General features: G+C 35.3%; 34 protein-coding genes, 1 tRNA gene and 1 pseudogene (1 of these 36 cut by a window edge). 29 read left to right on the forward strand and 7 right to left on the reverse strand.

Annotated features, from left to right (window positions below; genetic code table 11):
• Both M4Z11_RS02825 and ilvC read left to right on the forward strand, forming a co-directional pair.
• Positions 1-246 carry the 3' end of a mechanosensitive ion channel domain-containing protein gene (locus M4Z11_RS02825; protein WP_249676064.1) on the forward strand. It extends 2,115 nt beyond the left edge of the window, so only the last 246 of its 2,361 coding nucleotides appear in the window; the start codon falls outside the window, past its left edge; it ends in the stop codon at positions 244-246.
• Between the two features lie 555 nt (positions 247-801).
• Positions 802-1,821, forward strand: a complete 1,020-nt coding sequence (gene ilvC, locus M4Z11_RS02830; protein WP_249675956.1) for a ketol-acid reductoisomerase — start codon at positions 802-804, stop codon at positions 1,819-1,821.
• Positions 1,822-1,886: 65 nt separating this feature from the next.
• On the opposite strand, the gene M4Z11_RS02835 is transcribed toward ilvC, so the two are convergent.
• Positions 1,887-3,302, reverse strand: a complete 1,416-nt coding sequence (locus M4Z11_RS02835; protein ID WP_249675958.1) for an amino acid permease — start codon at positions 3,300-3,302, stop codon at positions 1,887-1,889.
• A gap of 1,553 nt (positions 3,303-4,855) precedes the next feature.
• Positions 4,856-6,745 carry a peptidyl-prolyl cis-trans isomerase gene (locus M4Z11_RS02840; protein WP_249675962.1) on the reverse strand — a complete coding sequence of 630 codons (1,890 nt, stop codon included), beginning with the start codon at positions 6,743-6,745 and terminating at the stop codon, positions 4,856-4,858.
• Between the two features lie 155 nt (positions 6,746-6,900).
• Between M4Z11_RS02840 and tpiA the strand changes: the two genes are divergently transcribed.
• From tpiA to M4Z11_RS02905, 13 genes are all read left to right on the forward strand, one after another.
• The gene (gene tpiA, locus M4Z11_RS02845; protein ID WP_249675965.1) at positions 6,901-7,665 is read left to right on the forward strand and encodes a triose-phosphate isomerase; all 765 of its coding nucleotides are present in this window, start codon (positions 6,901-6,903) and stop codon (positions 7,663-7,665) included.
• A gap of 79 nt (positions 7,666-7,744) precedes the next feature.
• Positions 7,745-8,182, forward strand: coding sequence for a preprotein translocase subunit SecG (gene secG / locus M4Z11_RS02850; RefSeq protein WP_249675966.1), 438 nt, complete (start codon positions 7,745-7,747; stop codon positions 8,180-8,182).
• 141 nt (positions 8,183-8,323) lie between these two features.
• Entirely contained in the window at positions 8,324-9,952 is a 1,629-nt protein-coding gene (pyrG, locus tag M4Z11_RS02855; protein ID WP_249675969.1) for a CTP synthase, read from the forward strand.
• A gap of 35 nt (positions 9,953-9,987) precedes the next feature.
• Positions 9,988-10,824: a 3-deoxy-8-phosphooctulonate synthase gene (gene kdsA / locus M4Z11_RS02860; protein WP_249675971.1), complete on the forward strand. Its 837-nt coding sequence runs from the start codon at positions 9,988-9,990 to the stop codon at positions 10,822-10,824.
• Between the two features lie 82 nt (positions 10,825-10,906).
• Positions 10,907-12,175, forward strand: coding sequence for a phosphopyruvate hydratase (gene eno / locus M4Z11_RS02865; RefSeq protein ID WP_249675974.1), 1,269 nt, complete (start codon positions 10,907-10,909; stop codon positions 12,173-12,175).
• Positions 12,176-12,287: 112 nt separating this feature from the next.
• Complete coding sequence (locus M4Z11_RS02870; protein ID WP_249675977.1) at positions 12,288-12,692, forward strand: TM2 domain-containing protein; 405 nt, start codon at positions 12,288-12,290, stop codon at positions 12,690-12,692.
• 125 nt (positions 12,693-12,817) lie between these two features.
• The gene (locus tag M4Z11_RS02875; RefSeq protein ID WP_249675981.1) at positions 12,818-13,159 is read left to right on the forward strand and encodes an FtsB family cell division protein; all 342 of its coding nucleotides are present in this window, start codon (positions 12,818-12,820) and stop codon (positions 13,157-13,159) included.
• Between the two features lie 111 nt (positions 13,160-13,270).
• Positions 13,271-14,311 carry a pyruvate dehydrogenase (acetyl-transferring) E1 component subunit alpha gene (gene pdhA / locus M4Z11_RS02880; RefSeq protein WP_409337881.1) on the forward strand — a complete coding sequence of 347 codons (1,041 nt, stop codon included), beginning with the start codon at positions 13,271-13,273 and terminating at the stop codon, positions 14,309-14,311.
• A gap of 16 nt (positions 14,312-14,327) precedes the next feature.
• A complete protein-coding gene (locus M4Z11_RS02885; protein ID WP_249675983.1) occupies positions 14,328-15,683 on the forward strand; it encodes a pyruvate dehydrogenase complex E1 component subunit beta in 1,356 nt (451 codons plus the stop codon).
• A gap of 14 nt (positions 15,684-15,697) precedes the next feature.
• On the forward strand, positions 15,698-17,017 hold the full coding sequence (locus tag M4Z11_RS02890) for a pyruvate dehydrogenase complex dihydrolipoamide acetyltransferase (protein ID WP_249675985.1): 1,320 nt from the start codon (positions 15,698-15,700) through the stop codon (positions 17,015-17,017).
• Between the two features lie 216 nt (positions 17,018-17,233).
• Positions 17,234-18,694 (forward strand): dihydrolipoyl dehydrogenase, encoded by a 1,461-nt coding sequence (gene lpdA / locus M4Z11_RS02895; RefSeq protein WP_249675990.1) that lies wholly within the window; start codon positions 17,234-17,236, stop codon positions 18,692-18,694.
• Positions 18,695-18,768: 74 nt separating this feature from the next.
• Positions 18,769-19,725 carry a lipoyl synthase gene (gene lipA, locus M4Z11_RS02900; RefSeq protein ID WP_249675996.1) on the forward strand — a complete coding sequence of 319 codons (957 nt, stop codon included), beginning with the start codon at positions 18,769-18,771 and terminating at the stop codon, positions 19,723-19,725.
• Between the two features lie 8 nt (positions 19,726-19,733).
• Positions 19,734-20,195, forward strand: a complete 462-nt coding sequence (locus M4Z11_RS02905) for a type II toxin-antitoxin system RatA family toxin (RefSeq protein ID WP_249676000.1) — start codon at positions 19,734-19,736, stop codon at positions 20,193-20,195.
• 22 nt (positions 20,196-20,217) lie between these two features.
• Here the strand turns inward: M4Z11_RS02905 and M4Z11_RS02910 are convergent, their stop codons facing one another.
• From M4Z11_RS02910 to rirA, 3 genes are read right to left on the reverse strand one after another with little or no spacing between them, the layout of a single operon-like run.
• Positions 20,218-20,706, reverse strand: a complete 489-nt coding sequence (locus M4Z11_RS02910; RefSeq protein WP_249676003.1) for a CinA family protein — start codon at positions 20,704-20,706, stop codon at positions 20,218-20,220.
• A complete protein-coding gene (locus M4Z11_RS02915) occupies positions 20,703-21,896 on the reverse strand; it encodes a bifunctional 2-C-methyl-D-erythritol 4-phosphate cytidylyltransferase/2-C-methyl-D-erythritol 2,4-cyclodiphosphate synthase (RefSeq protein ID WP_249676069.1) in 1,194 nt (397 codons plus the stop codon). The genes M4Z11_RS02910 and M4Z11_RS02915 overlap by 4 nt, the downstream gene beginning before the upstream one ends.
• A 30-nt stretch (positions 21,897-21,926) precedes the next feature.
• On the reverse strand, positions 21,927-22,379 hold the full coding sequence (gene rirA / locus M4Z11_RS02920; protein WP_249676007.1) for an iron-responsive transcriptional regulator RirA: 453 nt from the start codon (positions 22,377-22,379) through the stop codon (positions 21,927-21,929).
• A 169-nt stretch (positions 22,380-22,548) separates the two neighbouring features.
• On the opposite strand from rirA, the gene M4Z11_RS02925 reads away from it, so the two are divergent.
• From M4Z11_RS02925 to M4Z11_RS02960, 8 genes are all read left to right on the forward strand, one after another.
• Entirely contained in the window at positions 22,549-24,786 is a 2,238-nt protein-coding gene (locus tag M4Z11_RS02925; protein ID WP_249676010.1) for a sensor histidine kinase NtrY-like, read from the forward strand.
• Positions 24,787-24,815: 29 nt separating this feature from the next.
• Positions 24,816-26,174, forward strand: coding sequence for a nitrogen assimilation response regulator NtrX (gene ntrX / locus M4Z11_RS02930; RefSeq protein ID WP_249676015.1), 1,359 nt, complete (start codon positions 24,816-24,818; stop codon positions 26,172-26,174).
• Positions 26,175-26,177: 3 nt separating this feature from the next.
• Positions 26,178-27,554, forward strand: a complete 1,377-nt coding sequence (gene trkA / locus M4Z11_RS02935; protein ID WP_249676020.1) for a Trk system potassium transporter TrkA — start codon at positions 26,178-26,180, stop codon at positions 27,552-27,554.
• Between the two features lie 10 nt (positions 27,555-27,564).
• Entirely contained in the window at positions 27,565-28,371 is an 807-nt protein-coding gene (locus tag M4Z11_RS02940; RefSeq protein ID WP_249676022.1) for a glycosyltransferase family 32 protein, read from the forward strand.
• Between the two features lie 146 nt (positions 28,372-28,517).
• Positions 28,518-29,150, forward strand: a complete 633-nt coding sequence (gene clpP, locus M4Z11_RS02945; protein ID WP_249676025.1) for an ATP-dependent Clp endopeptidase proteolytic subunit ClpP — start codon at positions 28,518-28,520, stop codon at positions 29,148-29,150.
• Between the two features lie 195 nt (positions 29,151-29,345).
• Positions 29,346-30,620 carry an ATP-dependent Clp protease ATP-binding subunit ClpX gene (gene clpX, locus M4Z11_RS02950; protein ID WP_249676028.1) on the forward strand — a complete coding sequence of 425 codons (1,275 nt, stop codon included), beginning with the start codon at positions 29,346-29,348 and terminating at the stop codon, positions 30,618-30,620.
• A gap of 171 nt (positions 30,621-30,791) precedes the next feature.
• Positions 30,792-33,215 carry an endopeptidase La gene (lon, locus tag M4Z11_RS02955; protein ID WP_249676031.1) on the forward strand — a complete coding sequence of 808 codons (2,424 nt, stop codon included), beginning with the start codon at positions 30,792-30,794 and terminating at the stop codon, positions 33,213-33,215.
• A 232-nt stretch (positions 33,216-33,447) separates the two neighbouring features.
• The gene (locus tag M4Z11_RS02960; RefSeq protein WP_249676035.1) at positions 33,448-33,726 is read left to right on the forward strand and encodes an HU family DNA-binding protein; all 279 of its coding nucleotides are present in this window, start codon (positions 33,448-33,450) and stop codon (positions 33,724-33,726) included.
• Between the two features lie 508 nt (positions 33,727-34,234).
• On the opposite strand, the gene trmFO is transcribed toward M4Z11_RS02960, so the two are convergent.
• Positions 34,235-35,617 (reverse strand): methylenetetrahydrofolate--tRNA-(uracil(54)-C(5))-methyltransferase (FADH(2)-oxidizing) TrmFO, encoded by a 1,383-nt coding sequence (trmFO, locus tag M4Z11_RS02965; RefSeq protein WP_249676038.1) that lies wholly within the window; start codon positions 35,615-35,617, stop codon positions 34,235-34,237.
• Between the two features lie 178 nt (positions 35,618-35,795).
• Here trmFO and M4Z11_RS02970 point away from each other — a divergent pair.
• The 6 genes and pseudogenes from M4Z11_RS02970 to glnA all read left to right on the forward strand — a co-directional run.
• Positions 35,796-35,878, forward strand: a tRNA-Leu gene (locus M4Z11_RS02970).
• A gap of 138 nt (positions 35,879-36,016) precedes the next feature.
• Positions 36,017-37,444 (forward strand): trigger factor, encoded by a 1,428-nt coding sequence (gene tig, locus M4Z11_RS02975; RefSeq protein ID WP_249676041.1) that lies wholly within the window; start codon positions 36,017-36,019, stop codon positions 37,442-37,444.
• A gap of 117 nt (positions 37,445-37,561) precedes the next feature.
• Positions 37,562-39,061 carry an Asp-tRNA(Asn)/Glu-tRNA(Gln) amidotransferase subunit GatB gene (gene gatB, locus M4Z11_RS02980; RefSeq protein WP_249676044.1) on the forward strand — a complete coding sequence of 500 codons (1,500 nt, stop codon included), beginning with the start codon at positions 37,562-37,564 and terminating at the stop codon, positions 39,059-39,061.
• Positions 39,062-39,254: 193 nt separating this feature from the next.
• Positions 39,255-39,653: an NADH:ubiquinone oxidoreductase subunit NDUFA12 gene (locus tag M4Z11_RS02985; protein WP_249676045.1), complete on the forward strand. Its 399-nt coding sequence runs from the start codon at positions 39,255-39,257 to the stop codon at positions 39,651-39,653.
• Between the two features lie 115 nt (positions 39,654-39,768).
• Complete coding sequence (locus M4Z11_RS02990) at positions 39,769-40,137, forward strand: DUF2155 domain-containing protein (RefSeq protein WP_249676048.1); 369 nt, start codon at positions 39,769-39,771, stop codon at positions 40,135-40,137.
• 128 nt (positions 40,138-40,265) lie between these two features.
• Positions 40,266-40,616: pseudogene (glnA, locus tag M4Z11_RS02995) on the forward strand (glutamine synthetase); the annotation flags it as partial.
• A 212-nt stretch (positions 40,617-40,828) separates the two neighbouring features.
• Here the strand turns inward: glnA and M4Z11_RS03000 are convergent.
• Positions 40,829-41,590, reverse strand: a complete 762-nt coding sequence (locus tag M4Z11_RS03000; protein ID WP_249676051.1) for a hypothetical protein — start codon at positions 41,588-41,590, stop codon at positions 40,829-40,831.
• Between the last annotated feature and the right edge of the window lie 89 nt (positions 41,591-41,679).

Below are 41,679 nucleotides of genomic sequence, written 5' to 3' on the forward strand. Positions count from 1 at the left end.
TTAACCGTTTCAACTAACGTTGATCCAGAACGGGTTGTTGAAATGTTATTGGAGGTTGCTTCAACAATAGAAGGAGTTTTAAAAAACCCTGCGCCACAGGCCAGTTTTACGGCATTTGATAGTAAGAATTTTTCATTTACTTTAGCTATTTATGTGCCTAATATTACTTCTACATCTAAGGTTACTAATGCACTTCGTTTTATACTTTATAAACGTTTTGTTAAAGAAGGAATTGTGGAATGCTAAAATATAATTATATTATTTTGCAATAATCTTATTAGACATTTTTACTACAAAAAGTTTTTTATGCAGTAATTAAAGACGCTGGTTCAGAAGTGTAGTTTCTTGTTTTTGCTGAAAGGAAAATTCTTTCAAAGATTCACTCAATTCCACTCACACAGTTATAACTTGTATGAAAAATTATTTTATTACTATTCGCTAATAGGCGAGCGTTTTATAGTAAAAATGGATGGTAGAATATATATTAAGAAGGATAAGGTATTTTTAGAATAGGATAGTTTATTATTTTTTATCAATATTATTTTGCATATTATATTAGTTGCTATAAAATCATCACTAAATTTTATTTTTAGATCTAAATATACTTTTACATTTTTTCAAATGTATAATTTGTTGTTTGCAATATGAAAATTTAAATTTATTAAATTTCATCTTATTATAAGCTTATAAGCGATGATGTGATTATCTGCGAGATATAAAAGTACTTAAGGGGAAGAGATTGCTTGTTACCCATAAAATTTCCGAGTTTAAATTTAAATATGGTTATAAGGAAGTATTGTTATGCATGTTTATTATGATAGTGATGCAGACGTTAATTTAATTAAAAAGAAGAAAGTGGCTATTGTTGGTTATGGTTCTCAAGGATGTGCACATGCATTAAATCTTAAGGATTCTGGTGTTAAAGATTTGAAAATTGCTTTGCGATCAGAGTCAGCAACAGTTAAAAAGGCTGAAGCAGACGGTTTTGAAGTTGTTAATGTTGTTGATGCAGCAAAATGGGCAGACTTCATTATGATGGCAGCACCTGATGAATTGCAAGCGGATATTTATAAAGATTCTATTCATGATTATTTACGTGATGGAGCAGCAATTGCTTTTGCTCACGGTTTTAATATTCATTTTAGCTTAATTAAAGTTAAAAAAACAGTCGACGTTGTAATGGTTGCACCCAAAGGGCCTGGTCATGCGGTACGTAGTGCATATCAACGTTATGGTGGTGTCCCTTGTTTAATTGCAATTGAACAGGATAATTCGGGACAAGCTCATGATATAGCACTGTCTTATGCTTGTAACATTGGTGGTGGACGTGCTGGTGTGATTGAAACCACGTTTAGAGAAGAATGTGAAACGGATCTTTTTGGTGAACAAGTTGTGCTTTGTGGTGGGCTGGTTGAGCTTATTCGTGCAGGTTTTGAAACACTTACAGAAGCAGGTTATGCGTCAGAAATAGCTTATTTTGAATGTTTACATGAAGTTAAATTAATTGTTGACCTTCTTTATGAAGGTGGTATTTCCAATATGAATCGTTCAATTTCCAATACAGCTGAATGGGGTGAGTATATATCTGGTCCACGTATAATTACTGGTGAAACTAAGGCTGAAATGAAGCGTATTTTGAAGGATATTCAGACAGGTAAATTTACATTAGATTGGATACAAGAATATAAAACTGGAGCAACTCGTCTTAAAAGTATACGTCGTTTAAATAATGTCCATCCTATTGAAGAAGTTGGTAAAAGAATTCGTACTATGATACGATCAATTAAATCTGGTGGTTTAGTTAATAAGAAGCACAATTAAATTGTATATTGAGTTAATCCGAAAGTGATAGATTATACAGAAGAGTAAAAGAAATTATCCTTTATTTATTTGATGTATAAGTTTCTTTTTTTTTTGATAGAGTCTTTTTTTCCAAAAATAGAATACATGATTCCTAAGAAAATAAACCACAGTGGAGTGCATTTTAAAGCTGTTAAGGTATCAGATTCTAGTGTCAATAAAAAAAGAATAAAGGCAAAGAAAGCTAAAATAATCCAACACATAAAAGTACCTCCTGGCATTTTATAGGTAGAAGTAATGTGCTGCATAGGATAGTTGCGACGATAAATCATATAACTGATTAAAATTATAGACCATACAAATATAAATAAAATTGCTGCAATGGTGGTGATAATTGTAAAAGCGCTTATAATTGTTGGTGATAATAACAAAAGTGTATAACTTAATAAGACACATAAACAAGAGAAGAACAGTGCATTAGCTGGAACATAATTGTTAGAAAGTCTTCCTAAAAAACTAGGAGCTCCCTGTCTAGTAGCAAGACCGTATATCATACGGCTAGTAGAAAAAATTCCACTATTTGCAGAAGATACAGCTGATATGAGAACAATAAAATTAACTAATCCAGCAGCAGTTGGAATACCTGCTAGCAAAAACATATCGACAAATGGGCTTTTATCTGCAGCAATTTGATTCCAAGGTGTAACTGACATAATTACAATGAGAGAAAAGATATAAAAGAGTACGATACGGATAGGGATTGAGTTGATCGCTTTTGGCAGGACTTTTTCCGGTTCTTTGACTTCAGCTGCAGTGATTCCAGCTAGTTCAATACCCACGAAAGAAAAAATACTAATTTGAAATCCGGCAAAGAAACCTGCAATACCTCGAGGGAAAATATCTCCATCATTCCACACGTTACGGAGAGAAGAAACGGTACCATGTGGAGAAATGAAGCCAATAAAGATCATATAAGATCCAATAACGATTAATGCTAAAATTGCTACAATTTTAATAAGGCCAAACCAAAATTCAAGTTCACCAAATAATTTTACTGCTACAAGATTAAATATTAAAAAGAAAACAATACAGATGAAAACAGGAAGCCATGGATTAAGTTCGTACCACCAAAATTGTGCATAATTGGCTATTGCGATAATATCTGCTGTTCCAGTTACAATCCAACATAACCAATAAGTCCAGCCGATAAAAAATCCAATCTTTGGTCCTAAAAAATGAGCTGAAAAATCAATAAAAGACTGGTATTCTGTATTTGAGAGAAGCAATTCTCCCATAGCGCGCATTACAAAATAAAGAACGCAACCGATAATGGCGTAAACTAATATGATTGAAGGACCAGAGATACTAATTGTTTTTCCTGAACCCATGAATAGACCGGTTCCAATAGCACCGCTGATAGCAATGAGTTGTACATGGCGATTGCCCAATCCGCGTTGTAATTTTCTTTGATGATTTTCAGCTAAATTTTGTTTATAGTCCATTTTTATGAAGACCTCCTTATTATTAAGGCTAAATTACGCTAAAAAAGGCAATTACTCATATAGACGCATGATATAAGTGAGTCGTAAAAAAGAAAACATTTTTAATGATTTTAAATGATTTATAAATTCAAAAAAATGAGGTGAGCTGATGATGATTTTGTTATTTTATTTGGATGAGTAACAATAAAAACTTAGATATAGTACTTTAACTACTCTTTGGAGGTTGAATTGTTTTTTTCTGGGGTCTGAGATAATGCATAAATATCATTCTCGTTTATATAGAAAGAACTATTTTCATGCTTATCAATATTATAGGCTTGTATTAGGATTATTATTTTAGCATTATACACTTAAAATTTAAAAAAAAGCAATAAAATACTTTTTGTTTTTTATCGTTAATATTCTAGGAAGGAATAAGTACTCTTCAATAAAATAGCAGATTTATGAATGAAGCAGTTGAAGATTAAGAGTCATATATATATTAGTTATATTAGTTTATAATTTCCTCTTTTATAAATTAAAGTGGCTAAAGCTAATTGTAGTAATGATTTCGCTTGTTATGTTTATGGGAATAGGAGTATTACAAGCTATAAGAGATAAAATTTGTACATATCAAGTCAAGAAAATTTTTCTAAAAAGGTAAGTAAATCGAGTATAGTTTTGAAGAAAAATAATATTAATATTACTAATGATAATGCAAAAAAGCGTAAATTATGCTCTGCTAGTATTAAGTCAAGAAAAAGTTATGCTGAGGAGGAAGAGTATAGGTTTATCGGATTTTTTTATAGAACTTGAAACGAAGAGGCACTAATTAATATACAGGGATAAATAATTAGAGAAAGTTTTCCTAAATTGAAAGTTAAAGCTATTGTTCTACAAGTTTCGAGCTATTTTCTTTTCCCTATATGTTTTTAGTTAATACTTTTTTGAATAGGGAGTAAGTCTCAGTGACAAGTTATATTATTCTTTTTATTGCAGTATAATTTCGGATACTTACCAATCTCTCAATATTTGGGAAAGCTCGTAATGTTTGTTATTTCGGTTAGGGAGATGTAATTGATAATAGTGTGTGATTGGTAGTTATTTACTAAAATTATGATCATTTCTGAAAAAGAGCATGTTCGATATATTTAGTTTGATTAGAATCTACTCTGAGGATTAATATCTAATTATTTAATATAACGTGTAATTCTATCATGACCTTTTATTTAGCACAAGTTTTTTAAAGTAGGATTCTCTAGACTAGTTTTTCAGTTGAAATATACTATACAATACTAATTCATTTATTAGGAAGCTATTCAAGAAAATTAAAAAGAATATAAAAGGGGTAAAATAGATCAACAACTACAATAATTATAATATCTTTTACTTAGTTAGCCGTTATTGCTCTTTATATTCAGCAATTATTCATCACAAGGATAATTAAGGTTTCGTTGAAGATCTTTATATAAAACCAAATTGATGTATATTATATCAATAGTTTATGATAAATGTGACCATTGGGGTAGACGAATATATATATTTAGACAAGAAAAAATTATAATTTTAATACTTTATTGAAAATTATTGAAAATCCGAGTGTAATTAGAGTTATTAATTTCTATAGGATATTCTTTATTTGCAGCTTGTAACATTTCTAATTTTAAATCTTCTCTTATCATCATATCTATATTAGTACGTATATCAGGTAAAAGAGTATGAGCTGTAATATCTTCAGGTATGATTGATGTCGTTATTTTATAAACAATACGATTTGCTGCATTTACGCCTTTTACTACGCCGTAATGATCTTTGGTGCCATAAAAAAGTGCTTTAACTCCTTCAACGCCGAAGATTTGTGATGAGTCTTGGCGTCGCAGAGCTGGAGTTGTTTGTTTTATAATACCAAGCTCCGTTGCAAGAGCATCAAGACTTTTTCCTTTAGCTAGTTGTTTGAGAGTATCTTGAGCTTTTTCATCAAGAAGACGCTGAATTTCTTCTTCTTTCCATTGAATAATAACGTTTTGTTTTACTTCTGAAAGTGTTCTATCACGGGCAGGAATAATCGTATCTACTTGATACCAGAGATATCCTCCTTCTGGAAGAGAAAGTGGGTCCATATCAATACCTTCATCTGATTGATAAATAGCATTTAATAAAATATCTTTTTGAGGTAAGTCTGTGAGTGATATTCCTTCAGTTGTCTTTCCTGTTTTATCAATAGTAATTTTGCGTAGAGGCAATTTATATTGTTTTGCCAGCTCTACAAGAGAAGCACCTTCAAAACGAGCATTTTCAATTTCTGTATACTTATTACGTACATGAGTTGTAGCATAGTTTTTGGCAAGTCTTTGGCGAATCTCCTTTTCTACCTTTTGAAGGGGAATTTGAGTTGAAGGCGTAATATGGGCAACGCGAATAATTACAGGACCTTGCAGATCATTAATGACAGCACTAATTTGTCCTTTTTCGAGCTCAAAAATCTCAGATGCTAAATGATTAGGAAGTTCATTTTCTGCTAGAGGTCCCTTCGTTATATCACTGAGGTTTTTTTTCTCTTCTTTAACTAAGGCATCAAAACTTAAGCCCTCGGCTATTTTTTTTGCTGCATTATCAGCGGCTTCGCGTGTAGAGAAACGCAGTTCCTCAATTATACGTTTTTCAGGAATAATAAAACGCGAAGCATTTTGAGTATAATAAATCTGTATTTCATTTACTGAGATGTCTTGTGGTTTTAAAAATTCCTCTGATGTTATAGATAATAAAGAGACAGTACGATATTCTGGAGCACGAAATTTTTTCTTGTGAGTATCAAACCATTTTTCTAATATCTCTTGATCAGGATCAGCAACTTTTTCCTCTTTTTTTAGATCTATAACGAGGTAATCAGCGATGCGTTTTTCTTCGTAATAAGTAGCAAGTGCTTTGTAGAAAATATTTGGTGTTTTCATACCAGATAGTGAAGCTAAAATAAGCTGATTACGTTTTTCTTTTTTTGTATAATAATTTAAGAAATTCCTTTCGTTAGTATTTAGTTGTTGGAGATAGTTGAGAAATAAATCGCGATTAAAGGCTCTATTACGTTGAAAAATATTGTCGTTACCAATGATACGGGCTAGCATATCTTTTGAAAGATTAATTTTCATTTTACGCGCTTGTTCATCAAAAAGGACATCCTGTTGCAATTGGTTTAGCACAAAAATGGGAATTTTGTATTTCTGTATTTCATCTGGTGTAAACATTCGTCCAAGATGAGAAGTAATAGCTAAACGTAAACTTTGATCAGCAAGTGCGAGACGATAATTATCAACAGTTATTGTAGATTTTCCAGAAGTAAGCAGCTCCTTTTCATTCATTATATGCAATTGTGGTACACCCCATAGAAATATAAAGCATAAAAGCAAAGTGGTAAGAAAAATCTTGGCAACCCAAGAATTTACAGCATTTCTTATGGTTTCAAGCATTATTCAATTAATCCTATAATTGGGTATATTGATTATTAACAGTGATAGAATTTGCAATAAAGATGAAGAAGATGCAAGCTTAAAGACTTGCTTTTGTTGTATAATTTGATACTTAACGCAAAAAAATGTATTAAGATAGCCTTTGAGGTGAAAATATGGCTTCGGATCTCCAACCTTTGATTGCTGGAAATTGGAAAATGAATGGAACAGGCGAATCTCTTGGAGAGCTGCGGGCTATTGCTGCTGGTGTTAGCTCTGATTTGGGTCGTTTGTTTGAGGCACTTATTTGTGTTCCAGCCACACTTTTGTCACGTGCTTCTGATATATTACATGATGAAAAGCTTCTTTTAGGAGGACAAAATTGCCATTTTAACAGGAATGGCCCTTATACTGGAGATGTTTCAGCATTTATGCTTAAAGAGGCTGGAGCTAGTTATGTTATTATTGGACATTCAGAACGCCGTATAGCCTATCATGAAAATGATGCTGTTGTTTGTGCTAAAGTAAAAGCTGCATGGCGAGAAGGTCTTGTTTCTCTTGTTTGTATTGGTGAGACGTTAGAGGAACGTGAAGATGATAAGGTATTTGACGTTATCAAACAGCAGCTTGAGGATTCTTTGCCAGATGGTTCAACAGGAAAGAATACAGTTATCGCTTATGAGCCGGTGTGGGCTATAGGTACCGGGAAAATTCCTACTTTGACAGATGTTGAGAAGATCCATAATTTTATTCGTGAAAAGATTAGCTTTCGCTTTGGTGATAATGGGTATAAAATACGCTTGCTTTATGGTGGATCAGTAACGCCGTCTAATGCATTTGAGCTTTTGAGCATTCCCCATGTTAATGGTGCTTTGATTGGTGGAGCAAGCTTAAAAGCAGTTGATTTTTTAAATATTTGCGATGTTTATCGTAGATTATAAGGAGTAAATCATAATTACCTCTTGGATTATACTTAATTTGTGTGTAGGTAGTTGTGAGTAATTATAAAGAGCAAAATTTATGCAAACAGTACTAATTGTTATTCATTTTTTGGTTGTTATTGCTTTGGTTGGTGTTGTGTTACTTCAGCCTTCGGAAGGCGGTGGATTTGGTGGTGGTTCAGGCTTTATAAATACCCGTGGTACCAAAAGTGCATTGACGCGTTTGACGACTCTTTTAGCAATTTGTTTTTTCGCAATATCAATTGGACTTATTGTGGTTGGAAATTTATCAAATTCTGATTCTGATATTCTCAATCGTATTCCAATTAACTCGGGACAAAATTCAACAAAAGAGAATACGTCAGAGAGTACACCATCAGCCGGGGATGAAGTTCAGCCTTCTATTATTGATCAATTGGGTGGTATTCCTGCATCTTCTCAACAACAAAATGGCTTAACTGTACCTAAAAATGAAGATCCACTTCCTCCACCAGTGGGTAATTCGATTTCTAAATAATAAGCCTAAGTGGTTTTATATAAAATTGATATAGATCATTATGAGGTATTGTTTTTCCGCATTTTTGTTTTGTGAAATTAAAGATTGTTTTTTCATTTTTTACTAGAAAAATCATCATGAATTATTTATCATCACAATCCCATGGCACGTTATATTTTTATTACTGGTGGTGTGGTTTCTTCTCTTGGGAAAGGCATTGCTGCGGCAGCTTTAGCCGCATTACTTCGGGCTCGTGGTTATCACGTACGGATCCGAAAACTTGATCCTTATTTAAATGTTGATCCAGGAACAATGTCGCCTTATCAACATGGTGAAGTATTTGTTACTGATGATGGTACAGAAGCAGATCTTGATCTTGGCCATTATGAGCGTTTTACTGGCTGTTCTACGAATAGCCAAGATAATATTACGACTGGGCGTATTTATCGCAATATCATTGAACGAGAACGGCGTGGTGATTATTTAGGAGCAACTGTTCAGGTTATTCCACATGTTACAGATGAAATTAAGAAATTTATTACTACAGGTAATGAAGAGTTTGATTTTATTTTGTGTGAAATAGGTGGAACCGTTGGTGATATTGAGGCTATGCCTTTTCTTGAGGCAATTCGTCAGTTGCATAATGAATTGCCAAGGCAAAGTGCTATTTATGTACATCTTACATTAGTGCCCTACATTTCTTCTTCAGGAGAATTAAAGACAAAGCCTACACAACACTCCGTTAAAGAGTTACGAGCAATTGGTATTGCTCCTGACATTCTTTTAGTACGTACAGATCGATCTATTCCAGAAGCAGAACGGCACAAGCTATCGCTTTTTTGTAATGTTCGTCCAAGTGCGGTTATTCAGGCATTAGATGTTCCAACGATTTATGATGTGCCTATGGCCTATCATAAAGAAGGCTTAGATTTGCAAGTTCTTTCTACTTTTGGAATTGATTGTGCTCCTGAGCCAAAAATGGATTGTTGGGAAGATATTACACATCGGATTCATCATCCTGAAGGAGAAGTTACAATTGCAATTGTTGGAAAATATATTGGTTTGAAAGATGCTTATAAATCTCTTATCGAGGCGATTGTACATGGTGGGTTAGCAAATAAAGTAAGGGTTAATGTTGAGTGGATTGAAGCAGAGCTTTTTGAAAAAGAAAATCCTACATCTTATTTAAAAAAAGTTCATGGGATTTTGGTTCCTGGAGCTTTTGGCGCGCGTGGTGCAGAAGGTAAAATCGAAGCGATTCGATTTGCACGAGAGAATAAGATTCCCTTTTTAGGTATTTGTTTGGGTATGCAATTAGCCTGTATTGAGGTTGCACGCAATGTCGCAAATATTAAAAATGCTTCATCAAGTGAATTTTGCAAAACAAAAGATGCAGTTGTGGGTTTAATGACCGAATGGTTTAAGGGAGATGTTTTTGAAAAGCGCACTGCATTTGGAAATCTTGGTGGCACAATGCGTCTTGGTTCTTTTGTGGCTGAATTAAAAAAAGGTAGCCATATTTCAAAAATTTATGGCACTACAAAGATTTACGAGCGGCATCGTCACCGTTATGAGGTGAATATTCATTATAAAGATAGACTAGAGCAATGTGGATTAATTTTTTCTGGTATGTCGTTAGATGGCATGCTGCCAGAAACAGTAGAATATCTAGATCATCCATGGTTTATAGGTGTTCAATATCATCCAGAATTAAAATCGCGTCCATTTGATCCTCATCCACTTTTTTCTTCTTTTATTAAAGCTACTATAAAGCAAAGTAAGTTAGGGTAGTTTATAAATTTATTTGCCTACTTTCGAGGAATGAAATGTTTAAATCAGACATCACCGTTAAAGTTGGAAATGTTATTTTTTCAAATGAAGCACCGCTTTCTTTAATTGCAGGTCCTTGTCAAATGGAGAGTCGAGATCATGCATTTGAAATGGCGGGACGGATTAAAACAATTACTGATCAGTTTGGTATTGGCTTTGTTTATAAATCTAGTTACGATAAAGCCAATAGAACATCTTTAAGTGCGACACGTGGTATTGGTCTTGAGAAAGCAATAGCTATTTTTTCTGATCTTAAAAAGGAATTTGGATGTCCAGTTTTGACTGATGTGCATACAGAAGAGCAATGTATGGCAGTTGCTTCAGTTGTAGATGTTTTACAAATACCAGCTTTTTTATGTCGTCAAACAGATCTTTTAGTTTCAGCAGCTAAAACGGGACGTGTTATTAATATTAAAAAGGGACAATTTTTAGCTCCTTGGGATATGGAAAATGTCTTAGAAAAGGTAACTAAAAGTGGTAATCCTAACGTTATGCTTTGTGAGCGAGGCACTTCATTTGGTTATAATCGTCTAGTTTCTGATATGCGTTCATTGCCAATTATGCGTTCATTTGGTGTTCCTGTTATTTTTGATGCTACGCATTCTGTGCAGGAGCCAGGTGGTAGAGGGAGTTCATCTGGTGGACAACGTCAGTTTGTTGAAGTATTAGCACGTGCTGCCGTTTCTATTGGAGTAGCCGGTATTTTTTTGGAAACACATCAAGATCCAGATAATGCGCCGTCTGATGGTTTGAATATGATCAAAATTGATAATTTATACAGGTTACTTGAAATTTTGATAGATTTTGATTGTTTAGCAAAAAGAACAAATTAAATATCGAGCATAGGAAGTATTTTAGCATTATGCTATTTGTGGATAAAGTTAATAAAGATTTTCGTTGGATGAGGGACTTCGTATGACTGTAATTGTAGGTGTTATTGGGCGTGAGGTTCTTGATAGCCGCGGTAATCCAACTGTAGAAGTTGATGTTCACTTAGAAGATGGAGCTTTTGGTCGTGCTATTGTTCCTTCAGGAGCATCGAGGGGTGCGCATGAAGCTTTAGAACTTCGTGATGGTGGTCTACGTTATCAAGGTAAAGGTGTTGAAAATGCTGTTGCTGCAGTTAATGGTGAAATTTTTGAGGCCCTTATCGGACAAGATGCAAGAAACCAAAGAGCAATTGATCAAACAATGATTGCTTTGGATGGAACACCTAATAAAGCTCGTCTTGGTGCTAATGCTATTCTTGGTGTTTCATTGGCAGTTGCAAAAGCCGCAGCAGAATCATTAAACTTACCTTTGTATCGTTATATTGGTGGTACGCAAGCGCATGTTCTTCCCACTCCAATGATGAATATTATGAATGGGGGTGTTCATGCTGATAATCCAATCGATTTTCAAGAATTTATGATTATTCCAATTGGGGCACCTACACTGAAGGAAGCAGTTCGTTATGGTGCTGAAGTTTTTCATATGTTAAAAAAACATTTGCAAAATGCAGGCTATAATACCAATGTTGGTGATGAAGGTGGCTTCGCACCACATCTTAGGAATGCTAGTCAAGTAATTGACTTTATTTTAGATTCTATAATATCATGTGGATATAAACCGGGCGAACAAATTGCTATTGGTTTAGATTGTGCTTCAACAGAGTTTTATAAAGATGGTTCATATTTTTACACAGGTGAGAATAAATATCGTAGTACACAAGAACAGATAAAATATTTGACTCAACTTGTTGAGACTTATCCTATTATTACAATTGAAGATGGGATGGCTGAAGATGACTGGGAGGGTTGGAAGTTGCTGACCGATTCGATTGGTAAAAAATGTCAGCTAGTGGGTGATGATCTGTTTGTCACAAATTCAGCACGTTTACGCAATGGTATCAAAATGGGTGCGGCTAATTCTATTCTTATTAAAGTGAATCAGATTGGTACTTTAAGTGAGACTCTTGATGCTATAGAAATAGCCCATAAAGCAGGTTATCGTGCTATTATTTCTCATCGTTCAGGTGAGACAGAGGATTCTCTGATTGCGGATCTTGCAGTTGCAACTAACTGTGGACAAATTAAAACAGGTTCATTGGCGCGTTCGGATAGATTGGCGAAATATAATCAACTTATTCGTATTGAAGAAATGCTAGGAACACAGGCTCGTTATGCAGGTAATTTTTATCATTAATGGTTTTTAGCAGAAAGATAGAAAAACATTGTATTTTAAATATAATTTATACTGATAAATTTAAGTATTTATGCACAGCATTTTAATGTACCAATTTTTTTGAGAGGTAAGAATGAGGGGTATAGTTATTAGCCAAGAACAGGGCGTTTGTCTTATATCAGGTGATGATGGTAAGCGTTATCAATTTGCAATTTGGGATTGGTTAGGAAAAAGTCCACCACAAATTGGCGATTATCTTGATTTTGTATGTGAAGGTGGAGTTGTTAGGTCTGTATTTCCGATCTTAAAAAGGGAAACAAAGCAATTAAAATTGATGCTTGCACTTATTTGTTGGTTTACTGGTATATTTGGTACTCACCGCTTTATAGTTGGTAAAGTTGGAACTGGTATTGTAATGCTTGTTTTTTCTTTATCAGTTGTAGGGTTAATAGTTACTGCAGTTTGGGCGATTATTGATTTTGTCTTTATTTTAGCAGGAAGCTTTACTGACAAAAATGGAAATAAAATTACACATTAGTAGAGCTTTATTATGGTAAGATAGCTTAAAAATAGCAATAGATTACTTGTATATGGTTGTTTTGGTAATGAGGTGTTAATTAAAGTAATGCATAGTTGAGACAAATATTAACAAGACTGTGCTGTATGTGGACAAAACAAAAACAGAGATCAATAAAAGCGCGCTTTATATTACCACTGATAACAGTGGGAGTGGTGAGTTATTTTAGTTATCATATTTATCATGGAAAATATGGACTTTATTCACGTAGCAAAATTAATCAACATATCATTGAGTTAAAAGAAGAACTTCATCAAATAAAAACTGAGCGGATATCTATTGAAAAACGTATTTCTCTTTTACGTGATGGGCATATTGAGAAGGATATGCTCGATGAGTATGTGCGGAAAAATTTAAATTTTTCCAAGCCTAATGAGCTAACAATTTTAATTTCTCCTACTGATCTGAATGCACTAGAAATTAATTAAGCTAAAAAAGATATTTTAACAGTTACTATAGTATAGTTTGAACTGATTTATAATGCTTGTAACTTTTATTCGTAGAGGTTATTTCTAATAATCATCGAAGGGAGTTTAAGTATGGTAGGACAGGCTAAAAAAAATTCTATGTCGACAGTGTATGCTACATCATCAGATACCACTAAAACGGCAAAGATAGCTAATTTCACCAAAGAAGAAGAAATTGATGCTTATCGTGAAATGCTTTTGATTCGGCGTTTTGAAGAAAAAGCAGGACAACTGTATGGTATGGGCTTGATTGGTGGCTTTTGTCACCTTTATATCGGACAAGAAGCTGTTATTACCGGTACATTAAAAGCAACAAAAGTAGGTGATCAAATTATCACATCTTATCGTGATCATGGTCATATGTTAGCTGCTGGTATGAGTCCACGTGGTGTGATGGCAGAATTAACGGGGCGTCAGGGTGGTTTTTCCAAAGGGAAGGGGGGCTCGATGCATATGTTTTCTAAGGAAAAAAATTTTTATGGGGGACATGGTATTGTTGGTGCGCAGGTTCCAATTGGCTCAGGTTTGGCATTTTCGAATCAGTATCTTGGTAAAGATAATGTGACATTAGTTTATTTTGGTGATGGAGCTGCAAATCAAGGACAAGTTTATGAGAGTTTTAACATGGCTTCGCTTTGGAAGCTTCCTGTTGTTTATATTATTGAGAATAATCAGTATGCTATGGGAACATCTGTTTCACGTGCATCTGCAGAGACTGATTTTTCTCGTCGGGGTCTTTCTTTTGAGATTCCAGGCATTGCCGTTGATGGTATGGATGTTCGTGCAGTGAAAGGGGCTGCTGATGAAGCAATTATTTGGGCACGTTCAGGTAAAGGACCAATTATTCTTGATATGCAGACTTATCGCTATCGTGGCCATTCTATGTCTGATCCAGCGAAATATCGATCAAAAGAAGAGGTAGAGAAAATAAAATCTGAGCACGATCCGATTAATCAAGTAAAAAGTCGTTTGATTAAACAAGGTTGGGCAAGTGAGGATGATTTAAAATTTATTGATAAAGAAGTACGTGCAATTGTGGCTGATGCAGCCGATTTTGCACAAAATGACCCAGAGCCAGATTCTTCTGAACTCTATACTGATATTCTAGTTTAAAACAGGGGAAGTAAGTATGCCCATTGATATTTTAATGCCGGCACTTTCGCCAACAATGGAAGAAGGTAAGCTATCTAAATGGCTTAAGAAAGAAGGTGATAAAGTTAGTTCTGGTGATGTGATTGCTGAAATTGAAACAGATAAAGCAACAATGGAAGTGGAAGCTATTGATGAGGGTATTGTTGGTAGAATTTTTGTAGCTGAAGGTACTGAAAATGTTAAGGTTAATACTGTTATTGCAGTATTATTGGAAGAAGGTGAAAGTGCTGAAAATATTTCACAAAATTTAAAAAAATCACAAGGAGGAGAGGCTGCTACTATGCTATCAGTCCCGGTACAACCTATTTTTGAAATTGCTTCTGATCCTGATATTCCTGTAAACACAGAAATGATTATGATGACAGTACGTGAAGCGCTTAATCAAGCTATGGCTGAAGAAATGCGGCGCGATGAGACAGTTTTCTTAATGGGGGAAGAAGTAGCACAATATCAGGGTGCTTATAAAGTCAGTCAAGGTTTATTAGAAGAATTTGGTGCACGCAGAGTTGTTGATACACCTATTACAGAGCATGGTTTTGCAGGGTTGGGTGTTGGTGCTGCATTTGGAGGTTTACGTCCTATTGTTGAGTTTATGACATTTAATTTTGCTATGCAGGCGATAGATCAAATTATCAATTCAGCGGCAAAAACTCGTTATATGTCTGGTGGACAAATGTCTACTCCTATAGTTTTCCGTGGTCCCAATGGTGCTGCTGCGCGTGTTGGTGCTCAACATTCGCAGTGTTATGCTGCATGGTATAGTCATGTGCCAGGCCTTAAGGTTATTATGCCTTATAATGCAGCAGATGCTAAGGGTTTGCTTAAGGCCGCTATTCGTGATGATAATCCTGTTATTTTCTTAGAAAACGAAATTCTTTATGGTCATCAGTTTGAAGTTCCAAAGATGGATGATTTCATTTTACCTATTGGCAAAGCACGGATCCATAAATCTGGTAAGGATGTAACAATTGTTTCTTTTGGAATTGGAATGCATTATGCGGTTCAAGCATTGCCGGAAATTGAAAAGCTTGGTATTGATGCTGAATTAATTGATTTACGAACTATTCGTCCAATGGATTTACCAACAATTATTGCTTCAGTTAAAAATACAGGTCGTTTGGTAACAATTGAAGAAGGCTATCCTCAGTCATCTGTTGGCACTGAAATAGCAACACGTGTTATGCAACAAGCTTTTGATTATCTTGATGCACCAATTGCTACAATTGCTGGAAAAGATGTGCCTATGCCTTATGCAGCAAATCTTGAAAAATTGGCTTTGCCAAATATTGCTGAAATTGTCGAAGCCGTTAAGGCTGTAACTTATAAAGCATAATTGAGGAGAATACTATGCCTATTAAGATTACGATGCCTGCGCTTTCTCCTACAATGGAAGAAGGAAATTTATCAAAGTGGAATATCAAAGAAGGTGATAAGGTTGCATGTGGTGATATTATTGCTGAAATTGAAACAGATAAAGCAACAATGGAAGTAGAAGCTATTGATGAAGGAACGGTTGCTAAAATTGTTGTACCTGCTGGAACACAGAGAGTTAAAGTCAATAGTCTGATTGTTATTTTAGCAGAAGAGGGTGAGGATCTATTTGAAGCTGCAAAAATTGCAGAAGAAACTTCTTCTGTTGTGGTGAAAGAACCAGTTATTAAACAATCGGTGGAATCGGTAAGTGTACAAGCTGCTCATTCATCAACAAATCAGCAATTAGTACGACAAAATGGGGATAATAGACGTTTTTTTGCATCTCCTTTAGCAAGACGATTAGCAGCTCAGGTGGGGATTGATTTATTACTTATTTCTGGTACTGGCCCTCATGGGCGTATCATTAAACGCGATGTGGAGAAAGCTCTGAATAATGGTATTATAAGTTCTCATTCACTGCATATCGATCAGTCAATATCTTCAGGCACTGCTGATAGACAGATTTTACAATTGTTTAAAGAGAGTGAATATACATTCGCACCCCATGATAATATGCGTAAAACAATTGCTAAGCGTTTAGTTGCATCAAAGCAGATGGTACCACATTTTTATGTAACCATAGATTGTGAATTAGATGCGTTATTGGAATTACGTACGCAATTAAATGCTGTTGTTCCAATGGTTGAGATGCAAGCAGGTGAACCTGCTTATAAGCTATCCGTCAATGATATGATTATTAAAGCTGTAGCGCTTTCTTTGAAAGCTGTACCTGATGCTAATGTATCATGGCTTGAGGATGGAATGCTGTATCACAAACACTGTGATGTTGGCGTTGCTGTTTCTATTCCGAATGGGTTAATGGTACCGATTATTCGCTGTGCAGAAGAGAAATCTTTGTCAATCATTTCTAATGAAATGAAAGATCTTGCAACGCGTGCTCGTGAACGTAAATTGAAAATGGAAGAATACCAAGGAGGGACAACAGCTGTATCAAATATGGGGATGTACGGTATAAAAAATTTTTCTGCTATTATTAATCCGCCGCATGCAACGATTTTTGCAATTGGTGCAGGCGAGAAGCGTGCTATTGTTAAGGATGGTGCATTAGCAATAGCAACAGTTATGTCGGTTACTCTTTCAGTTGATCATCGCGCTATTGATGGAGCACTAGCGGCAGAAGTTGCTCAGACTTTTAAGAAGATAATTGAAAATCCATTAACGATGTTAATTTAAATTATTTTTAAATATTGTACTTAAGAGTGTGGGAGAATGTGATGAAATAGATGGATCTCAATAATTTGATATGATGGTTTATAATCTCTTTTGATTTAATAAAGTTTTTTTATAGTATTTGAAACGGTATACATGAAAGAAGCTTATCTATTAATTTTCGATTTAAAGTTTGGATAATACATATCCATTTTTGCATATATCTATGGAGGGATTATTGTGGCAGGTCTTTATGATGTGATTGTGATTGGTTCAGGACCAGGTGGATATGTAACCGCGATTCGTGCGGCACAATGTGGTTTTAAGACTGCAATTGTTGAACGTGAGCATTTAGGCGGGATCTGCTTAAATTGGGGGTGTATCCCAACAAAAGCACTCTTACGTTCAGCAGAAATGAAACATTTTGCTGAAAATGCAAAGGATTATGGATTAAAGCTTAATGGTTCTATAGAAGTTGATATTAAAGATGTTGTAATACGTTCTCGCGGGGTTTCAGCACGTTTAAATGCTGGTGTTGGTTTTTTATTGAAAAAAAACAAAATTGATATTATTTGGGGTGAAGCGAAACTAACAAAGGCAGTTAATGGTAGTCAGCCTGCAGAAATTATGGTTTCTGCATCATCAAAAAAAGTTATGCAGCCACAAAATCCAGTTCCTAAAGGGGTATTAGGGGAAGGAGCTTATCAAGCAAGGAATGTAGTTATTGCTACTGGTGCACGTCCTCGTGTTCTTCCTGATATTAAACCAGATGGAAAACTCATTTGGACTTATTTTGAAGCTATGATTCCTCCTGCTATGCCAAAGTCTCTCTTAGTGATGGGATCTGGAGCGATAGGTATTGAATTTGCTTCCTTTTATCATGATATGGGTGCCGAGGTAACTGTTGTTGAAATGATGCCTCAAATTATGCCGGTTGAAGATATTGAAATTTCAACATTTGCTCGTAAACAGCTAGAGAAAAAGGGTATACGTATTCTTACTGAAGCAAAAGTGGTCAAAGTTGAAAAAACTGCTGATTTTGTTACAACGCATATTGATGTTAAGGGTAAGATAGAAACAGTAATAGTTGATCGATTGATTTCAGCCATTGGGATTCAAGGTAATATTGAAAACCTTGGATTAGAAGCATTAGGTATCAAAACTGATCGTGGATGTATTGTTACTGATGAATGGAGTTGGACAGGAGTGAAAGGAATTTACGCTATTGGTGACGTTGCTGGTCCTCCTATGTTGGCCCACAAGGCAGAGGAAGAAGGTGTAATATGTATTGAACATATTGCTGGTTTGAAGAGTGCTCATTCTCTTGATAAAACAAAAATTCCAGGATGTACATATTGTACACCACAAGTTGCTTCTGTAGGACTTTCAGAAATGGCGGCAAAAGAATCAGGTTATGATATACGTATTGGTCGCTACTTTTTTTCAGCGAATGGTAAGGCAATTGCTTTAGGAGAAGAGCAAGGATTAGTTAAAACTATTTTTGATAGAAAAACAGGACAGCTTCTTGGTGCGCATATGGTAGGGGCAGAAGTGACAGAGCTCATTCAAGGTTTTGTTATTGCTATGAATCTTGAGACAACAGAAGAAGAATTAATGCGCACTATTTTTCCACACCCGACATTATCAGAAATGATGAAAGAGAGTGTATTAGATGCTTATGATCAGGCTTTAAATGCTTAATGATTAGGTCATATACAAATCTGGATTATGTTATTTTTCATCAACGTTTTATATCTAAAAGACAGAGGTCTTGAATGGTTACGGTGCTTGATAAGGTTACGAGTAGACGTATGCGGCATCCTGAAAAGGCGCATCTTCCGGATACAAGTATTCAGAAAAAACCGAATTGGATTCGTGTAAAAGCACCAGTGTCGCCGATATATAAGGAAACGCATAATGTGGTGCGTACTAATAAATTGGTTACCGTGTGTGAGGAGGCAGGTTGTCCAAATATTGGCGAATGTTGGAGTAAACGGCATGCCAGTTTTATGATTTTAGGTGAAATATGTACACGAGCTTGTGCTTTTTGTAATGTTGCAACAGGTATTCCATTTGCAGTTGATAATAATGAGCCAGAACGCGTAGCAGATGCTGTTGTGCAGATGGAATTGAAGCATGTTGTTATTACATCTGTTGATCGTGATGACCTTTCTGATGGTGGTGCACGGCATTTTGCCAAAGTTATTTACGCTATTCGCCAGAAAGCTCCAACGACAACAATTGAAGTATTAACGCCTGATTTTCGCAATAAGGATGGTGCATTAGAAATTGTTGTTGCTGCTAAGCCTGATGTTTTTAATCATAATTTGGAAACAGTGCCATCAAAATATTTGAAGGTACGTCCAGGAGCACGCTATTTTCATTCGATTCGGTTATTACAACGCGTTAAAGAACTTGATCCAACAATCTTTACAAAATCAGGAATTATGGTTGGGCTTGGGGAAGAACGGAATGAAATTCTTCAACTGATGGACGATTTGCGTTCTGCAGATGTTGATTTTATGACGATTGGGCAATATTTGCAGCCTACGCGAAAACATCATCCTATCGTTCGTTTTTTAACCCCTGAAGAGTTTGAGTCTTTTGCAAAAATTGGTAAAGTAAAGGGTTTTTTACATATGGCTTCTCATCCTTTAACACGTTCATCTCATCATGCGGGAGATGATTTTGAAGCTTTGCAAAAAGCACGTGCTGAAAAATTTTCCCAATAGAGATAATTATGCCGACTTTTACAACACATCGGAAAATTGCTCATACTGCTCATGAAATGTTTGAACTTGTTGCTGATATTGAATGTTATCCTGAATTTTTACCCATGTGTGAGGCTTTAATTATACGTTCTCGAAAGGAACGTGAAGAAAAGATTTTGCTTTTTGCTGATATGACAGTAGGTTATAAGGTGTTTAGAGAAACTTTTACAACTCAAGTGCTTTTGCATCCGAAAGAAAATCTTATTGAAGTGAAATATATTGATGGTCCATTCAAATATCTTGAAAATCGTTGGGTCTTTCATGATGTCGAAAATAAAGATGCATGTGATATAGAATTTTTTATTGATTATGAGTTTAAGAGTAAAATGCTTGGGTTGGCTGTGGGATCAATGTTTAGTATTGTTTTTCATAAATTTACTGATGCTTTTGAAAAACGTGCACATCAAATTTATGGTTTCCCAACAGTATGATTTTATCAATTATAAAGGGATATTATTGGAAATATTTAAGAATGAGGTTTAAAGCATTTTCAACAGTTATATGGCGAATAACATTCCGATCAGAATTCCCAAAACGCATTTCTTGATGCATAGTTGCGTGATTTTTATAAGCTGTTGCACAATGGACAAGTCCCACTGGTTTATCTAAACATGCTCTTCCAGGTCCAGCAATGCCTGTTACAGCAACTGAAATTGAAGCTCGTGAATATTTCAGTCCACCTTCAGCCATTGCAATAGCAACTTCTTTTGAGACTGATTTATATGTTTTGATAAGTTCAGGGGATACACCAACGAGATTAGTTTTAGATTCGTTTGAATAGACAATAAATCCACAATCGAATACATCTGATGATCCTGCAATGTTGGTAAGACTTGCAGCAATAAGTCCTCCTGTACAAGATTCTACAGTGGTTAGAAGCAAATTTCTTTCACGACAAACTTTAAGGACAGCATTCGCTAGTGTTTCACAAAAGTATGTCACTGTGGAATTTCTCCTGGATAAATAACTGTGGTAACTGCAAAAGCTGCAATTCCTTCTTCACGGCCAATGAAACCGAGCTTTTCATTGGTTGTTGCTTTAATAGAGATGCGATTGATTGAAAGTGTGAGTATGTTCATTAAGTTTTCTATCATTATGTCACGATAGGCGCTAATTTTAGGTTCTTCAGCAATTAAGGTAATATCCACATTAGCAATACGACCACCTTTTTTCTTAATTATATCAATAGCATAACAAAGAAAAATTTCTGATGATGTATCTTTCCATTGAAGATCAGAAGGAGGAAAATGGATTCCAATATCTCCTGCTCCTTGAGTTGCTAAAAGGGCATCTGTTAAAGCATGAAGAGCAACATCAGCATCAGAATGTCCACTTAATTTCTTTTTAAAAGGGATTTTTATACCACACAAAGTGAGATGATCACCTTTTTCGAAAGCGTGGACATCATAACCATGTCCAGTACGGATATCAGGGAACATTTGCGTCCTTTTTTTTAAATATGAATAGGCGGTTTCAAAATCTTCTGGCCACGTAATTTTTATATTATTAGGATTTCCAGGAATTGTTCGCATAGGGATTCCAAACCATTCAGCAATCGCTGAGTCATCACTAAAATTTTTTTGGTGAGATTGTATTGCTTTTTCATGGGCTGCTAAAATGAGTTTAAATGGAAAACACTGTGGTGTTTGTGCAGTATAAAGATTTGTCCGTGGGATTGTATCTAAAACATGGTTTGTATTACTTAAACGTTTAAGGGTATCGGAGACAGGAATGACGGGGAGAATACCTTCTCGATGATTAACAATAGTATGTATTTGTTCAAGAAGCTTTTTTTCTACAAAAGGACGTGCACCATCATGAATGTGAATATATTCTGGCTTGATATTTTTGAGTGCATTTAATCCATGTAAAGTGGACATTTGACGTGTATCACCTCCTTCAACAATGATAAGGTGTTCTTTCAAATCAGCTATAGCATTTTCACATATTTGACGATCATCTGGATGGATAACCAAAACGATAGTTGTAATAGAAGAATGTTGCAAAAAACAATGTATAGTATGATAAATAACCGGTTTTTGTCCTAAAATCCGGTATTGTTTAGGGCCATTTTGCGGAGATCCTGCTCTTTTGCTGCGTCCGGCAGCTAATATTATGGCTGCAATAGAAATATCGAGTTCCCTTTTGAAATTGTATCTTAGTTAGCTAATTGTCTGTTTTTTTCCTGCATCAATTTTAAATTGATGTTGAGAGGATAATAATTGCAGATCAGCAATTGATGTCAGTGATAATACATCAAAAAAAGAGTCTAAAGCTTTTTTCAATACAATGTTTAAACCACAGAAATTTATTAGTGGACAATTACTTAATTTATTATCGAAGCATTCTGCCATGGAAAAGTTATCTTCTGTTATCTTAATAACATCAGCTACTGAAATTTCTGTTGCAGGTTTAGCTAATTTAACACCACCATTACGTCCTCTTACTGTTTTTATAAAGCCCGCTTCGACTAGCGGTTGAAGGATTTTGAATAAAAAAAGTTCAGAAACAGCATATGCTCTGGCAATTTCAGGAATACGGCTTAGCGCTCCCTGATTAGAAGCACAATACATGAGCATCCGGAGTGCATAATTTGTTTGTTTGGTTAATCGCATTGCAAATCCTATGAAATACCACTGAATAATATGGCCTATTTAAAAGCTACTATTAAAAACATGAAGCTCTTTCTTAATTTTAGATTAGTTATATTTTAAATCATAGTATTGTCAATTTTTGATATAAGGATTTATATGAGAACAATGAAGTAAGTAACATAAGGCAATTATGAGTATAACATCCGTGACGAATCTCCAAGACTTGGATCAAAACATCTGTAAAGATGAGTCGCGACGTTTGAATAGTGTGTATACGTTCTTGGGTATCACAATTATTGTATTAGCTTTGCTGACCGCTTCTATCTCATTTATTATTCTTATTGGATTAACGCCTGTTGTTCCCAATAGGGCTGTAACATTATTTTTTATAGCTATTAATAGTATTTGGGTTTTGGGACTTATAGCCATTGTTTTGTATGAAGTAATTCCCATTATTTATGCTTGGCGATCAAGGCGTGCTGGTTCGCGTCTTCATGTACGACTTATTTCTTTGTTTGCGCTTGTTGCAACATTGCCAGCTGTTGCTGTAGCCCTTATATCTGGTCCTGCTCTTCATCTAGGTCTTGATCGATGGTTTGATACGACGACTCGACAAATTGTAGGTTCCTCTATTGATTTAGCGAATGCTTACGCAGATGAAATGCTTCAAAATTTGAAGAATTTATCCTATGCTATGGCATTAGCACTGGATGATAAAAGACTTCTAGCACGTAATCCAGCTGAGTATCGAATGCAATTAACACGGCATGCTGTAGGGCGTAATCTTCGGGGTGTTTTTTTATTAAGCTCAAATGGAACTGTTTTTGCATCAAGTGATCTTGGTGATGAGGAACAGCTCCCTATTCCACCGCCTGATCTAATTGGTCGAGCAACTAGTGAAAGGCCTTTCTCTTTTCAGCCAGGAGTTTATGATTATTTTGGTATTATTTTGAAATTTAATAATATTTCAAATACATTTTTGTATTTAGTGCGTGATGTTGATCAAAGTGTTTTGTCTGCTTTGCGTTTGACGGAAGTTAACACGGAGCGTTATCGTGATTTGAATGAAAATCGGCTACCGACACAAATTGCATTTGGTATGCTTTATTTATGCCTTTTTTTAAGTTTATTCTTATCAGCTATTTGGACTGGTATTGCTGTCGCTGATCGTTTGGTATGTCCTATCCGCCTTCTTATTAGCGCAGCTGATGATGTTGCTTCTGGAAATATGGAAGTTTTTGTACCAGTACGTGCAAGAGATGGGGATATTGGACAGCTGTCAAAGACTTTTAATTATATGGTTAGTGAGCTTAAAAGCCGGCGTAATGAGCTGATTGCAGTTCGTGATCAAATTGATGAGAGACGGCGATTTTCTGAAGCTGTTTTATCTGGTGTAACAGCAGGAGTAGCTGGAATTGATGTTAATGGCAATATTACAATTATTAATCGGTCTATTGAAACAATGTTTGGTATTCATTCTGAGCAAGTTATTGGGCGTAATCTTGTATCGTTAAGTTCTGAAATTGGACAGGTTTTTAAGCTTGCTTGTTCCTTAGGGCGTAAGAATTATCATGAGCAAGTGACTTTAAAAGTTGCAGGACAAGAACGTGTTTGTAATGTGCAAATGACAATGGAAGAGAATGATGGGCAGGAACAGTCATGGGTGTTAACAATTGATGATATTACAGGTCTTGTAGAAGCACAGCGTTCATCAGCATGGGCGGATATTGCACGTCGTATTGCACATGAGATTAAAAATCCCCTTACGCCTATTCAGTTATCAGCTGAGCGTATTCGTAGGCGTTATAAAAAAATTATCACACAGGATCGAGAAGTTTTTGATCAGTGTATCGATACGATTATTCGGCAGGTGGGAGATATCGGCTGTATGGTCGATGAGTTTTCTTCTTTTGCACGTATGCCCAAACCGCAAATGCGTATTTTAGATATACGGGAATTATTGCATGAAGCGTGTTTCTTGATAGAAGTTACTCGTCATGATATTCATTTTGAGAAAGATTTAGGAGATATACCACTGATAGGCGCATTTGATAATCGTCTTATTGTTCAGGCTTTTGGAAACGTTATCAAAAATGCGAGTGAAGCAATTGATGCAGTGGCGCGAGAAAAAAGTGTTTGCGGTCATATTCTGATACGTTCTTATCGTCAAGAAGAGTGTTTAATTGTTGAGATTATTGATAATGGTAAAGGATTTCCTAAGGAGCAAAGGCATAAATTATTAGAACCTTATATAACAACGCGGGAGAAGGGAACAGGGCTTGGGTTAGCTATTGTACGTAAAGTTATTGAAGATCACGGTGGTTACATGGAGCTACATGATGCATTAGAAAATTTTTATGAGGGCCGTGGTGCGATGATTCGTATGGTGTTTCCGGTAGACAAAGCAAAGCATAAAAGTGTTACATAGATCACAAATCATGAGATAGGTGAGTAAAGATGGTATCAGATATCTTAATTGTTGATGATGAAGCAGATATTCGTGAACTTGTTGCTGGTATTTTGGATGATGAAGGTTATGAAACGCGTGTTGCATGTAACTCTGATGAAGCGTTAGCACAAATTAGTGAACGTGTTCCAAAGTTAATTTTTTTAGATATTTGGTTACAAGGGAGTCGTCTTGATGGTCTGGCGTTGTTAGATGAAATCAAAGTTCAATATCCTTCTCTTCCGGTAATTATGATTTCCGGTCATGGTAATATTGAAACAGCTGTTTCTGCTATAAAACGGGGAGCGTATGATTTCATTGAAAAGCCTTTTAAAGCTAGTCGACTCCTATTGGTTGCAGAACGGACTCTTGAAAATTCGAAATTAAAGCGTGAGCTTTCAGAATTACGGGAGCGGTCAGTTGAAACACCAGAATTGCTTGGAACATCTAGTGTTATGAAGCATTTGCGTCAAGTCATAGAAAAAGTAGCTCCTACTAATAGCCGAGTTATGATTGTTGGTCCTTCTGGTGTAGGAAAAGAGATGGTTGCTCGTTCTATTCATGCACTTTCAGCACGTTCTAATGCTCCATTTATTACAATAAATGCGTCAACAATTGCTGCTGAAAGAATGGAAATAGAGTTATTTGGTAGTGAATTGGAGGGAGAAGAACGCAAGATTGGTGCATTAGAAGAGGCTCATGGTGGAGTATTGTATATTGATGAAGTTGCTGATATGTCCCGTGAAATTCAAAATAAGATTCTTCAGGTATTAACGAATCAAACATTTGAAAGAGTTGGTGGAACAAAACGTGTGAAAGTAGATGTTCGTGTCATTTCTTCAACAGCACAAAATCTTGAGCATCTCATTGCTAATAGAAGATTTAGAGAAGATCTATTTCATCGTCTTTCGATTGTTCCTATTTTTGTTCCACCACTTTCTGCGCGCCGTGAAGATATTCCAGAACTTGTACATCATTTTGTTAAAAAGATATCGCAGCAAGTTGGTATTAAACCTCGTGAAATTAGCAATGACGTTATAACTATTTTGCAAACACATACTTGGCCAGGCAATGTGCGCCAGTTACGCAACAATATTGAACGCTTATTGATTCTTGTGCGTGACGATGATGGACCAATAACAAAAGAATTACTTCCTGCTGAAGTTAGTGATTCTATCCTGCATATTCAAATGGATACAGATAAAAATATAATGGATTTGCCACTGCGTGAGGCACGAGAGTTATTTGAAAAGAGGTATTTGATGACACAGATTGAACGTTTAGGCGGAAATATATCACGTACTGCTGAATTTATAGGTATGGAGCGTTCAGCTTTGCACCGTAAACTTAAGATGCTTGGGGTTTCATAAGTTATGCATGTTATTATTTGTGGAGCAGGGCAGGTTGGGTATGGGATAGCAGAACGTCTTGCTGCAGAGAATCATGATATTATTGTTGTTGATACCGAAGCAAAATTAATCGAAAAAATTCGTGATACATTAGATGTTAGATGTATTATTGGCCATGGTTCAAGGCCTGAAGTTCTTTTAGCTGCAGGTGCTGATGAGGCTGATATGTTAATTGCAGTGACTTTATTTGACGAAGTTAATATGGTAGCTTGTCAAGTAGCACATTCGTTATTTAATATTCCAACTAAGATCGCCCGTATTCGCTCACAATCATATTTAGACCCACGTTATAAGAATCTCTTTGCAAGAGAGAATATTCCTATTGATGTAGTTATTTCTCCAGAAGTTGAAGTTGGAGAAATGGTTTTGCGTCGTATTACTTTGCTTGGAGCTATAGATGTTCTTTATTTTTGTAATGATGCTGTTGTTGCATTAGCTTTAGAGTGCATGGAGGACTGCCCGGTTATTAATACGCCTTTACAGCAGTTAACAGAGCTTTTTCCTGATTTGCAAACAACGGTTACTGCTATTAAACGTGGTTCAGAATTATTAATAGCACATTCAGATACACAATTACGTGTTGGTGATATCATTTATCTTGTTTCAGTTCGTGATCAAGTGCGTCGTGCACTTAGACTTTTTGGTCATAAAGAACAAGAAGCACATCGTATCATTATTGTAGGTGGTGGTCATATTGGTCTTTATGTTGCTCAAGCTATTGAGAAGCGATTGCATAAACTAAAGTTGAAGATTATAGAGGTAGATAAAGAAAGAGCACTAACTATTGCCGATCAACTAAAAAAAACAACTGTTTTATATGGCAATGTTCTAGATCCTGTTATTCTTCAAGAGGCTGGAATTGGTCAAGCTGATTTAATGATTACATTGACCAATCAAGATCAGGTGAATCTCTTGAGTGCTATTATAGCTAAAAGATTAGGATGCAAGGCTAATATGGTGTTGATTAATAATGTGGCTTATCAAGAGTTTAGTCGTGCGGTTGGTGTAGATGCATATTTTAATCCTCGAAGTGTAACTGTATCAAAAATTTTACGACAAATGCGTCGTGGACGTATTCGCGCTGTGCATTCTGTTTTTAATGGTTCTGCGGAAATTATTGAAGCTGAAGCAATGCAAACATCTTCATTAGTTGGTAAACCGTTGAGAGAGCTTAATTTACCAGAGGGTTTGAGAATTAGCGCTATTTATCGTGATGAAACAGTAATACAGCTTTCAGGAGATACACGTATTTTACCTGGTGATCGGATAGTAATTTTTGCACTTGCTGATAGTGTGCGTGATGTTGAACAATTATTTCGTGTAAGCTCGGAATATTTTTGATAGATTATCTATGGATATTTGTACTTTTTGGTATGGAAAACAATTGAGACTAGTTGATTGGTTGTGTTTGGCATCGATGGTTAAGGTTGGTCAGCGTGTTAAGCTTTTCAGCTATGAAAAAGTAGAGAACATACCTGTTGGTGTTGAATTGCATGAAGCCGAATCAATTTTGCCACGTTCAGTAATTTATCGCCTTGATCCCAATTTTCCTGATTATAAGCCTGGTCTTACAATTGTTCAATTTTCAGATCTTTTTCGCATTATGTTGATGAAATATGAAAAAGGAGTTTGGTTAGATACGGATGTTTATCTTGTTAAACAGTTTCATCCAGAAGTAGGTCGGGTTTGGTTAGCAAAAGAAAATGCTGCAAGAGTAGGAGTCTCTGCACTTTATTTACCACCTGATAACCCTATTATAAAAGCATTTGAGGATTATTTGGCAAATGCAGAAATTATTCCTGATTGGTTAGGTTTTAAACGCCGTGTTTGGATGCCATTTTGGTTAAGGAGAAGAAAATTGCCAGTTTTACCAGGAAGGATTGGAATTACTATATTTGGTAATGATGGTATTTCGCGGTTAGCTAAAAAGAATAGTTTTTTTCATGAAGCAAAGGAGAAAAACACTTTTTATTATTGGACAGGACGAAAAGCTGAAAGGATTTTTGATCCGGCTTTTGGTGTTGAACCAATGAAAGATCCACATTTTATAGGGTTTCATATTCACAGAAAGGAAAAAACAATCCAGAAACCTCAGAAAGGAAGTTTTTATCATTGGGCAGTATCACGTATTTCTGAAGCTCAGAATTTATTTGATTAGATATTATTATTGTCATTTTAACCATTAACATTTTAATCTTACTGAAACATAATTTATTGTAGCTTGCGTAAGAGAGTATTGTTAGCTTATGGATAAGCTATTGAAAATGTAAATAGCGATTCTTAATTATTAATGGAAGTGAAGATATGAGCGATCCAACAAAAAAAGTCTTAAGTTTAGTTCCTATGGTTGTTGAACAGACTAATCGTGGTGAGCGAGCTTATGATATTTTTTCTCGTCTCTTAAAGGAGCGGATTATTTTCATTAATGGTCCTGTTGAAGATAATATGGCAATGCTTGTTTGTGCACAATTGCTTTTTTTAGAAGCAGAGAATCCTAAAAAAGAAATTAATCTTTATATCAATTCTCCAGGTGGTATGGTGACATCTGGTATGGCAATTTATGATACTATGCAATTTATTCGTCCTTCTGTTTCTACTTTGTGTATGGGACAAGCCGCGTCTATGGGATCATTACTCTTAACAGCTGGAGCAACAGGTCGCCGTTTTGCCTTACCAAATGCACGTATTATGGTGCATCAACCTTCTGGTGGTTTTCAAGGACAAGCCTCGGATATTGAACGGCATGCGCAAGATATTATAAAGATGAAACGACGTTTGAATGAAATTTATGTTCAACATACAGGACAGAATTATGAAGTCATTGAAAAAACTCTTGATCGCGATCATTTTATGACAGCAGAAGAAGCTAAACAGTTTGGTTTGATTGATGATGTTATACAATATCGTGCAGAAACTGAAAAAGAAGAAAAAGATTAAGAGTTTTTATAGAAAAGGTAGTTATTTGTGAAGTGTATAAGAATTGCCATTAAAATAGCTATTTTTAAAAATACGATCTCGTAAAAATAATAAAGAAAATTACCTAAAGATATTATGTATGTTTTTAATTGTAGTTAAGAAAAATTATTTTTAAATAAATAAAATATTCATATATCGCAGTGAAAGGAAAATGAAATGAGCAAAACTAGCAATAGCGAGAGCGAATCGAAGAATACTCTCTATTGCTCATTCTGTGGCAAAAGCCAGCATGAAGTGCGTAAGCTTATTGCAGGACCTACTGTATTTATCTGCGATGAGTGTGTAGAGCTATGTATGGATATTATTCGTGAGGAAAATAAATCTTCTGGCATTAAGGCGCGTGATGGTGTTCCTACTCCGCAGGAAATTCTGACAGTTCTTGATGATTATGTTATTGGCCAGCGTCATGCAAAGCGTGTTCTTTCTGTTGCTGTTCATAATCATTATAAACGCCTCGCTCATCAATCTAAAAGCAATGATGTTGAGTTAGCAAAATCAAATATTCTTCTTGTTGGGCCGACAGGATGTGGTAAGACATATTTAGCACAAACATTGGCACGTATTATTGATGTACCTTTTACTATGGCAGATGCAACGACTTTAACTGAAGCGGGCTATGTTGGTGAAGATGTTGAAAATATTATTTTGAAACTACTTCAATCTGCTGATTATAATGTTGAACGTGCGCAACGTGGTATCGTATATATTGATGAAGTTGATAAAATTTCTCGTAAAGCTGATAATCCTTCAATTACAAGGGATGTTTCTGGTGAGGGTGTTCAGCAAGCACTGTTAAAAATTATGGAAGGGACAATAGCATCTGTTCCTCCGCAAGGAGGGCGTAAGCATCCACAACAAGAATTTCTTCAGGTTGATACAACAAATATTTTGTTTATTTGTGGAGGCGCTTTTGCTGGCTTAGAGAGAATTATTTCAGGACGTGGTGAAAAGACTTCAATTGGTTTTTCCGCTGCTGTTAAGGCTCCTGATGAACGTCGTGTTGGTGAGATTTTCCGTGATTTAGAACCTGAAGACCTTATAAAATTTGGTTTAATACCAGAGTTTATTGGTCGTCTTCCTGTTATAGCTACTTTGGAAGATTTAGATATTTGCGCGCTTGTTCAAATTTTATCACAACCAAAAAATGCACTAGTTAAACAGTATCAACGTCTTTTTGAGATGGAAAATGTTCAGTTAGTTTTTCATGAAGATGCTTTACGTGTTATTGCCAAAAAGGCTATTGAACGTAAAACTGGTGCACGTGGCTTACGCTCTATTATGGAAAGAATACTTCTTGATACTATGTTTGAATTACCAGCTCTTGTAGGTGTTCAAGAGGTGGTGATTTCTAGTGATGTAGTTGAAGGTAAGGCTTGTCCTCTCTACATTTATTCAGATCATGTAGAAAATAAAGAAAATGTATCAGCGTGATCTATGTTATAAATTCAGCTATAGTGTTATTTTGGTGTAGATATTTTGAACATGACAGCGTAATTACTTGATTTATTGGTCCATAGTTATCACTTCATTTATTGTAGAGAGTTGGCTTTTTAAAGGGTGACTTGTATTGTAAACGGGTTAGAGGCTCTAGAAAGGAAAAATATGCAATATATTGATGAAAAGACAGGCAAGGAGATAGAAGAGTTTTATGCTGTTTTGCCACTTCGTGATATTGTTGTCTTCCCGCATATCATTGTTCCACTTTTTGTAGGCCGAGAAAAGTCGATTTGTGCTCTTGAAAAGACAATGGTAATGGATAAACAAATATTACTAGTTACGCAAAAAAATGCTGCTGATGATGATCCAACTTCGGAAGATATTTATGATGTTGGTACCATTGCTAAGATTCTTCAACTTTTAAAGCTTCCTGATGGAACTGTAAAGGTTTTAGTTGAAGGTATTGCACGTGCAAAAATTAATCAATTTATTGAGAATGATGATTATCTTCAAGCTTATGTAACTATTACAGAAGAAACTAAGGATGAGGATGTTGAAATCAAGGCGCTTTCTCGATCGGTAATTTCTTATTTTGAAAATTATGTAAAACTAAATAAGAAAATTTCTCCTGAGATTGTCAGTGCTATTAGTCAGATTGATGATCCTTCTAAACTTGCTGATACTATTGCATCTCATTTAATTATTAAACTTGCAGAAAAACAAGAAATATTGACGTTATTGCCTATACGTAATCGTCTTGAGCGTGTACTTTCTTTCATGGAAGCAGAGATTTCTGTTTTGCAAGTCGAAAAGCGTATTCGTTCACATGTCAAACGGCAAATGGAAAAGAATCAACGAGAATATTATCTTAATGAGCAGTTAAAGGCTATTCAGAAAGAATTAGGAGCAGGTGATGAAGGGCAGGATGAATTATCTGAACTAGAAGAGCGTATTAGAAAAACTAAGCTTTCGAAAGAAGCACGAGAAAAGGCTGGGTCAGAACTCAAAAAATTACGTAATATGTCTCCCATGTCTGCAGAAGCGACAGTTGTACGTAATTATCTTGATTGGCTTTTAGCTATTCCTTGGAGCAAAAAATCAAAAATTAAAAATGACCTTAGTTTTGCTGAAAAAACTATGGATAATGAACACTTTGGTCTTGAAAAAGTCAAAGAGCGAATCATTGAATATTTAGCAGTGCAAAGCAGATCATCAAAAATACGAGGTCCTATTATTTGTTTGTTAGGTCCTCCTGGTGTTGGAAAGACATCACTTGCACGTTCTATTGCAAAAGCAACAGGTCGAGAATATGTTCGTATCTCATTAGGAGGTGTTCGCGATGAAGCTGAAATTCGTGGGCATCGTCGGACTTATATTGGTTCTATGCCTGGAAAAATTATTCAGTCTATGAAAAAAGCTAAAAAATCTAATCCACTTTTTTTGCTTGATGAAATTGATAAAATGGGGCAGGATTTTCGTGGAGATCCCTCATCAGCTTTACTAGAAGTTCTTGATCCTGAACAAAATGGTACATTTATTGATCATTATTTAGAAGTAGAATATGATCTTTCTGATGTTATGTTTATTACAACTTCCAATACACTGAATATTCCAGGGCCATTAATGGATAGGATGGAAATCATTCGCATTGCTGGTTATACTGAGTGTGAAAAAATGGAGATTGTTAAACGGCATCTTTTGCCAAAAGCATTAAAGGATCATGCTCTTTCTAAAAAAGAATTAAGTATTTCTGATGATGCAATAAGATCAATTATTCAATTTTATACGCGTGAGGCTGGTGTTCGAAATCTTGAGCGTGAGTTGATGAAAATAGCACGTAAATCAGTTACAAAAATTCTTAAAACTAATCAAAAGTTTATAGAAATTAGAAAAAACAATATTAATGATTTCCTAGGTGTTAAGCGTTATCGCTTTGGACAAGTTGATGGTGAAAATCAGATTGGTGTCGTTACAGGACTTGCTTGGACGGAAGTAGGTGGGGAACTGCTGACTATTGAAGGTGTTATGATGTCAGGTAAAGGTAAGATGACTGTGACTGGTAATTTGCGCGATATTATGAAGGAATCAATTTCTGCAGCAGCATCTTATGTGCGTTTTCGTGCTGTTGATTTTGGTATTGAACCTCCATTTTTTGATAAACGTGATATTCATGTTCATGTTCCGGAAGGAGCTACACCTAAAGATGGCCCATCAGCTGGGATTGCAATGGTAACAGCAATTGTTTCAGTGTTAACAGGAATACCTGTTTATAAGGATGTTGCTATGACTGGTGAAATTACTTTGCGTGGATGTGTGCTACCGATTGGTGGATTAAAAGAAAAATTGCTTGCGGCTCTTCGAGGGGGAATCAAGAAAGTACTTATTCCTGAAGAAAACGCGAAAGATCTAGTTGATATTCCCGATGATGTCAAAAATAATATGGAAATTATTCCGGTAACTCATATAAGTGAAGTTCTTAAACACGCTTTGATTCGTTTTCCTGAGGCTATAGAATGGACAGAGCCTTCTACAATATCTGAAACTGTTAAAACAGAAAGCGATAATGAGGGGATGTTAGTTGCGCACTGATTCACATTATGAGCTATAATTATGCTGTAAAAAGCAAATGAGAGCCATTTGGGAGTTATAATTTTATCTATTTTAGAGAAATAATAAAAAAAATTCCGTGAATAACTGCGATTATTTCTAAAAAAACAATGCGTTGAAGAAAAATAGCACTTCTGTTTCCTGTACTTTTCAATAAAATCACTCATAGTCGGTTAAATTTTATTATTCGGCAATATAGGGAAAGGAAATGTTAATGAATAAAAGTGAATTGGTTAATTCAGTTGCTGAAAAAGCAGGTATCTCGAAAGCTCAAGCTGGTTCTTCTGTGGATGCTTTTATCGCTTCTGTTACAGAAGCTTTAGCTTCAGGAGGTGACGTTCGTCTTCCAGGTTTTGGTTCTTTTGAAGTTTCTCATCGTGCTGCTACAAAAGGACGAAATCCTTCAACAGGTGCTGAAATCACTATTCCTGCACGTTCTGTGCCTAAATTTTCTGCAGGGAAAAGTCTTAAAGAAGCTGTTAATAACAAATAATTCAAACTATTTTTTAAAGAACCGGTTTATAAATAAGCCGGTTCTTTAGGAGTGCCTAGAAGTAGTTAGCACATGTTTGTGAGATATATTATTTTGCTTTGTGGATGAAAATGTAAGAGCTGTAAATGTCGGTCTATATAGCAGGAATTCAAGCAATGCTCGAGTATTTATATTAAAAAGTAACTGAGATATATCTATTTAATTATTTTTTATTATTATCATTCAAGCACGGTCATAGCTGTTTTTAGTTAATTGAGATAATGCACCTCTTAGATTTTTTGTGTAAAAAAGCATAGATGCTCTTACTTATATTTTAATATTGGTTAGTGTGTTGTTGAGAGTATCAATATCTATACAATCGCGATATTCTCTTCTTTATAGCAAAAAATGATACACACGTTAATAAAATGAATAATTTTAAAATATTTTTTAGCAATAATCCAAATTGTTTAATAAATCAAAAATTGGATTAGAAAATATTATATTATAACCAAATACAACGATTCAGTTAAAAGCTATTTTTTAACCATTGAATACAGTCGTTTAAAGCTCGCTCAATTATAGCTTGTTTTTTTTCTTTATGTGGTAAACTTTTTTCTAAAGGATTGGTGGAAATAATAGGTGGGAAAAGACCAAAATTGATATTCATTGGTTGAAAAGATCTTTTTCCTGTTTCGTTAGTAGCAATATGACCACCAGTAATATGATTCAAGAGAGCTCCAAATGCTGTAGTTTTTGGTGGCAGAGAAGGGCAAGTACGATTATAGTCAGCAGCAGCAAAACGTCCAGCAAGCAGTCCTATCGCTGCTGATTCTATATAACCTTCACAGCCTGTAATTTGTCCAGCAAAACGCAGTTGTGGTTTTTGTTTCAAACGAAGACTCTCATCAAGAAGGATTGGTGAATTGAGATATGTATTGCGGTGAAGACCACCAAGGCGTGCAAATTCTGCTTTTTCAAGACCAGGAATCATTCTAAAAATACGTGTCTGTTCACTATATTTCAGTTTTGTTTGAAAACCGACCATATTATAAAGCGTACCCAGTTTGTTATCTTGACGTAATTGTATAACAGCATAAGGTTTGATTGTGGGGTGATGAGTATTAGTGAGTCCCATAGGTTTCATAGGGCCATATCTTAGAGTTTCAAATCCGCGTTCAGCCATAACTTCGATTGGTAAGCATCCATCGAAATAGGATATGTTTTCAAATTCACGAAATTCTACTTTTTCTCCACTTATCAATGCTTGAACAAAAATTTTATATTGTTCTTGATTAAGAGGACAATTAAGATAATCTTTCCCCGTTCCCTCAGGACCAATTTTGTCATATCGAGATTGGTACCAACAAATATTCATATTAATACTTTCAGTATAAATAATAGGCGCAAGAGCATCAAAAAAAGAAAGCGCTTCTGTTCCAGTTATTGCTTGTATTTCTTGAGCAAATTTTGGTGAGGTAAGAGGACCAGTTGCAACAATAACATTATGCCAGTCTTCAGGAATCTCGTGAATTTCTCTGCGTTGTATGGTTATAAGGGGATGTTTTTCAAGTGTTTCTGTAATAGTTTTTGAGAATTCATTACGGTCAACAGCAAGTGCACCTCCAGCTGGCACTTTATTACTATCTGCAGCTTTCATAATTAAGGATTTGGCTAATCGCATTTCGGCATGTAAAAGTCCTACAGCATTTTTTGATGCATCATCTGAACGAAATGAATTTGAACAGACGAGCTCTGCAAGTTTATCTGTTTTATGAGCATCAGATTTTCTTTTTGGCCGCATTTCATGCAGGACAACAGGAATTCCTAATTGAGCAATTTGCCAACTTGCTTCACTGCCTGCAAGACCACCGCCGATAATATGGATTGGAGTTTTCAATTTATTTAACATGATTTACTTGTAGCGGAAGGAATGCTTTCTGAAAAGGATGAATTTCATCTCTATAATTTTGTGAAAAGAATTCTTTATTGAGTTAATAAAGGATACTCATTTGCTTTTTTTCTTTAATTGGTTGGAATTGAATGCTATAGAAACGCCGTTTACATGAATTTTTGGTTTATAAGTTTGAGCGGATGTGGCGAAATTGGTAGACGCACCAGATTTAGGTTCTGGCGGGAGACCGTGGGGGTTCGAGTCCCTCCATCCGCACCAAAATAATAGCTTTAAACACTACGGGTGTCTGTATATACAAGGTCCGTCTATCTAGATCTAACATTTAAGTGTTAGAATTATCATATTGTTATCAGGAGTAGGTTTATCCATCTCCTCAGAGAAAATAAAGGTTGTTCGATGCAGGTTACCGAGACGCTTAACGAAGGACTGAAGCGCGAAATTAAGATTGTGGTTCCGGTGAAAGATCTGGAAGAAAAATTAAACGAACGATTGGATGATACCAAAGGTAAGATCAAACTTAAAGGATTCCGTCCTGGTAAGGTTCCATCTGATCATCTCCGAAAAATGTACGGTAAATCTTTTATGGCTGAAATTCTTAATGAGATCATTAATAGTGCTCCGCGTTCTATTTTAGCAGAACGTAATGAATATTCAGCAACACAACCGCAAATTGATATAAATGAAGATACAAAAGTTATAGATGGTAAAGCTGATTTTGTTTTTAGTTTGAAGTACGAGGTTTTGCCGAAATTTGAGGTTAAAGACTTCAAAAATATTAAAATCGTTCGTGAAATTGCTGATGTACCTGAACAAGAAGTTGATGAGCAAATAACGCGCATTCTTTCTTCCACTCGTAGTTATTCGCAAAAAAATGGTCCTTCAAAGGAAGATGACCGCATAACAATTGATTATTTTGGGAAAATTGATGGCATTCCGTTTGATGGTGGTACTGATAATAATGCACAATTGATTCTTGGTTCGAAACAATTTATTCCCGGTTTTGAAGAGCAATTAATTGGTCTAAAAGCGGGCGATGTAAAAACAATTTCTGTTAAGTTTCCTGATGATTATAGTGCTACGCATTTAGCTGGCAAAAATGCAGAGTTTGATATCACTGTTAAAACTGTTTCTAAACCGGATGAATTGAAGATTGATGATGAAGCAGCAAAAAAACTTGGTTTAGAATCTCTTGATCGCTTACGTGAAGTCGTTCGTGGACAGGTTGAAAGTCGATATGGTTCTATGACACGTCAAAAAATTAAGCGACAAGTCCTTGATGCTTTAGACGCAGATTATAGTTTTGATATTCCTGAACAGCTTTTAGAGATTGAATTTAATAATATATGGAATCAGATTAATGAAGATTTAAAAAGGATGGGCAGAAGTTTTGAAGATGAAAATATCACAGAGGAACAAGCGCGAGAAGAATATCGCATGCTTGCGCAGCGTCGTGTTCGGCTTGGTTTAGTGCTTTCTGAAATTGGTACAAAAGTTGGAATTCAAATAAGTGAAGATGAATTAAAGGCTGCAGTTTTTGAACAGGTTCGCCAATATCCTGGACGAGAAAAAGAAATGATGGATTTTTTCCGCCGTACACCAGAAGCTGTTGCTAATTTACGTGCGCCAATCTTTGAAGAAAAAGTTATTGATTATTTGCTTACACAGATAGAAATAACGGATAAAAAAGTGACAATTGAAGAGCTAATGAGAGAATATGATGAATCAGATTTGACTGATAAAACTTCTGCCAAGAAACAATCAGCAGCAAAAGGAAGAGGTACAAAAAAGGCTTCAATTAAAAAGAAAAACCCTAAAACAAGTTAAAATTTATACCAATAAAATAATTCTGATAAATCATTTTATATGTATTCTAGACTTGCTCTGGTAATAGTTTTAGGTTAGCCATTGGATGTATTCTGAAATGTTGATAGTGAATTGATAATGAAAATCGTTGATACTCGTCTTCCTGATTCTAAGCATTTTATTTCTGGAGTTACAGGTAACTGGGAGGTTATTATTGGCATGGAGGTTCATGCACAAGTCATATCAAATTCAAAACTTTTTTCAGGTGCATCGACTAAGTTTGGTGCTGAGCCGAATAATCACGTGTCGCTTGTTGATGCAGCGATGCCTGGTATGTTGCCTGTTATTAATCAAGCATGTATTCACCAAGCTGTTCGAACTGGTTTAGGATTAAAAGCTAAAATTAATTTAAAATCCGTTTTTGATCGTAAAAACTATTTTTATCCAGATTTACCACAGGGATATCAGATTTCACAATTTCAGTATCCTATCGTAGGTGAAGGGAAAGTAGTTATATCTATTGGACCAGATTCGAATGGTCAGTTTGAGGATATTGAAATTGGGATTGAAAGGTTGCACCTCGAGCAAGATGCAGGAAAGTCTATGCATGACCAGCATCCAACAATGTCTTTTGTAGATCTTAATCGCTCAGGTGTAGCTCTTATGGAAATTGTTTCGAAACCAGATATGCGATCATCAGAAGAAGCAAAAGCCTATATGACAAAATTGCGTACGATTGTTCGTTATTTGGGTACTTGTGATGGTAATATGGATGAAGGCTCTATGCGCGCAGATGTAAATATATCTGTGCGCCGTCCTGGTGAGCCTTTTGGAACACGCTGTGAAGTTAAAAACGTTAATTCGATTCGTTTTATTGGCCAAGCAATTGAATATGAGGCACGTCGCCAAATTGCAATTTTAGAGGATGGAGGTATAATAGATCAGGAAACTCGGCTTTTTGATGCAATAAAAGGTGAAACACGATCTATGCGTTCAAAAGAGGAAGCATATGACTATCGTTATTTTCCTGATCCCGATCTTTTACCATTAGAGTTTGATCAGGAATTTGTAGACACTTTAGCTTCAGAGCTACCTGAATTACCAGATGATATAAAGGCACGTTTTATCAATGAAATGGGGTTAACTGCATATGATGCTTCTATTCTTGTAACAGAAAAAGCAATTGCAGATTATTTCGAAGAAGTAGCACATGGGCGCGATGGAAAAATGGTTGCTAATTGGGTAATCAATGACCTTTTAGGCGCTTTAAATAAAGATAATCGTGATATTGAAGATACTCCAATTACAACAGATCAGTTGGGAGCAATTATTGATCTTATCAAAGACGGAACTATTTCTGGAAAAATTGCAAAAGATCTATTTGAAATTGTTTGGAATGAAGGTGGAGATCCACATCAGATTGTAGAAAAGCGTGGTATGAAGCAGGTGACGGATGCAGGAGTTATTGAAAGAGCTGTTAATGAAATTGTCATCAATAATCCTGATAAAGTTGCCCAAGCACGAGAGAAGCCCGCTTTGGTTGGTTGGTTTGTTGGACAGGTAATGAAGGCAACAGAGGGAAAGGCAAATCCTCAAACCGTTAATAAATTGGTTAAAATTAAGCTTGGAATAGATTAATATATTCAGGATGGAAATTCTGTAAATATGATATTAACTTTTGATATAATTTATATGAGTTGACAGCTGGTTATTTAGTTCGACTACAATTAGAAACTCTGATAAGTTTCTTGCTTTTGATATTTTCAAATACCATAATAAATTTATTCTTGATAGAGTTATCTTATGGGCTTCCCAAGAAATAGGAGAAGAAATGTCTGGTTTTTTCAAGCAAATTTTTACATGGTGGAATGGTAATACTATTAATACACGCTTTTTTACATGGCGCCATGGTAAACGTATAGGAGAAGATCAGTTTGGTAATATTTATTATGAAGGCAGTCGCCATAAAGATGGTTATTTACGTCGCTGGGTGATTTATAAAGATTACTCTGAGGCTTCTAGTATTCCTCCAGGTTGGCATGGATGGATTCACCATCGTTGTGATATACCACCTACGGAAGAAAATTATCAGTCATATAGTTGGGAGAAATCGCATATTTTAAATATGACGGGCACAAGCGAAGCTTACCGACCAAAAGGATCTATTGCTTATAATCATGGGTATTTTTATGCTCGTGAGGATTATGATGCATGGTTACCTGAGGAGTAATGGGTGTATTGTTTTCTTTGTTATGTTTGTAATGATTTTTGTTAGGTGTGATTAATTTGATATTATGAAGTTTTTACGATCAAAAGCTAAGTATTTTTTTTATACTTATTTATTAATGGGGATAGCAGTTTTATTTACAGTTAGCTGTGTACAAGCAGAACGTGTTAGCAATGAAATTGTTATTTTTACAGGTCTTGATAAAATTACTGGTCAGGTTACTAGTTTTGAAGTCCATATCGGTCAGGTTTATCAATATGGTGCTTTGCAAGTAATACCGCGAGTGTGTTATACAAGTTCTAAAAATGAACCAGCTCGTACTACTGGTTTTGTCGAGGTTAATGAAATGACATTGGAGAAAAAGACACGGCGTATTTTTACAGGATGGATGTTTGCAGATAGTCCTGGCTTAAATGCCGTTGAGCATCCTATCTATGATGTATGGCTAAAAGATTGCAAAAAAAGTTCTGATACTCTTATACATTAATGATTGTTATCACTTTGTCGTGTCATTCAAAAATATGTGGTTATTTTTGTGGTTAACAAATAAGTGATTTATTTGTATTGTTAAATGTTAATTATCAAGCTAAGAAGCTATTTAAGTATAATAGTTATACGAAAGTAGTAGAAATTCGTTTTCCGGATTCAGCGTCGAATCCATATTTAGCATTTTCAGCACTTATTATGGCTGGTCTTGATGGTATAAAGAATAAGATTCATCCTGGCCCAGCTATGGATAAAGATCTTTATGATCTTCCCTCGAAAGAGCTCAAAAACATTCCTACAGTTTCCAGAAGCCTACGTGAAGCACTTGAATTTCTTGATAAAGACCGTGATTTTCTTAAATCTGGAGATGTTTTTGACGATGACCAAATTAATTCCTTTATTGAATTAAAACTGAAAGAAGTTCTGCGTTATGAAACCGCCCCTCATCCTGTTGAATTTGATATGTATTATTCTGTTTAATATACGAATGAAAGTTTTGTTTGATTTTCATGGAATACTGCATCAGCTATAATTAGACGATTATTTTTATATCAAATAGATTTTTATAGGGTGTGTTTATTAGGAATAAAAAATAATATAAATCATCTGAGATTGGCACTGAGAAGATTATTATTAAGAGCTTAGGTGATTTTTTTGGCAAGTATGGTTGTCTTATTTTTGTATTTTGAAGTTTAATAAGACATTTCTACATTTTGCTTTGATTCAGACATGAATTCATGGTGATTATCGAAAGGATTATAGTTTCCGTACTTTTTCTGCCACTGTATAGGATCAATAAAATCGCTGGACCAAAGGCCGATTTTATTGTTATACGCGTTTTGTTCAGCGCTTAGATATGTTGTTGGGATTGGGTATTTATTGTTTTTTGATATTATCAGCATACCTTCTGCAAGTCCTATTTCTGCTAGGTCAACTCCTTGCACAAAACACTGAGCATAGAGGGTTTCTTTTTCTATAGTAGTTTGCTTACAAGATAAGTTATGTCCTAGAGTTTTGGTAACCAGCCACGCTGTTGTGACAGCTCCACATGGCCATTCTTGGTTATTTAATTTTGCTTTTTGACGGGGTGCACATGTATCTACACCATATAAGTGAATATTTCTGACGATAGGTTTATGTTGAGACTTTTCAGGAGAGGTTATTAATTTGAATGTGACACCGCTGGTAACAGATGCTATACCATTAAACATATCTTCATAATTGTTTGAAGCACTATTAATCCAATTGAGATTTAGTTTATTATCTTTTAATTTTTTTTGAATACTTGCTTCATAGTTCTTATTTTGTTCAAGATACATATTCATTGTATCTTGGTTTTCTTGCATTTTTAATGGTTCGAGAATATCTAAATTTGCTTTGTTCTGATTTTGGCTTATTATCCATATTCCTATAGAACAAACAATGTAGACAATAATAATCGGTTTAAATCGCATTCACCCAATCCTTATTGTTTTTATATCCTATAAATTTTTTATGCATCTCTGCTTTTCTCCTAATTCTCAAGAGAAAGTTTCAACAGTAT

Origin of the sequence: Bartonella bilalgolemi (assembly GCF_023500045.1) — a bacterium.
In the GTDB taxonomy this organism is placed as follows: Bacteria; Pseudomonadota; Alphaproteobacteria; order Rhizobiales; family Rhizobiaceae; genus Bartonella; species Bartonella bilalgolemii.

Bases quoted from the DNA above. Each gene is read 5' to 3' on its own strand.
- M4Z11_RS02990 (WP_249676048.1), top strand. From the start codon at position 39,769: ATGGGGATAGCAGTTTTATTTACAGTTAGCTGTGTACAAGCAGAACGT.
- M4Z11_RS02875 (WP_249675981.1), top strand. From the start codon at position 12,818: ATGTGGACAAAACAAAAACAGAGATCAATAAAAGCGCGCTTTATATTA.
- M4Z11_RS02840 (WP_249675962.1), bottom strand. From the start codon at position 6,745: ATGCTTGAAACCATAAGAAATGCTGTAAATTCTTGGGTTGCCAAGATT.
- ilvC (WP_249675956.1), top strand. From the start codon at position 802: ATGCATGTTTATTATGATAGTGATGCAGACGTTAATTTAATTAAAAAG.
- eno (WP_249675974.1), top strand. From the start codon at position 10,907: ATGACTGTAATTGTAGGTGTTATTGGGCGTGAGGTTCTTGATAGCCGC.
- M4Z11_RS02905 (WP_249676000.1), top strand. From the start codon at position 19,734: ATGCCGACTTTTACAACACATCGGAAAATTGCTCATACTGCTCATGAA.
- ntrX (WP_249676015.1), top strand. From the start codon at position 24,816: ATGGTATCAGATATCTTAATTGTTGATGATGAAGCAGATATTCGTGAA.
- M4Z11_RS02885 (WP_249675983.1), top strand. From the start codon at position 14,328: ATGCCCATTGATATTTTAATGCCGGCACTTTCGCCAACAATGGAAGAA.
- M4Z11_RS02890 (WP_249675985.1), top strand. From the start codon at position 15,698: ATGCCTATTAAGATTACGATGCCTGCGCTTTCTCCTACAATGGAAGAA.
- kdsA (WP_249675971.1), top strand. From the start codon at position 9,988: ATGTTTAAATCAGACATCACCGTTAAAGTTGGAAATGTTATTTTTTCA.
- secG (WP_249675966.1), top strand. From the start codon at position 7,745: ATGCAAACAGTACTAATTGTTATTCATTTTTTGGTTGTTATTGCTTTG.
- M4Z11_RS02835 (WP_249675958.1), bottom strand. From the start codon at position 3,302: ATGGACTATAAACAAAATTTAGCTGAAAATCATCAAAGAAAATTACAA.
- gatB (WP_249676044.1), top strand. From the start codon at position 37,562: ATGAAAATCGTTGATACTCGTCTTCCTGATTCTAAGCATTTTATTTCT.
- M4Z11_RS02985 (WP_249676045.1), top strand. From the start codon at position 39,255: ATGTCTGGTTTTTTCAAGCAAATTTTTACATGGTGGAATGGTAATACT.
- rirA (WP_249676007.1), bottom strand. From the start codon at position 22,379: ATGCGATTAACCAAACAAACAAATTATGCACTCCGGATGCTCATGTAT.
- pyrG (WP_249675969.1), top strand. From the start codon at position 8,324: ATGGCACGTTATATTTTTATTACTGGTGGTGTGGTTTCTTCTCTTGGG.
- trmFO (WP_249676038.1), bottom strand. From the start codon at position 35,617: ATGTTAAATAAATTGAAAACTCCAATCCATATTATCGGCGGTGGTCTT.
- M4Z11_RS03000 (WP_249676051.1), bottom strand. From the start codon at position 41,590: ATGCGATTTAAACCGATTATTATTGTCTACATTGTTTGTTCTATAGGA.
- M4Z11_RS02870 (WP_249675977.1), top strand. From the start codon at position 12,288: ATGAGGGGTATAGTTATTAGCCAAGAACAGGGCGTTTGTCTTATATCA.
- tig (WP_249676041.1), top strand. From the start codon at position 36,017: ATGCAGGTTACCGAGACGCTTAACGAAGGACTGAAGCGCGAAATTAAG.
- clpX (WP_249676028.1), top strand. From the start codon at position 29,346: ATGAGCAAAACTAGCAATAGCGAGAGCGAATCGAAGAATACTCTCTAT.
- pdhA (WP_409337881.1), top strand. From the start codon at position 13,271: ATGGTAGGACAGGCTAAAAAAAATTCTATGTCGACAGTGTATGCTACA.
- lon (WP_249676031.1), top strand. From the start codon at position 30,792: ATGCAATATATTGATGAAAAGACAGGCAAGGAGATAGAAGAGTTTTAT.
- clpP (WP_249676025.1), top strand. From the start codon at position 28,518: ATGAGCGATCCAACAAAAAAAGTCTTAAGTTTAGTTCCTATGGTTGTT.
- M4Z11_RS02925 (WP_249676010.1), top strand. From the start codon at position 22,549: ATGAGTATAACATCCGTGACGAATCTCCAAGACTTGGATCAAAACATC.
- lipA (WP_249675996.1), top strand. From the start codon at position 18,769: ATGGTTACGGTGCTTGATAAGGTTACGAGTAGACGTATGCGGCATCCT.
- M4Z11_RS02940 (WP_249676022.1), top strand. From the start codon at position 27,565: ATGGATATTTGTACTTTTTGGTATGGAAAACAATTGAGACTAGTTGAT.
- trkA (WP_249676020.1), top strand. From the start codon at position 26,178: ATGCATGTTATTATTTGTGGAGCAGGGCAGGTTGGGTATGGGATAGCA.
- tpiA (WP_249675965.1), top strand. From the start codon at position 6,901: ATGGCTTCGGATCTCCAACCTTTGATTGCTGGAAATTGGAAAATGAAT.
- M4Z11_RS02960 (WP_249676035.1), top strand. From the start codon at position 33,448: ATGAATAAAAGTGAATTGGTTAATTCAGTTGCTGAAAAAGCAGGTATC.